The following is a 57242-nucleotide window of genomic DNA, read 5'->3' as shown; positions in this document are numbered from 1 at the left end:
GCGTGACGAATGCGTAGATCGTCATCGTGAGGATGGATTCCGATGGCTCACGACGCGCCGAACTATCTGAGCTTCCATACAGCGATGGGCTTTTGCGGCATCGCCTGGAACGACGTCGGCATCGTCTGTTTCCGATTGCCCGCGGCGAGCGCCGCCGCCGCCGATCGGCTGATATTGCGCCGTCATCCGCAGGCCGCCCCGGGCTTGCCTCCGGCGCCGGTGGCTGACGCCGTTGCCGCAGCGACACGCTATTTCGAAGGGCAGGAAACCGATTTCTCCGATTGCGCGCTCGATCTTGGTGCGCAGAAGCCGTTCTTCGCCCGCGTCTACGATACGGTGCGAGCCTTGAAATGGGGCCAAACGACCACCTATGGCGCGGTGGCGAAAGACCTGGGGGCCGGACCTGAGGCGGCGCGCGACGTCGGGCAGGCGATGGCGACAAATCCGGTGCCGCTGATCATACCGTGCCACCGGGTGCTGGCTGCGGGCGGCAAGGTGGGCGGTTTCTCCGCACCCGGGGGGTCGGCTGCCAAGGCGCGCATGCTCGCGCTCGAAGGAGTTCGCACGCAGCCGCTGCCGCCTGCGCAGCAGGCCTTCGGCTTTTAGCCTGGGCCCTTCGCCTGTCATCGACATGTCGGATTTTTCACGCGAACCGGCTTCCACTCCGCTCCAAAACGCTCTAAGCGGGCCGCTTCGTTTTTGCAGCCCGCCCGCCAATGATCCGCATCGACAATATCTCCAAGCAGAACGGCCACCAGATTCTGTTCATCGAGGCCTCGGCCGCTCTGCACAAGGGCGAGAAGATCGGCCTCGTCGGCCCGAACGGCGCCGGCAAGACCACCCTGTTCCGCATGATCGCGGGAACGGAGCAGCCCGATGAGGGTCAGGTATCCGCCGATCGAGGACTGACCATCGGCTATTTCAGCCAGGATGTCGGCGAGATGAGTGGCCGCAGTGCGGTCGCGGAGGTGATGGAGGGGGTGGGTCCCGTCAGCGCGGTGGCCGCGGAGCTGAAGGAACTCGAGACCGCCATGACCGACCCGGAGCGCGCCGGCGAGATGGACGAGATTCTCGAACGCTACGGCGAGGTGCAGGCGCGGTTCGAGGAACTCGACGGCTATGCGCTCGACGCGCGGGCGCGCGAGGTGCTGACGGGCCTGGGCTTCAGCCAGGAGATGATGGACGGCGATGTCGGTAACCTCTCCGGCGGCTGGAAGATGCGCGTGGCGCTCGCGCGAATTCTCCTGATGCGGCCCGACGCCATGCTGCTCGACGAACCGTCAAACCATCTCGATCTCGAGAGCATCATCTGGCTGGAGAACTTTCTCAAGGGTTACGACGGCGCGCTGCTGATGACCTCGCACGATCGCGCATTCATGAACCGCGTGATCAACAAGGTGATCGAGATCGATGGCGGTACGCTGACCGGGTATTCGGGCGACTACGAATTCTACGAGCAACAGCGCGCGCTCAACGAGAAGCAGCAGCAGGCGCAGTTCGAGCGCCAGCAGGCGATGCTCGCGAAAGAGATCAAGTTCATCGAGCGTTTCAAGGCGCGCGCGTCGCATGCGGCGCAGGTGCAGAGCCGGGTCAAGAAGCTGGACAAGATCGAGCGGGTCGAGCCGCCCAGGCGCCGTCAGGCGATCGCGTTCGATTTCCTGCCGCCGCCACGCTCGGGCGATGACGTCGCCAGCCTCAAGAACGTCCACAAGGCCTATGGCAGCAAGCGGATTTATGAAGGGCTCGATTTCCATGTCGGGCGCACCGAGCGCTGGTGCGTGCTCGGCATCAACGGGGCCGGCAAGTCGACCCTGTTGAAGCTTGTGACCGGCTCGACCGAACCGGACGAGGGCAAGGTCACGGTTGGTGGAAGCGTGAAGCTCGGCTATTTTGCGCAACACGCCATGGACCTGCTCGACGGCGAACGCACGGTGTTCGAGGAACTCGATTATTCGTTCCCGCAGGCCGGGCAGGGGCAGTTGCGGACGCTCGCCGGCTGTTTCGGCTTTTCCGGCGACGACGTCGAGAAGCGATGCCGGGTGCTGTCAGGCGGCGAGAAGGCGCGGCTGGTGATGGCGAAGATGCTTTTCGACCCGCCGAATTTCCTGGTGCTGGACGAGCCGACCAACCATCTCGACATCGCCACCAAGGAAATGCTGATCGCGGCGCTGTCGCGCTACGAGGGGACGATGCTGTTCGTCTCCCATGACCGGCATTTCCTTGCGGCCTTGTCCAATCGAGTGCTGGAGCTGACGCCGGACGGCGTCCACACCTATGGCGGGGGCTATACGGAGTATGTCGCGCGCACCGGGCAGGAAGCGCCAGGCTTGCGCAGTTGAGACGGAATATTACTCCGCCGCCACCCGCACCGGCGCCGCATGCTGTGAGATGAAATAATCCATTGCCGCCTGCACGCCACCCTTCTTGTGCGGGACTCCCGCGAGCGACAGCGCCATTTCAGTCGCGGCCAATGCGCCAATGATGGTGGCGTCGTTGGTGTCACCGAGATGACCGATGCGGAACATCTTGCCGGCGAAGCGGCCGAAGCTTGCGCCATAGGAGATGTTGAACGTGTCGAGCGCCAGTGAGCGGAAGGCGTCGCCGTCATGACCTTCGGGCATCAGGATCGCGGTGATGGTCGAGGAGTAATATTTCGGGTCGCGGCAGATGATCTCCAGATCCCAGTGTCGGACTGCGCGGCGCACGCCTTCGGCGAGCCGGTCGTGGCGCGCGAACACATTGTCGAGACCCTCCTCGTGCAGCATCGCGATGCCTTCGTTCAGTCCGCCGAGCATCAGCGTCGCCGGCGTATAGGGGAAGAAGCCGACCTTGTTCATGTTCAGCATCTCTTCCCAGTCGAAGAACGACTTGGGCAGCTTCGCGGTCTTGTAGGCGTCCAGCGCCTTCGGGCTGAGCGCATTGAACGACATGCCGGGCGGCAGCATCAGACCCTTCTGCGCGCCGCCGACTGCGACGTCCACGCCCCATTCGTCGTGGCGATAATCCATGGAGGCAAGCGAGGAGATGGTGTCGACCATTAGCAGCGCCGGATGACCGGCGGCATCGATCGCCTTGCGGATTTCGGCGATCGGCGAGGCGCAGCCGGTCGAGGTCTCATTGTGCAGGACGCAGACCGCCTTGATCTCCTTGCCGGTGTCCTTCTTCAGATAGGCTTCGATCAGGTTGGGATCGGCGCCGACCCGCCAGTCGGTCTCGATGAATTCCGGCTTGAGTCCGAGCTTCTCGGCCATCTTCTTCCAGAGCGTTGCGAATTGCCCGGTTTCCACCATCAGCACGCGATCGCCCGGCGACAGCGTGTTGACCAGGGCGCCTTCCCAGGCGCCGGTGCCGGTCGCGGTGTAGATCACCACCGGATTGGCGGTCTTGAAGATGGTCTTGATGCCCTCCAGCGCCTTCTTGGCCATTTTCGAGAATTCGGGACCGCGATGGTCGATCACCGGCGTGTCCATGGCGCGCAGAACCCTGTCGGGGACCGGGGTCGGCCCGGGGATTTGCAGGAAATGGCGCCCGGCGGCGCGCGAGGAATTCTGGGCCATTGTCGAGAAGCTCCAGCAAGATCATAGGCTTGTAGCAAGCCGAAACGGGTCGCGGTGGCGGCCCAAACTTGCCGGGATGAACACCGAATGCCACAGTTCGGTCAAGTCCAAACGCGGCATGGCCTGATAGCAAAGCCGTATCGACCGCGACCGGACAGCGCGCGCGCCTGGGTCGGGCGCCGGAGGAGCAACGTTTGGCTGATACCTTGCGGCCGGTTCTGGAACGGCGGCTCAAATCCGGGATTGCGGGCGACGTCTCCTTCGACCGCTTCACCCGCGGGCGCTATGCCACCGATGCATCCCATTACCAGATCATGCCGGTCGGCGTGGTCGCCCCTCGGACCATGGACGATGCAGCGCGGGCGATCGCGATCGCGCGCGAGGAGGGGGTCTCGGTGCTCGCGCGCGGCGGCGGGACCTCGCAATGCGGGCAGACGGTGAATGCGTCGCTGGTGATCGACTGCTCGAAATATCTCAACCGGATTCTGGAGCTTGATGTCGAGGGAAAACGCTGCGTGGTCGAGCCCGGCATCGTGCTTGACGATCTCAATCGCGCATTGAAGCCACATGGCTTGTGGTTTCCGGTCGATATTTCAACGGCGTCACGCGCGACCATCGGCGGCATGACCGGCAATAACTCGTGTGGCGCGCGTTCGCTGCGTTACGGCAACACGCGGGAGAACGTGATTTCGGTGAACGCGATCCTCTCAGACGGCCGGGCGCAGGCTTTTGGTCCTGCGTCGCCGAGCCTCTCGGAATTTCCCCCGTCATCGCCGATGCACGCGCTTGCGTCCGATCTGCTGGCGCTCGGTGCGCGCGAAGCCGACGAGGTCGCCGCGCGCTTTCCGAAAGTGCAGCGCCGCGTCGGCGGCTACAATCTCGATGCGCTCCTGCCCGGCCGCAACGACCTCAACCTTGCGCATATCCTGATCGGATCGGAAGGCACGCTCGGCTTCACCACGCAGGTCGAACTGAAACTGTCGCCGCTGCTCGGCCGGCGCGCGGTTGGCGCCTGTCACTTCGGCCGCTTCTACGACGCGATGGATGCCGCCCAGCACATCGTGCGGCTGAAGCCGATCGGCGTCGAACTGATCGATCGCACCATGATCGAACTGGCGCGCGAGATCGCGATCTTCCGCCCGACGCTCGAGCAATTCGTGCGCGGCGCACCGGATGCGATCCTTCTGGTGGAATTCGGCGAGGACGATCACGACGAGAATCTGCGCCGGCTGAAGCAGCTCTCGGCGCTGATGGGCGATCTTGGTTATGCATGGACGAAGGACGGCCTGAAGCAGGGTGGGGTGGTGGATATCCTCGATCCAGCGCTGCAGGCGGCAATCACCGAGGTTCGCACCTCCGGCCTCAACATCATGATGTCGATGAAGGACGAAGGGAAGCCGGTCTCCTTCGTCGAGGATTGCGCGGTGCCGCTGGAGCATCTTGCGGAGTACACCTTGAGGCTTACCGACGTGTTCGAGAAGCACGGCACCCGCGGCACCTGGTACGCGCATGCCGGCGCCGGCTGCCTGCATGTGCGGCCCGTGCTCAACCTGCGGCTCGACAAGGACGTAAAGGCGATGCGCGCGATCGCCGAAGAAGCCTTCGCGATGGTGCGCGCCTACAAGGGCTCGCATTCCGGCGAGCATGGCGACGGCATCGTGCGTTCGGAATTCCATGAATTCATGTTCGGGTCGAAACTGGTGCGCGCGTTCGAGCAGGTGAAGGCACGGTTCGATCCGGACGGCCTGTTCAATCCGGGAAAGATCGTGCATGCGCCGAAGTTCGACGATCGGGCCAATTTCCGCTTCGGCCCCGGCTATCGCGGCGAAGACGTCGCGACCCGGCTCGACTGGTCGGCCTGGCCCGGCTCGGGCGGCGGGTTCCAGGGCGCGGTCGAGATGTGCAACAACAACGGCGCCTGCCGCAAGATCGAAGGCGGCGTGATGTGCCCGAGTTACCGCGTCACCCGCGACGAGCGCGACGTGACGCGTGGGCGCGCCAATTCGCTGCGTCTCGCCGTCACCGGCCAGCTCGGGCCGGACGCGCTGTCCTCCGACGGGATGGCCGAGACGATGAAGCTGTGCGTCTCCTGCAAGGCGTGCCGGCGCGAATGTCCGACCGGTGTCGATATGGCGCGCATGAAGATCGAGGTGCAGGCGGCGCGTGCGGCGCGGTTCGGTTTCCCGCTGCGCGACCGGCTGGTCGGCTGGCTGCCGCGCTACGCGCCTTATGCAATTGCATTTCCCTGGTTGATGAATGCACGCGATATCGTACCCGGCGCGGCGTGGCTGTCGGAGCGGCTTGCGGGTTTCTCGGCGAGGCGGAGTTTGCCGCAGTGGCGGCGGGATGTGTTTCGGGACGTCATTCCGGGGCGCGGGCGGGAGCCCGCGAACCCGGAATCCATAACCACGACCGGGAGTATGGATTCCGGGTCCGGCACTGTCGCGCCGTCCCGGAATGACGAACACCAGGTCGTCCTGTTCGCCGACACCTTCAACCGCTATTTCGAGCGCGAGAATCTCGACGCCGCGGGCGCGGTGCTGACGGCAGCGGGATACATCGTGCAGGTCGCGCAGCCGGCCGATGACAGGAAACGCCCGCTTTGCTGCGGCCGCACTTTTCTGTCGGTCGGCGCCGTCGATCAGGCACGTGAGGAAGCTGAACGCACGCTGGCCGCGCTCGCGCCATTCATCGACAGGGGGATCCCGGTGGTCGGGCTCGAACCGAGCTGCATCCTGTCCTTCCGCGACGAGATTCCGGCGCTGGTGAAATCCGATGCGGCGGACAAGCTGGCCGGGCTGGCGCTGACCTTCGAGGAATTCCTGGCGCTCGAACACAAGGCCGGTCGCCTCGATCTGAAACTGAAATCCACGCCGGGGCGCGCGCTGGTGCATGGACACTGCCACCAGAAGGCGTTCGACGCCTTCGGCCCGGTGCAGACGGTGCTGAAGCTGATTCCCGATCTGAAAGTCGAGACCATCGAATCGAGCTGCTGCGGAATGGCGGGCGCGTTCGGCTACGGCGCCGACACCATCGACGTGTCGCTTGCCATAGGCGAGTTGTCGCTTCTGCCTGCGGTGCGGAAGGCACCGGACGACGCCATCATTGTCGCCGACGGCACCTCATGCCGCCACCAGATTCACGACGGCACCGGCCGCGAGGCGCTGCATCTCGCGCGCGTGCTGGCGGACCGTCTTTGAATTCCGGCTGCGGAAATGAAAGCCGTTGTCAATTCAATCCCACCGCCAGCTTGAAGCGAAACTGCGCGCGGTCGAAATTGTCGAGATCGTAGCGCAGATCGGGATTGTCGATCGAGCGGCCGGAGATTTGCGGCTGCCATGTCGCGTTGAAGGCGATCTTGTCCGTGATCTTCCAGAGCAGCGTCGGTCCGAGATAATAGGCGTAGCCCACGCGTTCGTTGAACCGGGTCCCTGCATAAGCCATCAACTGCCGCAGTTCCGCTCCGACGAACAGATTCTTCGACAGCTGAAACGAAAGCGCAGTCGAAAGCCACGAACCGGACGATTCCACCCAGGTGCTGCGGTCCTCGATCAATTGCTGGCGCTGGCCGACCCAGATCGCGTTGGCGGCCCAGTAAACCCGGTCGGGCACCAGCGCCGCGTCGACCAGGATTTTCACCGCTGCGCCGTAGCCGTCGGTGCGTTTGCCGCTGGTGAGGTCGATCCATGCCCGGTACGGCTCGAACGAAAGGGTAACGGCAAAGGGATTTGTGGCACTGCGCTCGACCAGCCGATGCTTGAGTTCGAAAGTGAGCCCCTCGAATGCGGTAGAGCTGCGATCGTCGAGTTCGGTGACGCCGCGGATGCGATGGTTGGCGACGAAGGCGGAGCCAGCCATCCACCAGTTCTCCGCGAAGGTGTAGCCGAGTTCCGCCTTGTTGCTCAGAACGTTGTAGCTGCCGGTGCGCTTGCCCTCGAATCCGTTCAGTTCGTCGGCGAAGCCGAGATCGCCCTTGTTCCCGACATCGGTCGCGGAGGTGAAACCGAAAATGTCGTCGCCGGGCACCTCCGGAACGCCATCTGGCTTGTCACCATCCGTGCCGCTCTTGGTTTGAGCGTCCGCGTTCACGGTCATCGCGACTGGTGCGGCGCAGACAAGGACAAGACAGGTCAGAAACCGCAACTGCCTGCTCGCCCGAGTCGGCTTCCGCAGGCTCGGTGCTGAAGTCCCATGCTGCAACATATCGCCCCCGCGTCCCGCTCTATCTGGTCGGATCGACGCACGATCGCCGAACCTGCTCCATCTCCTGTATCGCTATTAGGAAGCGTTCGCAACTAGAATACCGATAGTCCGCCTGCTCGGCCGTCACCTCTTTCGCATGGGCTGGGGTTTGGCTTGGGCCGGGGCGGATGCAGGACAGCAGGACACCGGCTGCATCGTTCAACCGGCTATAGCGAGGCTACTCTGCGAGGGTCGCGGTTTGCGGCTCAATCCTCTCCGTAAGCCACGGTCGACAGCAGCGCAATTTCGGCGCGCCGCGAGTCGAGCCGCGTGTGCTGGACCACAATCGGCACGTCGGATTCGAATACCGATGCATAGTCGGTGTCGAGCGGCACCGGCTCGGGATCTTTCAGATCGTTGAAGCGCAGATGCAGGGTGCGACGCGCCGGCACCGAGACGCGATAGTGCACCGGCTCGCGATCCGCGAAAAACACGCTGAGCCGGATCTTGGCGTCGCGCTCCCCGGCATTGAGGATACAGGCGGTCTCATGGGAAAGCAGGGCACGGTGCTGCGAAATGCTCTCGGACGGAATGTAGCCCTCGGGAATGGCCCATCGCGTTTTTCCGATCGCCGGCATGGCTTGTCTCCTCGCTTTTCTGTCAGTTCGGACGATAGGCGCTGCGCCCCTCCGGGACCGCGGACGCCGAATGAGGCAGCGAACCGGCGCTTGCGGTTGCTCCGAGGGTCTCCGCTCCGGTCAGCGCGGTCAGGAAGCGGCCCGGCCATTCGTTGATGTCGTTCTTTGCAAGAATGGCGTAGAGCGCGTTGTGCCGGGCGCGGCGTTCCTCGATCGGCATGGTCAGAGCGCGGTATATGGCGGCGGCGACCGCCTCCGTGTCGTAGGGATTGACCAGCAGAGCAGGCTTGCATTCCACGGCGGCGCCCGCGAACCGCGACAGGATCAGCACGCCCGGATCGTCGGCATCCTGCGCCGCCACATATTCCTTGGCGACCAGGTTCATGCCGTCGCGCAGCGGGGTGACCAGCGCCGCACGCGCGGCGCGGTAGAGCCCGGCCAGGGCGGTTCTGGTATGCGCGCGATTGACGTAACGGATGGGCGTCCACGATGCCTCTCCGTACTGGCCGTTCACCCGGCCGACGGTCGAGGAGACGTTGCGCTCCATGTCCATGTATTCGGGAATTTCGGAACGGCTCTTGGGCGTGATCTGGAGATAGGTCACGTTGTCACGCCATTCCGGGTAGGTGGCGAGGAAGCGCTCGAAAGCCTCGAGGCGGTTCTGGATGCCCTTCGAATAATCGAGGCGGTCGACACCGATGATCATGGCGCGGCCGGACAGCGACGACAGCACGCCGTCGGCGAAGGACGACCTGATGGCGCGGCGCGCCATCTTGTTGAAGCTGTCGGTTTCCACCCCGACCGGGAAGTCACCGATGCGCACGATGCGCTCACCGGTGTCGTAGCCGCGCTTGCGGTCCCCTGGAAAGTGGCACTCGCTTTCCACATAGCGAGCGAAATTCGCAGCGTCGGTCTCGGTCTGGAAGCCGCAAAGATCGTAGTGGCAGAGTGCGGAGATGATGCGCTCATGGTGCGGCAATCCGGTGATGATCTCCACCGGCGGAAACGGCGTGTGCAGGAAAAAGCCGATGCGGTTGCGGTGTCCGCGTTCGCGCAGTGCCTTCGCCAGCAGCAGGAAATGGTAGTCGTGAACCCAGACGACGTCGTCGGGCTTCAGCAGTTCGTGCAGTTCGTCGGCAAAGTGATCGTTGATCTGCGTGTAGCCCGAAAGGTCCTGGCGCGAGAATTCCGCGAGGTCGAGGCGGTAATGCAGAATCGGCCACAGCACGCGGTTGGCAAAGCCGTAATAGAATTCGTCATAGGCCGCCTTGGGCAGGTCGGTGAGCACGAAGGAGACCGGGTCGCCCTCGATGGTGCGGGTCGCCAGGATGTTGGTCGACAGCTTTCCGCTCCAGCCGAACCAGATACCGGGATTGCGCTTGAGCGACGCCATCACGGCGACCTCGAGGCCGCCGGCCCGGGTGACGGACTTCGGTGCCGACACCCTGTTCGATACGACGACTAGCCGCGCCAATACCGGTCCTCCCAGCTTCGTGACAGACGCATCGCGGTCAGGATCAGGCCCGCCATCGAGTAGGTCTGCGGGAAGTTGCCCCAGAGCTGCCCGTTCTGCATGTGAATATGCTCCGCCAGCAGGCCGTAGCGATTGGTGTATTTGAGCGCGTCAACGAACAGGTCGCGCGCCTCCTGCTTGCGGCCGAGCGACCACCAGGCATCGATCAGCCAGAATCGGCAGATCAGGAATTCGCCCTCCGGCACGCCGAAATCGTCCGGACTGGCGTAGCGCATAACGTGGTTGCCGCGCAGAAGTTCACGTTCCATGGCGGCAACGGTCGAGACGAAGCGCGGGTCCTCGGCTTCCACCACGCCCAGTTCATGCATCAGCAGCACACTGGCATCGAGGTCGTCGGAGCCGAACGCCGCCGTGAACGCACCGCGCTTCGCGTTCCAGGACTTCTCCATCATGGCGGCGTGCAGGCGGTCGGCGACGTCGTTCCAGTGATTGGCGCGTTCGACAGAACCGAGCCTCTGCGCGATCGCAGCGAGACGGTTGCAGCCGGCCCAGCACATCGCGACGGAATGCGTGTGGACGCGCTGGCGCCCGCGATATTCCCAGATGCCGGCGTCCGGCGTGAGCGCGAGCCGTTCGGCCTTGCGGCCCAGAACTTCGAGCAGATGGAACAGCGATTCGTCTCCCATCTGCGGCAGCCGGCGGTCGAAGAACATCGGCATCGCAGCAAGAATCACGCTGCCATAGGTGTCGTGTTGTGCCTGTTCGGCGGCCGCGTTGCCGATGCGGACCGGTCCGTCGCTGCGGAAGCCTGCAAGATTTTCCGCGACGCGCTCGTCCATCGGGTCGGCCGGCACGATCGGATAGACCGGACGGATCGTCTCCGCCTCCTCGGACACGAGGTTGATGATGTAGAGGATGAAGTCTTCCATCGTGCGGGTGGCGCCGATCCGGTTCAGCGCCTTCACCACGAAATACGCGTCGCGCAGCCAGCAGAACCGGTAGTCCCAGTTGCGTTGCGAGTGCGGGGATTCCGGGATCGAGGTGGTGTGAGCCGCGACGATGCCGCCGGTTTCCTCGAAATTCGAAAGCTTCAGGGTGATGGCCGAGCGGATCATCGCGTCCTGCCAGTCATAGGACAGATTGAGCCGCCGTACCCATTCGCGCCAATAGTCTCTGGTCTTGTCGAGAAAATCGCGGCAGGTCGGTCCCAGCGCGGCGGGAAATGGCTCGTCGGCGCCGAACACCATGTAGAGTGGGCGCGTCAGCACAAACGAGGATTCGCGCTCGATGTAGGACAGCGGTGCGTCGGTGGTGAGCCGCAATTGCATCGCGCCGCCCCAATAGCGGATGTGGTTGCTGCCGAGCGCCTGATGCGTGACCGGAATGCCGTAATCGTAGGTGGGGCGGAACCGGATGGTGATGCGCGGCAATCCGGCAATCGGCTCGATGATGCGGATCAATTGCGGTGCGCGATAGGTGCGGTCGAGATTCTGGAATCGCGGCGCGAAATCGGTGATGCGCACGGCGCCGCCATGCGCGTCGGTGAGTTCGGTGACGACGATCGGTGTGTTGCGCAGATATTGCGATTTCACATCGCGGATGCCGTCAAGCACGACGTCGGTGAAGCCTTTTTCTTCATCGCCCGCGAGCAGCCGGCAGAATACCGGATCGCTGTCGAAGCGCGGAAAACACCACCAGGTGATGCGTGAGCCGGGCTCGAGCAGGGCCGCGGTGCGGCCATTGCCGATGATCGCGAGGTCGAGGCCGTAATCTACCCTCGGCTGCGTCATCGGCGCTCCTCGCTGAGATGACGCAACCATCCACGCACATCCTGCGGTCCGTCGAAATTGAAGCTCGTTCCCGGTACGACTCCGCCGACCGAGAAGCCGGTGCCGTGAAAATCCGGCAGTACCGCGAATGCGGCATTGTCGGTGACGTCGTCGCCGACGAAGATCGGCTTGCGACCAGTGAAAGGCGGCACGCTCATCATCTCCCGCAGTCCGGTGCCTTTGTCATAGCCGCCGGGCTTGATCTCGACCACGGCCTTACCGGGAAGAATTTCGAGCGAGTCGCAGCGATCATTTTTGCAGACAGCGGTGACGCTTTTCATGATCTCGCCGCCCAGATGCGGCGCCAGCCGATAATGGATCGCCAGCGAATAGCCTTTGTCTTCGACGATCACCCCGTCGCCGATGCGGCCGATTCGCGAGAATTCAGCGCGCAAGGCATCGTCCAGCATCGCGTTGTCGGCCCGCCTGATCTTGCCATCGGGTGCGAAGCGGATTTCCGCACCGTGACCGCCGACGGCGGCGAGCCGCAGCGGATCGAACAGTCGGTCCATCTCGGCAATTGGCCGGCCGCTGACAAAGGCCACGGCGCCCGCAAATTCTCTTGAAAGAGCTGCCAGCGTCGCCCGCAACGCATCCGACACCTTCACCTCAAGCGGGGTGGAGGCAATATCGAGCAAGGTGCCGTCGATATCGAGGAAAATCGCGTTGGTATGAGGGTCGATCGTGGGAGGTAGCTGGTCGGGGCGCGGCTTCGCGGGAGGGGCGGGATCCACGGAGAATTCGCGGCTATCTTGATCGGTCTTGGCAAGGCTGTCAGGCATGCGGCGCAGGCTAACTCATCTTCCAGCCACCGTCGCTTCGCTGCAGTCGCGGCGTCGTGAGGCGGCCGGTTGTTTGGAGACCATGGGGGAGGCAGGCGTGCCCCACGGAAGTGGCGTCAATTTGAGCCCAGGCAAGCGGCGGGTTTGGGCGGCGGATTTGGATTGCGGTTTCCTTTCACGACCGGCAGGCGATTTAACCCTTCGTGGCGGTTATGGGAACCCGCTTGGGTGCAACGCAAAACCGCGCGCAAAGTTCCATTCGGCGCCGGCCCTAACCGTGCTTGACCCGGAGCGGGAAATTTCGACGATTCAGCCATCGGGTTAATCGGAACTTCCGGGTGAGGCATGGCGCCGCGTTTGCGTATCGGTTCGATCACATGGTTCGAACGGCCGGTTCCGTTTCGCATACCCTTCCGCTTCGGCTCCGCCACCGTTACCGCCGCGTCCCAGCTCTTCCTGTTCGTGGAAATCGAGACCGGGGACAGCCAAGGCAGCCAGGTCAGCCTCGGCGCCACGGCTGAGCTGATGGTGCCGAAATGGTTCAACAAGGATCCGGCACTGACCCCGGACGAAACCGTCGCGCAGTTGCGGCGCGCGCTGGTGATCGCGCGCGATGCATATCTGCAACGGCAGGCGCTCGATACCGCGTTTGGGCATCATGCGGCTTGCCATGCCGCGGTGCTGCAAGCCTGTGCGCGCGAAGGCATTCCGGGCCTGGCTGCCGCATTCGGGCCTGCGCAGATCGACAAGGCGATCCTCGATGCGCTGTTGCGCGCTCATCGCCTCGATGTCTTCAGCGGGCTCCGCAGCAACATCGCGGGACTCGATGCGCGGCTCACCCCCGACATCGATGACTTGGCGATTGCAGGCTATCTGCAAAGCCGCAAGCCGCTGTCGCGCATCATGGTGCGGCATACCGTCGGCATGGCCGATCCGGTCGAACAGCTTCCGGATATTCATCGGCTGACCGGCTGCCGCTATTTCAAGCTCAAGCTGTCCGGCGATGTCGCGGCGGACGTAGACCGGCTCCAACGCATCGCGCGTAAGCTCGACGCGGGCGACTTCGATTATCGCATCACGCTGGACGCCAACGAGCAATATGGCAGCCATGACGCCCTGACCGCGCTCGGCGACGCGCTGCTGCGCCAGGCGCAATTTGGAAATTTTCTGCAACGGCTGCTGTATGTGGAGCAGCCCCTGCCGCGCGATCTGACCGTCACAACTCCGCTCGGCACGTTTGGAGAGAGCTTCGCCGTCATCGTGGACGAAGCGGAGAGCGACTACGACACCTTCCCGCAAGCGGTCGCGCTCGGTTATCGCGGCATATCCTCAAAGGCCTGCAAGGGCATCTACAAGTCATTGGTCAATGGAGCGCGGGCGGCGCGCTGGCTGGAGACGGGAACGGCGCGAACCTTCGTCGCCGCCGAGGACCTAACCTGTCAGGCCGGCCTGGCGGTCCAGCAGGATCTGGCCCTCCTGGCCTTCCACGGGATCGCGCATTCGGAGCGCAACGGGCATCATTTTGTCGGCGGTTTCCCGTCCACTCGGGCCGAGGAAATGCGGGCCTTCAGGAGCGCTCACCCCGACCTGTACGAAGAGCGCGACGGACAGGCTCGGCTGGCGATCTGCGGCGGAGCGCTTGCGATCGGGTCGCTGTCGCAACCCGGGTTTGCGTCCGGTGTAGACCCTCAGTACATCCGCCGCTCCGCGACCGATTTCCAGGAGCCTGCGCCCCAGTAAATCGAGGGAAGGAAGGGGCCTTTTCATCTTTTAACCAACCGGTTAAAAGAGCCGGCAAAGCAGCGAGTGAGGACCCAGGAGATGGCGGCGCGACGGCTCGGGATCATCATGCATGGTGTGACCGGGCGGATGGGGATGAATCAACACCTCATCCGCTCGGTCCTGGCCATTCGCGAGCAGGGCGGTGTGGTGCTGTCGGACGGCAGCCGCGTGATGCCGGACCCGATCCTTGTCGGGCGAAATCCGGACAAGATTTCCGCGCTGGCGCAGCAATATGGCGTGACCCGCTGGGCCACCGATCTCGACAAGGCGCTCCTCAATCCGGACGATGAAGTGTTTTTCGACGCTGGCACCACCCAGATGCGGCCCGAGCTCCTGGAAAAGGCGATCGCGCATGGCAAGCATGTCTATTGCGAGAAGCCGATCGCGACCGATCTGCAATCCGCGCTGAAGGCCTGCCGGCTTGCGCAGAAGGCCGGCGTGAAGAACGGCGTGGTGCAGGACAAGCTGTTCCTGCCGGGTCTGCTCAAGCTGAAAATGCTCCGCGATTCCGGCTTCTTCGGCCGCATGATCGCGGTGCGCGGCGAATTCGGGTATTGGGTTTTCGAGGGTGACTGGCAGCCGGCGCAGCGCCCGTCATGGAATTATCGCAGCGAAGACGGCGGCGGCATCATTCTCGATATGGTCTGCCACTGGCGCTACGTGCTCGACAATCTGTTCGGCGAGGTGAAAAGCGTGTCATGCCTCGGCGCGCTGCATATTCCGAAGCGGTGGGACGAGAACGGCAAGGAATACAAGGCAACGGCGGATGATGCGGCCTACGCCACCTTCGAGCTGGAGGGCGGCGTAATCGCGCATATCAACATGAGCTGGGTGACGCGCGTCTATCGCGACGATCTCGTCACATTCCAGGTCGATGGCGTGAACGGCTCGGCCGTCGCCGGTCTGACCGAGTGCGTGATCCAGCCGCGCCAGGGCACGCCGCGCCCGGTGTGGAATCCGGACGTCAGGCAGCCGATCGATTTCTACGACACCTGGCAGCCGGTGCCGGACAACACCGTTTATGACAATGGCTTCAAGGTGCAGTGGGAGATGTTCATCCGCCATGTGGTCGAGGATGCGCCGTACCGCTACACCCTGATCGAAGGCGCCAAGGGCGTGCAGCTTGTCGAATGCGCGCTGCAGAGCTGGAAGGAACGGCGGTTCGTCGATGTGCCGGCGTTGAAGGTTTAGAGCCTCTGTGCCGCAACGCGCACAATGGGCTCCCTCTCCCCGTTCTTACGGGGAGAGGGGTGGGGCGAGGGGCAATGCTGAGGTATCAGGTCGTGTGGAAGCTCCCCTCACCCGGTCTCCTTCGTTGCACTCAGTCGACCGACCTCTCCCCGCAGGCGGGGAGAGGTAAGAGCAGAGCAAGTCGGGAGGTTTTGCCATGAACCGCTATGAACGCCCGCGTGCCGGCCTCACCATCGCGCTGCCGCGCGCCGACCGCAGCATGGAAGACTTCGCGGTCTCCGCGCCGGCCGATTTTCCGGCAAAGGTCAGCGCGCCGCTGAACCGGATCGCATTTGCGGCCGCGCATGTTGTGGCCGATCCGCTGGCCGATTCCGATCCCTGGCTCGATGCGCCGGTTGACTGGGACCGCACCATCGCGTTTCGCGAGCATCTCTGGGATCTCGGTTTCGGCGTTGCGGAGGCGATGGACACCGCGCAGCGCGGCATGGGCATGAGCTGGCCGCAATCGCTCGAACTCATCCGCCGCTCGGTCGCGGCGGCAAAGCCGCGCAAGGGGCTGGTCTTTTCCGGTGCCGGCACCGATCAGCTTGCGCCGGAGGACGCAAGGAACATCGACGACGTGATCCGCGCCTATGAGGAGCAGATTGCCGCCATCGAGGCGTTCGGCGGTCGGATCATCCTGATGGCCTCGCGCGCGCTGGCGCGGGTCGCGAGGTCGGGCGACGATTACCGCAAGGTCTATGGCCGCGTGCTGTCGCAGGTGAGAGAACCGGTGATCATCCACTGGCTGGGCGACATGTTCGATCCGGCGCTGGCTGGCTACTGGGGCACGGACAATCTCGAAGCGGCGATGGACGTCGCGGTCGAGATCATCAACGCGCATGCCGCCAAGGTCGACGGCGTCAAGATTTCGCTGCTCGACAAGGACAAGGAAATCGCGATGCGGCGCCGCCTTGCGAAAGGCGTGCGCATGTATACCGGCGACGACTTCAACTATGCCGAACTGATCGCGGGTGACGCGCAAGGCCATTCCGATGCGCTGCTCGGCATCTTCGATGCGATCGCGCCGGCGGCCGCGGCTGCATTGATGGCGCTAGCGAAGGACGACAACAAAACCTTCCACGGCATTCTCGGGCCCACCGTGCCGCTGTCGCGGCATATCTTCCGGGCGCCGACACGGTTCTACAAGACAGGCGTGGTGTTCATGGCCTTCCTCAACGGTCATCAGGATCATTTCATCATGGTCGGCGGGCAGGAAAGCGCGCGCTCGACGCTGCACCTTACCGAGATTTTCCGGCTCGCCGATGCGGCGGGGCTGCTGCGCGATCCGGAGCTTGCGGTCGAGCGCATGCGGACGTTGCTGGCGGTGCGGGGGATGTGATGATGCTGAGACTTCGTGTCCCGGGCGTAGCGCAGCGTGCAACGGCTCGCTGCAGAGCCGGAATCCATCTTTTCTGAACGGGGCTCCGGCTCTGCGGTGTACCACTTCGCTTCGCTTGTGCTGCACCACGTCCGGGACACGAGAATGGTGTCATGCGCGATCTCTCCAACGATCATAACTGGCTCTCCATCAACACCGCCACCGTCCGCCAGCAGGCGGATTTGATCGGCATCGTCGAGGCCTGCGCGCGGCGCGGCATCCGTGCGGTGTCGCCCTGGAGAGATCAGGTGGCGCATGTCGGGCTTGAGCGCGCCGTCGCGGCGGTGCGCGATGCCGGGCTGAAGCTTTCAGGCTATTGCCGGGGCGGCATGTTGACGTCCGATGCCGCGCACCGGCAGGAGATGCTCGATGAGAATCGGCGCGCGATCGACGAGGCTGCGGCGCTTGGTTCACCATGCCTCGTGATGGTGGTGGGAGGTCTGCCGCAATATTCCCGGCCGGGATCGGATCCATCAAAGGATATTCGTGCGGCGCAGGCGCAGGTGACCGAGGCGCTGGCCGAGGTCTTGCCGCATGCGCAGAACGCCGGCATGCCGCTCGCGATCGAACCGCTGCATCCGATGTATGCCGCCGACCGCGCCTGCGTGAACACGGTGCGGCAGGCGCTCGACATTTGCGACAGGCTCGATCCGCAGCGAACCGGCGTGGTCGGCGTTGCGATCGATACCTATCACGTGTGGTGGGATTCCGATGTGTGGAGCCAGATCGCGCGTATTGGAAAGAAGCGGCTGCTCGCTTTCCATGTCTGCGACTGGCTGGTGCCGACCAAGGACATGCTGCTCGATCGCGGCATGATGGGCGACGGCGTGATCGACATTCCGGCCTATCGCCGCGCCGTCGAAGCGCAAGGCTTTGACGGATTCGTCGAGGTGGAACTGCTGTCCAGCGATTGGTGGTCGCGCCCGCTCGACGAAGTGCTGGACACTGTGATTGCGCGCTATCGCACGGTGGTCTGACTGAGATCAGTCGGGCGTCGCGCGCTCCTTGTCCGGCAGCGGACCATCGGGCGTTGCAGGCCGATTTCGCTCATCGCCGCCCGGACGCTCCGGGCTTTGCTCGTAGGTTTCGAGCGCCACATCATCGTCCTTGGTGACGGGTTGGATCACGTCGCTCTTGCGCGCCGGACGCCCCCGGTTCGAAACGGTGTCGGGAGAGGGGCGGTTTTTCGGATCTTCCATGTCGCAATCCCAGTTGTGGAAACCGAAACCAACGCGCCGCCACGGCGTCCGTTCCGTCCGGAACATTGATCGGTCCCGCGCGTTGCCGGGGTACTGATTTCACAACAACGCAGCGGAGGTATCACGATGGACTGGAATCGTGTGGAAGGTAACTGGAAGCAGCTGAAGGGCAAGGTCAAGGAGCAGTGGGGCAAGCTGACTGACGATGACCTCGACACCATCAACGGTCGCCGCGACCAGCTCGAAGGCAAGATTCAGGAGCGTTACGGCCTTGCCAAGGATCAGGTCAAGAAAGACGTCGATACCTGGTACGGCTCGCAGCGCTGGTAACAATCTGCACATCTCACCTTGAAGAAAGAGGCCTCCGATCGCGGGGCCTCTTTCGCCTGCGCGGTAGAATGCGTTCACCATTCCCGCAACGTTGCGCAAGCCTTTAACCGGATCGCATTCTTGCGACCCTACAACCACTGCGAATGGCCGTCACAACGGGCTGAAGACCCGGCAATCGCGGCCTCGCGGGGATGGGGAAATGCTGCGCGTCGCGGGGGTAATCCTTGTTGCATTGGCCTGCATGCGGCCGGGCATGATGCACGCCGAGGAAGGCCGGTTTCAGGCGACTTCGGAGGCTCGACATTTCAGGCTCGCGCTGAAATGGCATGCTGCGACGCGCCGGATGTCGGAAGACGAGTTCCGGCTTGCAGCTTGCGTCGCGGAATTGTCCTCTTGCGATGACGGCGAGACGCGTCTGCGATCGATCATCGAAGAGGGGCGGTCACGCGAGGGTCGCGCCCGGATCGGGGGTATCAACCGCGCGGTGAATCTCATGATCCGCCCGGCAAGCGACGTGCTTCGGTTCGGCGTCGCCGACCACTGGGCAAGCCCGCTTGAAACCGTCAGTGCCGGCGCCGGCGATTGCGAAGATTACGCAATCCTGAAACTGCTCGCGCTGCAGGCGGCCGGTATCGCGCGCGACGATCTCAGGATGATCATCGTACATGATCACGTGATGCGACGGGATCATGCCGTCGCCGCCGCGCGTGTCGATGGACGGTGGCTGTTGCTCGACAACCGTACCTTCGCGCTCGTCGATCTTGCCGATACCCGCTACCGCGTGCTGGCGCAACTCTCGCCCGACGTTGACCATCCGCATTATGCGGCGCTTGAAACGGCTGCTCCGCAGGACGACGGCGGCGTCATGTGAACCCGGACCTGTGACGCGCGAACTGGGTCGCGCGGCGCGCCTATGTCGTGCGCGTGTCGGCCGCGGCCTCCAGGGCCTGGATGCGCGCCTTGTAGACATCGATCTCCTGTTCCAGACGGGCCATATTCTGCAGCAGGCGCTCGCTCGTCAGCTTCAGGAAATAGAACCCGAAATCCGGATCCTGAAAATACAACTCGCGCACCTTGTCGTAGATGATGAACAGCACCTGGCCATCCTCGATGCATTCGACGGTCGCGGTGCGCTTGTTGTCGGGTGCAAGGAAGCCGAGTTCTCCCATGACGCGGCCGGGCGGCAATTCGACGCCGAATTCCTTGACCAGGAACTTGCCGGTTACCGTGTAATACATGGCGTTTGCCACATCGCCCTTGTGAAACAGCACGTCGCCCGCTTTGAAGTTTCGCTTCGTCATGAACGGCTTCAGCCATTCCATGTCGAGGTCGCCCTGCGAGGCGACCTTCACGCGCTTGACCAGTTGCTGGATCTGGTAAAGCCGGAAGACATTGATCGGCAGCAACACGGCATACATGAAGAAGGTCGGCAGTGCCTTGGCAAGAAGGCCATAACCCATGAACAGGATGTTGCTGATGATCGCGGCAATGCGCAGCGGGATCATGGTGCGCAGTGTGACCGAGGCGACGTAGAAGATGCCGCCGATCAGGCCGAGCAGATTCGCCAGGTCCATCTTGGACCTGATAAAATCGATCAGGTAGGTGGCGAGATAGCCCAAATCCATTGGTCACTCCAACGACCGATCGGGAGAATCCGGCGCGTCCAGCCGATTCCTTTCATGTCCCAAGCGCATCGGCAAGAATCGAATGAGGCTGCTCAAGGCAACCGGAATTGCGACAGGTAAGGACTACAAGTCGATGACCAGGCCTTCCATGGCCGCGATGGTTCCCGGCCTTGCCAGCCGCGCCTTCGCCAGCAATTCGTCCATTGTCGCGTCGTCGTGCTCGGGCGCGTGATGAAACAGGCAGAAGGTCTTGACCGAGGCAGCATCCGCCAGCCGCACGCCATCCTGCCAGGTCGAATGCCCCCAGCCCTTTTTGGCTTCGATCTCGTCCTCGGTATAGGCGGTGTCGTAAATGACGAGATCCGCGCCGCGGGCTGCCGCGATCAGGGCCTCGTCGCGATCTTCTGGCCGTCCCTCATTGTCGGTGAGATAGGCGACCGACCGGCCCTTGTAGTCGATGCGGTAGCCGGTGGCGCCGCCCGGGTGGTTGAGCGCGACCGTGCGTATCGTCACGCCGCCGCCCGGAGCGACCGGTTCGCCCGCCTTGAAGTCGCAAAACTCGATATCCGCCTGAAACCTGTCGATGCCGACCGGGAATAGCGGTTCGCTCATCATGGAATGCATCACGGACTTCAGCCGGAAGTCGGGCAGCAGGTTGCCCGCCCATATCCGGAAGCGGTGCTGCGGCTGATAGAACGGCGCAAAGAACGGAATGCCGATGACGTGATCGTAGTGACAGTGAGTCAGAAGCAGGTCCGCATCGATGGCTTCGCCATCTTGCATCAGCTTGTCGCCGAGCTCGCGCAGCCCGGTACCGGCGTCGAGAATGAGCAGGCGCTGACCGCAGCGCACCTCAACGCAAGGGGTATTTCCGCCGTAACGCTTTGTCGCGGGTCCGGGGCAGGGGACCGAGCCGCGCACGCCCCAGAACCGGATCGTGAAGTCTGACATTGACGTATCCGCTCCCCGCGTTGCGGCCGCTAAAGCGCTGGGCGCATCGTAAGCGGCCATTCCGGCCCGCCACAAGCTCGATCACGCGCTTTTGCGTTTGGCCCGCGCGGGCGGTCGCGTTCGATGCAAGTGGGCGGTTGGAGTCTCATTTCGATCGGGCGCTCGCCACTATTTAGTTTCATACGCAAATACGCCATCCCACGAGTCCGGCGGCGGGGCAACACGAAAAGTCTCGATGCGAGACAGATAGAGGTCGAACACCTCGGTCAAGCCGTAGGTCTCCTCGGCCTGCTTGGCCCGTTGCAGCGCGTTCTCCGCGCCGGCCCAGTCACGGCTTCGGTACAAGGTCAGCATCTCTTCGGTGAGATCGGCGATGGTCCTGAAGCTGCCGCTCTCGGCAACAGCGTGATCGCCGAGCAAGGCATAGATGCTTTCGGGCTCGGTCTTGCCCTTGACGGTAATCAGGTCGATGCGGAGTGCAGCGAAGCGGCCATTGACCTTTTCCGCCGTCCGCGCCCCGAGGATGATCGGGGTGCCATAGGTTTTCGTGCGTCCTTCGAGGCGTGAGGCGAGGTTCACCGGATCGCCCAGAACCGAATAATCGAAGCGCAGGTCCGAGCCCATGTTGCCGACCACGCAGGTGCCGCTATTGATGCCAAGGCCGATTTTCATCGGCAGGAACGGCAAGCCGTCCTCCAGCGCTTCGGCTTCGCGCTCGTGATTCAGTTCGTCGATCTTGCGCAACATGTCGAGCGCGGCAGCACAGGCATTCACCTCGTGCCCGGGAACCTCGAGCGGCGCATTCCAGAACGCCATGATGGCGTCGCCGATATACTTGTCGATCGTGCCCTTGTGCTCGATGATCGAATTGGTGAGCGGCGTCAGCAGCCGGTTCATCAGCTTGGTCAGGCCCTGCGGATCGTCCTTGAAGGTCTCGGAGATCGTCGTAAATCCGCGCACGTCGCTGAACAGGATCGTCATGTCGCGGGTTTCGCCGCCGAGCACCAGCTTCTTTGGCGAATTCGCGAGCTGCTCCACCAGCGTCGGCGAGAGATAGTGGCTGAAGGCGGACCTGATCCGGCGGCGATCCTTCTGCTCGCGGAAATAATTGATGAAGACCAGCGTGAGATAGGTGACGAAGATCGCGATCAGCGGGAACGATATGTCGAACAGAAGTCCGTATTGCACGTAGAGATACCAGGAACTGCCGGCGAGCGCTGCCGCGACCGCAAACCCGAACAGCAGCAATGCCGTGACCCCCATCAGCGGAGCCAGTATGACGATGGCGATGCCGACCAGGGCAGTCACCACGATCTCCGCGCCGTTGGCGTATTCCGGCCGCGACAGCAGCGATTGCGTGAAGATGTTTTCGATGATCTGCGCGTGGACCTCGACGCCGGGCATGTCGACTTCGACCGGCGTCGCCTTGAGGTCGAGCAGGCCGGCGGCCGACGTTCCGATCAGCGCCAGGCGCCCCTGGAAGCGGTCGGCAGGGAAGTTGCCCTCCATGACGTCCTTGGCCGAGACGAAACGTGCGGGATCATGCGGAGCGAAGTTGATCCAGAGCCGCCCGTTCTTGTCGGTCGGGAACGCGCCCGGTATGCCCTGAATGGCGACATCCTGGATGCCGGTGGCGCCGTCGGTCCTGATCAGCAGCGCGCCGGCGCCGGTTGCCACCCGCAGGATTTCCATGGTCAGCGCCGGCACCCGCTGGCCCCCGGCTTCCACGATCAGCGGCACGCGCCGCACCACGCCGTCGCGTTCCGGAATGAGCGTCAGGTTGCCCCGCCCGGCGGCGGCATCGTCCAGAACCGGGATGTTGCGAAGCAGTCCCTCGAACTTGAAAAGGAAGGGCCCGGGTTCGCCGATAAAGGCGAGGGCAGAGGTCTGCGGCGGCGCCGGGGTCGGGGTGATCACCGCCGCCTGTCCCATCACGACCTTGCCCTGACTCATCACCGCCGCCAGCACGTCATCGTTGCTCGGCAACGATTTCATCTTGTCGCGGGTCGCCTGGTCGATCTGCGGAAGCGATTGCGCGACGTTGGCCGGCGACATGCGATCGGGCTCGGTCATCAGGATATCGAACGCGACGACGACCGCACCCGCCTTCTGCAGCCGTGCAACCAGTTCGGCGATCAGCGTGCGCGGCCATGGCCATTGCCCGAGCGCGCGCAGGCTCGCCTCGTCGATATCGACGATCACCGCCGGCCGCTTGTCGGGCGCGGCGACCCGCGGCTTGAGCGCTTGATAGAAATCGAAGCTTCGCCACCGCAGATTTTCGAGCGGCGCCGGGTCCCAGATCCGAAGTGCCATGAAGCCTGCAAGCAGGACAAAGCCGGTGGTCCGTGTCAGCCCGAACCAGCGCAGAAGACTGAAGCCGCCGCTGAGCGCGGCACGTTGCTCGCGCTCCTCCCGCCGCTTTTCGCGGACCGCGAGGCGCCGTTCGTTCAGGCGATGGAGCTGGTCTTTCAGATTCGGTCGGGCCACGGCCGAACGCTACTAGAGTGCCCGGCATTGCGCCAGATTGACGCGCTCGACGGATCGGCCGGTGTGGCGGAAGTCCGGCAGGGCGGTCCGAGATCATCCTCCTGCAACCATGCCGGGTCGGGGGCGGGTGTGAGACGTCGAAGAGCATCCGCGGAAGAATATTTTACCATATCGGGCCGTATCGTCGCCGCGGCGTCAACCAAGCATGATTGATTTTGTTGCGCTTTTAACCCCCCGCCGCGCATGATGGGCGATCGGTAGCGTAGGGGTCGGTGGAATGAAGGCGATCATCGTAGGAGGTGGGGTCGGGGGCCTGACGACGGCGCTGATGCTGCATGCCCGGGGCATCGACTGCGAGGTTTTCGAGCAGGCTGACCAGATCCGCGAGCTGGGTGTCGGAATCAATACCCTGCCGCATGCCATCAGGGAGCTGGCGCAGCTCGGCCTGCTGGACCGGCTCGATTCGGTCGCGATTCGGACCTACGAGCTATTCTACTGCAACCGGTTCGGTCAGGAAATCTGGCGCGAGCCGCGAGGCACCGATGCCGGTTTCGACTATCCGCAATTCTCGATCCATCGCGGGCGGCTGCAGGGCGTGATTTATGCCGCTGCGCGGGCGCGTCTGGGTGAGTCGCGCGTCCATACCGGGCATCGGCTCGGCTCCTTCCGCCAGGATGAGACCGGCGTCACGGCGTATTTCTTCGACCGTGCCGGCTCGCACATCCGAACCGCGCAGGGCGACATACTGATCGGCGCCGACGGGCTGCACTCTTTCGTGCGCGCACAGCTTTTCCCGAACGAGGAGCCGGCGCGCTTCACCGGCACGGTCTTGTGGCGCGGCGCGCTCGATTGGCCGAAATTCCTGACCGGCCGCTCGATGGTGATCGCGGGCGGCATGGCCGGAAAGCTGGTGCTCTATCCGATTGCGGAGGGATCGCGCGAGGACAGGCGTCTCACCAACTGGGCGGTGATGGTGAAGGTCTCCGAGGGTGGCGGCACGCCGCGCAAGGAAGACTGGTCGCGGCCCGGCCGGTTCGAGGACCTGATGCCGCATGTGCAGAAATTCGCGATCCCCTATTGCGATGCCAGGGCCCTGATCGAGGCGACACCGGAATTCTGGGAATATCCCCTCTGCGACCGCGATCCCCTGCCGCGCTGGTCGCATGGCCGGGTGACGCTTCTGGGCGATGCTGCGCATCCGATGTATCCGGTCGGCTCCAACGGCGCGTCCCAGGCGATTCTCGATGCGCGCTGCCTGGCCGACCGCCTGCGCGATTCCGATCATCCGCGGCATGCGCTCTTCGTCTATGAGCAGGAGCGGCTGCCGATGACCACGCAGATCGTGATGATGAACCGGAAGGGCGGTCCGGAAGGCGTGATCGACGCTGTGGAAGAGCGTGCGCCCGAAGGCTTTGCGAATATCGACGACGTGCTGTCCTACGAGCAGCGCAAGGCGATCGTGCGCGGCTATGCCGGTGCGGCGGGCTTTGCGCGCGAGCAGGTCAACCGCCCGGCGGCGAAGGCGGCATAGTTCGGCGACCTTGTGTGTGGTGTGTAGCCTGACGAGCGTAACGACACAAAGGTCAAACCGACCCGCATGTCGCTTGCGCTCATGCGGGCTTCAGACGCCGGAGAGAGCGAAGGCTATCCCTCCCCATCCTTGCCGCGCCTGAACAACCCGAGATTCAGCGTGGTCAGCAGGATGCTGATCGCGAGGATCCCGAACATGATGATCTGTTCGTAACGGATCGCGGTCTCCGCGCGAGCGGCGAAGGCGGCATCGCCGCTGCTGGCCGCCAATTCTCGGACGTCGGCGCGGAAGCCGCTGATGCCCCACAGCGCCGCCATCGCCGCAATCGCGATGGCAGCGATGCCGAGGACAAAGAGAATTCTGAGCCAGCGCGGCATGACCGCGCCATCTAGTGCAGTTTGATAACGATTTGACGACGCTGCGCCCTATCACGCTTCCGGAGGCGGCGGCAGGAAGATGACCTCGTGCCGTGCCGCGAGCGCCACCACTTCGTCGGGCTTCTGCTCCTTCATGGAGTGGATGCCCCAGAACAGGTCATAGAGCTTGCGGGTCGGGGTAACCCAGAACATGCACTTCACCGGCTGGTCGGACTTGTTGAAAATGCCGTGCGGCACCTGCATCGGCAAGCGGATCGTGTCGCCAGCGGTCGCGGCATAGTCGCGGCCGTCGAGCAGGAAATCGAGCTTGCCCTCCAGCATGTAGATGAATTCATCCTGGGTCGGGTGGATATGAGGGGGCACGAAAGTGCCGGGCGGGAAGGTCGCATGCCAGGCGAAGCTCTGCTCCGAGAGCACCTTGGGCACATAAGTCTGGCCGAGAATGTTCCAGACGATGCCGTCGATGCCGGTTGCGGCCTTGGTGATGCCTGCCGAGAGCGGTTGCATGGGACCCTGACTCCGTTCGTCTGTCGATGCTTGTGCTGCATTTAACCAGAAAGGATACGGGATCGAAAAGCGTCCGTGGGGCACGGCCCCTCTCTTTTGGCAAGAACGTAAATGCAGACGCCGCAATTCAGCGCCGGAAGCCGGGTCTTTGCAACGCAGACGCGAGCTTAATGTTAACAGCGATCAGGGAGCCGGCGCCCGCGTGCCGGATCGGTGCCCAGGGATGGCTTCCGCCCGCGCGCTGCCGATCTCGGACGGGCGCCGCCCGGACAGCCTCTTGTGCAAGTGCACCATCATCGCCATGCCGAATAGCGGGGTGGCCAGATTGACGATCGGAATCGACACAAAGGCCGCGATCAGCAGACCCGCCGTGAATATGGTCGCCTGATGGGCCTTGCGGAGCGCCTTGGCCTCGGCTGGCGGACGAAACCGCATCGCGGCCAGTTCGAAATATTCTCGGCTGAGCAGCCAGGCTGCCGCGAGGAACAGGATCAGGAAGCCGAGCCCGGCGAACAGGATGAAGGGCAGCGCAATCAGGTAGATCAGAAGCGCGATCAGCGCGGTTTTTGTGCCCTCGAGAACCGAACGCCCGAGAGGCAGCGCCGTGCCGATCGGATCGGCCGGATAATAGGTGCGCTCGACAATCTCGGCGATCTCGTCGACGAAGAATGAGCCGACAAACGCGGTCACCGCCGGCATCAGGAAAATGCCCCCGACCACGATGCCCAGGGCCGATGCGATCGAAGCGAACCAGATGATCCAGGACAACGGTGCGTGCGAATTGGGACCGAGCGCACCTTCCGCCCAAAGACCGCCGCTGACCGTCAGCCAGTCGAGAAACTTGTAGAGGCCGACGCCGAGCAGCACGATCGTCACGACGGCGAGCAGCATCGACTTGATCAGCACCGACCGGAACGGCGGCGAGAACATCTGGATCAGGGCCTTGAAAGCGGCGTCGAACATCGGAGAAGGGCTCCAGCCCGGAAACGGCATCAGCCGCTAGACATAAAGATACAAGCGGCCGGCACAAGTGTGGCCACGAATGCGGTCGGCAGGCGGTAGGCTGCAATCTCCGGACGTGCCACCCACCCCCTCCCGAACTTCCCCCGCAAGGGAAAAAAGGGCACACCGCATGCGCGGAGAGAGAACGACCTGCAAGCAGAGCCACGACATGCTGCACGCGAAACGCAAATGGCCGGGACGAGCCCGGCCACAGTGACATTCTGCAAGGGAGCGCGGGTCAGCGCCGCCGGTCGGCCTTCTTCAGCCGCACCACCACGTCGATCCGCGCGATCTCGTAGCCTTCGGGTGCCACCGGCATCTTGTCGACGATCACGTCCGCGCCGGGGATGTCGACCAGTTCGTTCTCGCCTTCGACAAAGAAATGGTGATGTTCGGAGGCGTTGGTGTCGAAATAGGTCTTGGAGCCGTCGACCGCGACCTGGCGCAGGAGGCCCACTTCGGTGAACTGGTGCAAGGTATTGTAGACGGTCGCAAGCGACACCGGCACCTTTGCCTTGCTCGCTTCCTCGTACAGCATTTCCGCCGTCAGATGCCGGTCGCCCTTGGCGAACAGGATCCAGCCAAGCGCCATGCGCTGGCGGGTCGGGCGCAGCCCAACCTCCCGGAGCATCGACTTCACGTCATGCCACGGACAGCCGTTCAGGTCGGCGCGGCGCGGGTCATGAGCCGGATGCAGCCCCGGATGCGATGGCACCGGAACAGCCTCCGACGGCGTGGAAAAAACGACGGTACGCGGTGGGTTCATTGCTCTCATTGCCCCTTGGTCCCGGTTCAAGGCCGGGATTGGTTGCATATGTAATTATAGCCGGGGGCAGCGACCACTTGCAACCGTTTCGCATCTGACCAGTTTAGAATAGCACAAATCCGCGGCTTTGCCGGCCACTTGCCGCTGTGATAGGAACCGCGCGGAATTTTTCCGCCCCTGTCATCCCCAGTTTTGGAGAACGGAACCGGCATGCAAAGCCGTCGAACCAGTTTCGAATTCGAGGACCTTCTGGCCTGCGGCCGGGGCGAACTGTTCGCCGGGGGACCACAATTGCCGCTTCCGCCGATGCTGATGTTCGACCGGATTTCCGAGATGTCCGAACAGGGCGGCGAGTACGGCAAAGGCATGGTGCGGGCGGAACTCGATGTGCGGCCGGATCTCTGGTTTTTCGCCTGCCATTTCAAGGGCGATCCGGTCATGCCGGGCTGCCTCGGCCTCGATGCGCTTTGGCAATTGCTGGGCTTTTTTCTCGGCTGGCTTGGATCGTCGGGCAACGGCCGCGCGCTCGGGATGGGCGAGGTGAAATTCTCCGGCCAGGTGCTGCCAAGCGTGAAAAAGGTGGTCTACGGGCTCGAAATCAAACGGGTGATGCGCTCCAAGCTGATTCTCGGCATCGCCGATGGCTGGCTGTCCGCCGATGGGAATGTGATCTACCGCGCCAGCGATCTGAAGGTCGGCCTGTTCAAGCAGGACGCGCCGATGGCCGCGGGCGCCTGATCTCCCCACTAAGTCTTGCGATCTTGGCCCGGACCGGCCAAGTGTTCGCTGTGAAGTGTCCCTGTCGGTTGCTCCGATGTCGGGGGCGGCGTGGGGCCGCGGGGGCGTTCTGACATTTTGATTGGCGAGGCAGTCATGCGGCGAGTGGTCGTGACCGGGATGGGCATTGTCTCGTCCATCGGCAACAACACGCAGGAGGTTCTGGCCAGCCTGCGCGAAGCGAAATCCGGCATTTCGAAGTCTGACGAATTCGCCAAGCATGGCTTCCGCTGTCAGGTGGCGGGCGCGCCGTCCTTCGATTCGGAAAGCGCCATCGATCGCCGCGCCATGCGCTTCCTCGGCGAGGGCGCGGCCTGGAATCACGTCGCCATGGAGCAGGCCATTCGCGACAGCGGCGTCGAGGACGGCGACATCTCCAACGAGCGGACCGGCATCATCATGGGCTCGGGCGGCCCGTCCACCAGCGTGATCGTGGAAGCGGCCGATATCACCCGCGAAAAGGGGTCGCCCAAGCGCATCGGGCCGTTCGCCGTGCCGAAAGCGATGTCGTCCACGGCATCGGCGACGCTCGCGACCTGGTTCAAGATCAAGGGCGTGAATTATTCGATCTCATCGGCCTGCGCGACCTCCAGTCATTGCATCGGCAACGCCGCCGAGATGATTCAGTGGGGCAAGCAGGACATGGTGTTTGCCGGCGGTTGCGAAGAACTCGACTGGACGCTGTCCGACCTGTTCGACGCCATGGGCGCGATGTCCTCGAAATACAACGATACGCCGGAGACGGCGTCGCGTGCCTATGATGCGGATCGCGACGGCTTTGTCATCGCGGGCGGCGCCGGCGTGCTGGTGCTGGAAGAACTCGAACATGCCAGGGCGCGCGGCGCGAAAATCTATGCCGAGCTTGCGGGCTACGGCGCCACATCGGACGGTCACGACATGGTCGCGCCGTCGGGCGAAGGCGCCATGCGCTGCATGAAGATGGCGCTCGATGGCGCGAAGGTGCCGGTCGACTACATCAATCCGCACGCGACCTCGACGCCGGTCGGCGATTTGAAGGAGATCGAGGCGATCCGCGATCTGTTCGGGTCGAAATGCCCTCCGATCTCGGCGACCAAGTCGCTGACCGGGCACTCGCTCGGCGCCGCCGGCGTGCAGGAGGCGATCTATTCGCTGCTGATGATGAACAACGGCTTTCTCTGCGAGAGCGCGAACATCAAGACGCTCGATCCCGCCTTCGCCGACATGCCGATCCTGCGCGAACGCAAGGACGACGTGACGCTCGGCGCGGTGCTGTCGAATTCCTTCGGATTCGGCGGCACCAACGCATCGCTCGTGTTCAAGCGCCTGGATGCCTGACACGTCATGCTCTTTATGGTGATCGAGCATTTCGAGGCGGGCCGCGTCAAGGATATCTATCGCCGGGTTCGCGAGCGCGGCCGCATGACGCCCGAAGGCCTGACCTTCGTCGATAGCTGGATCGAGGCCGGTTTCGGCCGCTGCTTTCAGTTGATGGAATGCGATGACATCGCGCTCTTGCAGGATTGGGTCCTGCAATGGGAGGATATGGCTCGCTTCGAAATCGTCCCGGTGCTTCCGTCAAAGGACGTTACCGCTTTGGTACAGAAGCATCTGTGAACATCATTCTCATCTGAGATTGCGATGCGGCTCGCCGAACAGGACATCGACTGGCATGACGGCAACCTGGTCGATATTCATGTCGCGGGGTTACCGGGCGCGAAGCAGACCATCCGGCTGTTTCTCGACCTCTATCCCGACGAGGAAGGCGCCGACCGGCGAAGGCGTTATCTGTGCACCGGCGAGGGGCTCAGGCGCATTCTGTTCTCGGGCGATACGGGGCGTATCCGCAAGCATAGCAAATCCGGCAACATCGATTTCATGCGCGTGGAGTCCGGCCCCGAAACGGAAATCCTGACCGTCACGCTGTTCGGCGGCGTGATCGAGGCGGAAGCGCAAAGTTTTCATCTCACAGAAGCTCTCAAATGACACAATTGATGCAGGGAAAGCGCGGGCTCATCATGGGCGTCGCGAACGACCACTCCATCGCCTGGGGGATCGCGAAGACGTTGGCCGCGCACGGCGCGGAACTTTGCTTCACCTATCAGGGCGAGGCGCTGCTCAAACGCGTTAGGCCGCTCGCGCAATCGGCCGGCTCCGATTTTTTGCTGCCCTGCGACGTGGAGGATATCGCGACTGTCGACGCGGTGTTCGATGCGATGAAGCAAAGATGGGGGACGATCGATTTCTTCGTGCATGCCGTCGGCTTTTCCGACAAGAACGAGCTGAAGGGCCGCTTCTGCGATTCCACGCGCGAGAATTTCATCCGCACCATGGTGATCTCGTGCTTCTCGTTCGCCGAGAGCGCCAGGCGGGCGGCCGACCTGATGCCGGATGGCGGCTCGATGATCACGCTGACCTATAACGGCGGCGACCGCGCCATGCCGAACTACAACGTGATGGGGCTCGCCAAGGCCGCGCTGGAATCCTCGGTGCGCTATCTCGCGGTCGATTTCGGCAAGCAGAAAATTCGCGTCAACGCCATTTCCGCGGGACCGATCCGCACGCTGGCCGGCGCCGGCATCCACGACGCGCGCTATATGTTCGCGTTTCAGCAGCGCCATTCGCCGCTCGGCCGCGGCGTGACGCTGGAGGAACTGGGCGGCGCGGGACTCTATCTGTGCTCGGATCTGTCGACCGGAGTCACCGGGGAAATCCACTTCGTGGATTCGGGCTACAATGTCATTGCCATGCCGCTGCCCGATGCGCTGCGCGCGGAAGCGGATGGCAAGGACGGTGAGCAAGGACGGTGAGTAAGTGAACCGTAGCTTGAGGGGCGACCATATTGTTCGCTGGTCCCCGCGAAAGCGGGGACCCAGAGCCAAGAATTCCGGATTCCCGCTTGGGCGGCAATGAACGGAGTTTGAAGCGGCGGCCACGCACAACAGAAAGGGCGGCCGCGAGGCCGCCCTTTCTGTTTATTGTTCGTCTTTGCGAGAAGCGAAGCAATCCATCTGGCATGTCATCATGGATTGCTTCGTCGCTTGCGCGACGCGACGCAGCGCCTACGCCACTTCGCGCAGGTCGTCCTTGTCGAGGTCGAAGCGGTCGGCGTCCATCACTTTGGCCCAGGCCTTGACGAAGTCCTTCACGAATTTCTCCTTCGAGTCCGCGCAGGCGTAGACTTCGGCGAAGGCGCGTAGCTGCGAGTGCGAGCCGAAGATCAGGTCGACCGAGGTCGCGGTCCATTTCGGCGCCTTGGTCTTGCGATCGACGCCCTGATAGATGCCGTCCGCGTCCGGCGCGTGCCATTCGGTGTCCATCGTGAGCAGGTTGACGAAGAAGTCGTTCGTCAGCTTGCCCGGCTGGCTGGTAAACACACCGTGCTTGCTATCGGCGTAATTGGCACCGAGCACGCGCAGGCCGCCGATCAGCGCCGTCAGTTCCGGACCCGTCAGCGTCAGGAGCTGCGCCTTGTCCACCATCGCTTCGGTCGGCGACATGAATTGCAGCTTCTTCGTGTTGACGTAGTTGCGGAACGCATCGGCCCGCGGCTCCAGCGGCGCGAAGGACGGCACGTCGGTCTGGTCCTGCGATGCATCCATCCGGCCCGGCGTGAACGGCACCTTCACGGTCACGCCGGCATCCTTCGCGGCCTTCTCGACCGCCGCAGCGCCGCCGAGCACGATCAGATCGGCCAGCGACACCTTCTTGCCGAAGCCCTTCTGGATTTCCTCCAGCTTGGACAGCACCGTCTTGAGCCTCGCCGGCTCGTTGACCTCCCAATCCTTCTGCGGAGCGAGGCGAATGCGTGCCCCATTCGCCCCGCCGCGCTTGTCGGAGCGGCGGAACGTCGAGGCCGAAGCCCAGGCGGTCGAAACAAGGTCGCGAACCGAAAGACCGGAGGCGAGAATTTTCGCCTTCAATTCCTCGGCTTCCTTGTCGCCGATCAGCGGATGATCCACGGCGGGAATCGGGTCCTGCCAGATCAGCTCTTCCTTCGGCACCAGCTTGCCGAGATAGCGCACGCGCGGACCCATGTCGCGATGGGTCAGCTTGAACCAGGCCCTCGCGAACGCATCCGCGAACTGGTCGGGGTTCTCCATGAAGCGCCGTGAGATTTTCTCGTATTCCGGATCGAAGCGCAGCGACAGGTCGGTCGTCAGCATCTTCGGCACGTGCTTCTTTTTCGGGTCGAAGGCGTCGGGCACCGTTGCTCCGGCACCCTTCGCGCGCCACTGCTTCGCGCCGGCCGGGCTTTTCTCCAGTTCCCATTCGTAACCGAACAGATTCCAGAAGAAGTTGTTGCTCCACTTGGTCGGCGTCGTGGTCCAGGTGACTTCCGGACCGCCGGTGATGGCATGGGCGCCGATACCGGTTTCGTACTTGCTCTTCCAGCCGAGACCTTGATCCTCGAGCGCACCTGCTTCCGGGTCGGGGCCGACCAGCGACGGATCGCCAGCACCGTGGGTCTTGCCGAAGGTGTGGCCGCCGGCGATCAGCGCCACGGTTTCCTCGTCGTTCATCGCCATGCGGAAGAAGGTCTCGCGGATGTCCTTGGCCGCTGCGACCGGATCCGGATTGCCGTTCGGGCCTTCCGGATTGACATAGATCAGGCCCATCTGCACCGCACCGAGCGGGTCGGAAAGCTGGCGCTCGCCGCTATAGCGCTCGTCGCCGAGCCAGGTGCCTTCCGGACCCCAGTAGAGTTCTTCGGGCTCCCACACATCGGCGCGGCCGCCGGCAAAGCCGAAGGTCTTGAAGCCCATCGATTCCAGCGCGACGTTGCCGGCCAGCACCATCAGGTCGGCCCAGGAAAGTTTGCGGCCGTATTTCTGCTTGATCGGCCACAGCAGTCGCCGCGCCTTGTCGAGGTTTGCGTTGTCCGGCCAGGAGTTCAGTGGCGCGAAGCGCTGCTGCCCGGCACCGGCGCCGCCGCGGCCGTCGGTGATGCGGTAGGTGCCGGCCGAGTGCCAGGCCATGCGAATCATCAGGCCGCCGTAATGGCCGAAATCGGCAGGCCACCATTCCTGAGAGCTCGTCATCAGGGCCGTCAGGTCCTTGATCACCGCGTCGAGGTCGAGAGTCTTGAATTCCTCGGCGTAGTCGAATTCCTTGCCCATCGGGTCCGACAAGCTGGAATTCTTGTGCAGCATCTCGATGTCGAGCGCGTCCGGCCACCAGTCGCGATTCCTGTGTCCCCGGGCGCCGCCGGTGAACGGGCATTTGCCCTTGTCGTCGGTCTTTGCGTCCATGTTGTTGTCACTCCTCCTCAATGATCGAAGCTTGGCTGCTGGGCCGGGACCATGCTCCGTAGATTGGATAAGGTCCAATCGGATTGATTAGTATCAACGATAAGATTATCTTATCGGCAATGATCACACTGCGGCAGCTTCGTTATCTGGATGCACTCGCCCGCCACCGGCATTTCGGCCGGGCGGCCGAGGCCTGTGCCGTGAGCCAGCCGGCTTTGTCCATGCAAATCAAGGATTTGGAGAAGGACCTCGGAATCGCGCTGGTGGAGCGGCGGACCAACGACTTGATGATGACCGAGACCGGGGTCGAGATCGCCCGACGTGCCGAGCGGATCCTCAGCGAGGTCTCGGACCTTGAAGACTTCGCGCGACACCGTGGCGCGGTGCTGTCCGGCACGCTGAAATTCGGCGTGATCCCCTCAGTCGCGCCTTACGTCCTGCCGCACCTGCTCCCGGTGCTGCAGGACATGCATCCCGATCTCGAGCTGGAATTGCGCGAAACCCAGACCCGCTTCCTGATGGAGGAATTGATCCGCGGCGCGCTCGATGTGGTGATGATCGCGCTGCCCGCGCCGCAAGCCGAAATCGAGACGCTCGCGCTGTTCGACGATGCGTTTCTGCTCGCCGCGCCTTCCGCGGACGATCTGCCAAGCCGTGCGCGCATCACCGCCGATGACATCGATCCGAGCCGGCTGATCCTGCTCGAAGAAGGTCATTGTCTGCGCGACCAGGCGCTGGCCTTTTGCAGCGATGCCTCGGGTGGCACCCTGCGCGAGCTTGGCGCCACCAGCCTCACCACCGTGATGCAGATGGTGGCGAATGGCTATGGGGTGACGCTGATTCCGGAAATCGCGATTCCGGTGGAAGCGCGCGACGACCGCGTCAAGCTGCTGCGCTTTGCCAGGCCCGAGCCGTTCCGCACGGTGGGACTCGCCTGGCGCCGCACGTCGTCGCGGGCGCGCGACTTCAGGGCGCTGGGAGAGATTGTGGTCCAGGTGGTGGGCCAATAGCCAGCGCGCGTGCCCGCCATTCGTTCAGCAGCCAGGCGAGGCTCCAGGCGCTCATGCCGTAGGTGTCGGGCAATCCGCCGCCGCGTCCGACGAAGCTGCGGTTGAGGGAGCCGACCGCTCCATCGGTGAGGCCAGCCTCGTCGAACACCACCATCGGCATGCCCACATCGACAACGGAAAACTCGCTCATATCGGACCAGCGGTGAACGCTGCGCTTCAGGCCGTGAAGGATCCGAAAGCCATCGGCATCGAGGCGCAAGGCGGATCCGCGAAGCAGCATGAGCAGGAATATCGGCAGTGCGGCTGCGCAGCCGATCGCGCCGAGCCACATGAAGAACAGCTCTGCCGCGCCCATGTCGGAATACAGCGCCATCCACAGAAGACACCCGCCGAACAGGATGGTGGTGACGAGGAAGAATACGATCTTGCGGACGGGCGTGCGCAGCGTCACCGGATGCGGAAAGCGCTGCAATGCGGCCTCCGGCGATGTGGGCAGGCCTTCGATCCACCATGGCCACAACGCATGCACGGCCATCGCAATGCCGAACAGGAAAAAGAAGAAGCAGACGAAGGCCATCGGCTCGCCGGTGGCGACGATCAAGAAGCTTCCGGCCACCGTGAAGCCGATGCTGATCGCAAGCACGCCGAACCATCTCAGGCGATGCCAGTCGACTGAATCGATGAGACCTTGAACCCGGTACAGGAGACCTTGAATCCGGTCTACGAGACTGCGAACGGAGTTCACGCCTGCAGCGCCCGCTGGCGCCACCCATTCATCAGAGTCTGCAGATTCTCCGGGGACAGTCCGTAGGTGTCCGGCAGCGCCGAATTGCGTCCGATGATGCTTTGGCCGAGAATATTGACGTTGCTCTCGTCGACGTTCGAATCGTCATAGGTGACCACCGTCGACCAGTCACCCTTGACCTGTTCGACAATCGCGGTGCTGCCGATGCCGAATTCACTCGCGTCCTTCCAGCGCACGAACCGCCACTTCCATGGCTGCTTGACACGAAAGCCGTCGCCTTCCAGGCGCAGGCTTGCGCCCCGCAAGAACTGAAAGACGAGGAAAGGCAGGGACAGCACGAGCGCGATCATGCAGAACCAGATCAGCGTGGCAACGAGGAGGCCCGGTCGCTCGGAATTGAGATATGCCGCGCATACGCCCGCGAAGATGACGGCGCAGACGACGAGCAGCGCGGTCTTGCGCTGCGGCACATGCAGTTCCACCGGACCGGGAAAGCGCTGCAGGAGCGCGTCAGGCGTTTCGGCGGGCGCGGACAGCAGCAGGTGCGGCCAGAGCTGCGCCGCGAAGACCGCGCTGCAAAGACCGAAGAACAGGAGGCCCGGCCAGCCGCCGTCGGCTCCGGTGGCGACCATGCCAAGGCCCATGGCAACCAATGCCAGGCTGATGGCGAGAAGGACACCCATGACCCAGCGCGGGAATCGGAACAGGACCATGGCGATGGACTCTGCATGGGTTGCGGTTCGCACAGTCTAGGGCCTGCGACGCGTCCGACAAATCACGCTCGCGTTGGAACGAAAAAGGGCGGCCCGCATGAGGCCGCCCTCGGCATTCCATCAGCATCGTCATGCCCGGCACAAGGCCGGGCATGACAGACGGAGTAGTTGTTACTCCGCGCCGCCAGCCGCTGCCGCCTCCGGCTCCTTCTCGCGCTCGGCCTTCTGCTTGGCTTCCAGATCCTCGCCGGTCTGCTGGTCGACGACCTTCATCGACAGCCGCGTCTTGCCGCGATCGTCGAAGCCGAGCAGCTTCACCTTCACCTTGTCGCCTTCCTTGACGACGTCGGAGGTCTTCTGCACGCGGCCCTGCGCCAGCTGGCTGATATGGACGAGGCCGTCCTTCGAACCGTAGAAGTTCACGAAGGCGCCGAAATCCATCACCTTCACCACCGTGCCTTCGTAGATCTCGCCGACCTCCGGATCGGAGGCGATCGACTTGATCCACTTGATGGCGGCGCGGATCTGCTCGCCGTTGGCAGAGGCGACCTTCACGGTGCCGTCGTCCTCGACGTTGATCTTGGCGCCGGTCTTTTCCACGATCTCGCGGATCACCTTGCCGCCGGTACCGATCACTTCGCGGATCTTGTCGACCGGAATCTTCAGCGTCTCGATTCGCGGAGCATGTTCGCCGAGTTCGGCGCGCGCCGCGGTCAGAGCCTTGGCCATCTCGCCCAGGATATGGATGCGCCCGTCCTTGGCCTGGCCGAGCGCGATCTTCATGATCTGCTCGGTGATGCCCGCGATCTTGATGTCCATCTGCAGCGAGGTGATGCCCTGCTCGGTGCCGGCGACCTTGAAGTCCATGTCGCCCAGATGATCCTCGTCGCCGAGAATATCCGACAGCACGGCGAACTTCTCGCCTTCCAGGATCAGGCCCATGGCGATGCCCGCGGTCGGCCGCTTCAGCGGCACGCCGGCATCCATAAGCGCCAGCGAAGTGCCGCACACGGTCGCCATCGAGGACGAGCCGTTCGACTCGGTGACTTCCGACACCACGCGGATGGTGTAGGGGAAATCGTGCTTCGCCGGCAGCACCGGATGGATCGCGCGCCAGGCAAGCTTGCCGTGGCCGATTTCGCGGCGCTTGGTGCCGCCGAGACGGCCGGTTTCGCCGACCGAGAAAGGCGGGAAGTTGTAGTGGAGCAGGAAATGCTCCTTGTAGGTGCCCTGCAGGGCGTCGATCCACTGCTCGTCCTCGCCGGTGCCGAGCGTGGTGACCACCAGCGCCTGGGTCTCGCCGCGGGTGAACAGCGCCGAGCCGTGGGTGCGCGGCAATACGCCGGCCTCGCAGACGATCGGACGCACGGTCTTCAGGTCGCGGCCGTCGATGCGCCTGGAGGTATCGAGAATGTTCCAGCGCACGATCTTGGCTTCGAGTTCCTTGAATACGCCCGCCACGCGAAGCTTGTCGTATTTCGGCTCGGCACCTTCCGGGAAGAAATGCGCCATCACCTTGTCTTTCGCGGCGCCGACTGCCTTGTGCCGCGCCTGCTTGTCGGCGATGCCATAGGCCGCGCGGACGTCCTTCTCGACCAGACCCAGAATTTCCTTTTCGAGATCGGAATTGTCGACGACGGTCAGATCGCGCGGCTCCTTGGCGGCCTTCTCGGCCAGCTGGATGATCGCCTGGATCACCGGCTGGAAATGCCGGTGGCCGAACATCACGGCGCCCAGCATGATCTCTTCCGACAATTCCTTGGCTTCGGATTCCACCATCAGCACGGCATCGCCGGTGCCGGCGACCACGAGGTCAAGCTCGCTCTCGGCCATCTCGTCGATGGTCGGGTTGAGCACATATTCGCCGCCGACGAAGCCGACGCGCGCGGCGCCGATCGGGCCCATGAAGGGTGCGCCCGAAAGCGTCAGCGCGGCGGAGGAAGCCACCAGCGCAAGAATGTCGGGATCGTTCTCCATGTCGTGCGACAGCGTGGTGACGATCACCTGCGTCTCGTTGCGCCAGCCATCGGCGAAGAGCGGGCGGATGGGACGGTCGATCAGGCGCGAGACCAGAGTCTCCTTTTCGGTCGGCCGGCCTTCGCGCTTGAAATAGCCGCCGGGAATGCGGCCGGCCGCATAGAATTTCTCCTGATAGTCGACGGTCAGCGGCAGAAAATCCACGCCCTCGCGCGGGGCCTTGGCCGCGACCACCGTCGCGAGCACAGTGGTTTCGCCATAGGTTGCGACGACGGCGCCATCGGCCTGGCGCGCGACCTTGCCGGTCTCGAGGGTGAGCTTGCGCCCGCCCCAGTCGAGTTCAACGGTATGCTTTTCGAACATTTTGCTTTTCTCTCATCGGTTCGGACTGAGAGAGGAGCCATGTGCAAGACGGCGAGACATTGCCGGGCCCGACGCGGGCGCGATCAAGCCGCAATATCCGGCGATCCTGCCATGGCTCATCCCTCCGGGATGTGAGCGGGCCAATCCGTATTGTCACCGCTCGGGATCCGGCAGATTGCGCTGCCGGTCGTACAAGAACGCGATGCTTCGCGTTCGCTCAAAACAAGCGGACGCCACAACGCGCCCGCGTCATGTGAGCACGACGTTGTCCGAAAACCGTCAGACACGTCTCGGCATCGTGCTCTTCCGCATAAGGGATGCGGCAAGAAATCAGCGGCGGATATTCAGCCGCTCGATCAGGTCCTTGTAACGCGCCTCGTCCTTGCGCTTGACGTAGTCGAGCAATTGGCGGCGCAGCGACACGAGCTTGAGAAGCCCGCGGCGGGAGTGGTTGTCCTTGGTATGGGTCTTGAAGTGACCGGTCAGGTTGTTGATCCGCTCGGACAGGATCGCGACCTGGACTTCGGGCGAGCCGGTGTCGCCGGCCTTGCGTGCAAACGTCTTGATGACTTCGGCCTTGCGGCCGGCTTCGATCGACATCGTCAAATGCCTTTTTCTTTGCCGGCGCTGCCAGTCAGGCCGGTTAGGTTGAACACGCGCCTGGGGACGATCTGGCCCTGGCCGGTCTCGGCAAGGGCGATCAGATCGCCCGCCACCGTGACGTAGACCAGGCCCTCGAGAATGGGAGCGTCCCGTCCGCGCAGGATGACGGCCTGGCCTCTCTGGAGCCTTGCCGCATCGGACCTGTTGACGGCCAGTGCCGGGATGTCGTCCAGCGCGGTCTCAACGGGCCATAACGCGTCGGCGAGGCTTGCCTCGCCGGCGGCGGCTCTATCGCACAAAGCCTCCAGCCGTTCCAGCGAAATCATTTCGCCCTCGCCGAACGGCCCAACGGAGGTGCGCCGGAGCGCCGAAACGTGCCCCCGGCAGCCCAGAAGGCGGCCGAAATCCCGCGCCAGCGCCCGGACATAGGTTCCCTTGCCGCAGTCTGTCTCGAAAACCGCGTGGTCCGGGTCCGGGCTCTCCACGAGGTCGAGCCGGTCGATTTCGACCTCCCGGGGCTGCAGTTCCACCACTTCGCCGTCGCGGGCGATATCGTAGGCCCGCTCGCCGTCGATCTTGATGGCGGAAAACTGGGGCGGGGTCTGCAGAATCACGCCCCGGAAAGAGGGCAGGATCGCCTCGATCTGGTCGCGCGACGGGCGGGCGTCGCTGGTCTCCACCACCCGGCCTTCGGAATCGTCGGTATCGCGTTCCTCGCCCCATCGCACGGTGAAGCGATAGGTCTTGGTCGAGTCCATGATGAACGGCACGGTCTTGGTTGCTTCTCCAAGCGCGATCGGCAGGCAGCCGGTGGCGAGCGGATCGAGCGTGCCGGCATGGCCCGCGCGCCTGGCGGTGAACAGGCGGCGGATCACCGCGACCGCATGGGTCGAGGTCATGCCGACCGGCTTGTCGAGGACGACCCAGCCATGCACGTCGCGCTTCTCTCGGCGGTGCTGCTGCTTTCGCTTTTCTTTTTTGTTTGCGCCGGTATCCGCAGCTTGCTCGATGCGCTCCCTCCCCCCTGCAACCCGAGCCTGTTCGGGTTGCGCATCATCATGCGCAGACGTGCTCCGCGCGTCGACCTCGCCCTCACGGGGGGAGGTGACGGAGTTCGTGGCGCGGGTGTCGCTCATGCCCGCACCTCCGCATGCAGCGTCTCGATCGTGCAGGGCGTAAAGTCCTTGCGGCATTCGAATTCGACCACCCATCTCTCCGTATTCGGCAATCCATTGAGCCGGAACGCCTGTCGCTGGCAGGTCCACAATTGCCGGTCCTGCAGAAGGCGCGAGCGATGGCAATCGAAGCCGTCGCGTGCAAAGGTCCGCGCGATGTCCGCGTGATGGACGCCGGCCGGGATCACCTTGAGCACCTGCTCGCTCGCTTCGGCGCCCGAGCTGTCGCGCGGCGCGTCGTAGAAGGCGCGCGTGATGGGGCCGTCGTTGTTGGTTGTCCAGTATGCAAGGATCGCGACCGCGCCGATCCCGGCCGCGGTCACGCCGAATCTCTTCAGCGCCACGTTAATTGCCTCCCGGATTGTCGTCCGATTCGTCCGGAACGCTCTCGACATCGCGCCGTACCTGCGGCGTTCGCAAAAGCTTCTCGATCCGTTCCGCTTCGTCGAATCGCTCGTCGGCGCGGAATCGAATGTCAGGTGCGAATTTCAGGTTAATGCGATGTGCAATCTCGCCGCGCAGGTAGCGTTTGTTGTTATTCAGCGAGGCGATGACTTCCTTCACGTCCTTGCCGCCCAGCGGCATGACATAGATCGTCGCAAGCTTGAGGTCTGCGGTCATGCGCACTTCGGGAATGGTGATCATGTGGTTTTCGATGACGGGGTCATGAACCTCGCCGCGAGACAGCATCTCGGCCATCGCATGGCGGATCAATTCGCCGACGCGGAGCTGGCGCTGGGATGCGCCGGCCGGACCTGAATCTTGTTTGGGCTTCTTGTTTCGTGGCATGACGAATTTTCCTGGCATCGTCCGCAAAAGCGGGCGATCCGGTAGTCACCGCAACGCGGGCTACTGGATGCCCCGCTTTCGCGGGGCAGGACGGTTCAGCTGGTTTTGTAGAGCGACAAACGAAGCCGTGAGACTTGGACTCACAGGCTGCGCTGTATCTGCTCCACCCGGTAACACTCGATCACGTCGCCCGAGCGCATGTCCTGATAATTCTCGAAGGCCATGCCGCATTCCTGGCCGGCCTTCACTTCCTTTGCGTCTTCCTTGAAGCGCTTGAGTTGCGAGAGCTTGCCTTCGTGGACCACGACGTTGTCGCGGATCAGCCGGACATCGGCGCCGCGTTCCACGGTGCCGTCGGTGACGATGCAGCCGGCGACCTTGCCGACCTTCGACACGTTGAACACTTCCTGGACACGGGCATTGCCCAGCATGGTTTCACGCCGCTCTGGCGTGAGCAGGCCGGACATCGCCGCCTTCACGTCATCCACCAGATTGTAGATGATGTTGTAATAGCGAATCTCGATGCCGTCGCGCTCGGCCGCCTCGCGTGCTTCCTTGTGGGCGCGCACGTTGAAGCCGATCACCGCGGCGCCGATCGATTCCGCTAGCGTGATATCGGATTCGGTGATGCCGCCGACGCCCGACAATACGATGCGGGCCCCGACCTCATCGGTGCCGAGCTTGTCCAGTGCACCGATGATCGCCTCCATCGAGCCCTGCACGTCGGCCTTGATCACAAGCGGGAATTCCTTGCGGCCCACGGTCTTGACCTGTGCCATCATCTGCTCGAGCGAGCCGCGCATGCCGGTCTGGCGGGCGGCCTGCTTGTCGCGCTTCTGGCGCTCGCGATAGGACGTGACTTCGCGCGCCCGCGCCTCGTTCTGCACCACCGCGAGACGGTCGCCCGCGTCCGGGGTGCCGTTGAAGCCGAGCACCTCGACCGGCACCGATGGGCCGGCTTCCTGCACCGTATCGCCCTTGTCGCTGACGAGCGCGCGAACGCGGCCCCATTCGGCGCCGGCCACGATGATGTCGCCGATATGCAGTGTGCCGCGCTGGATCAGCACGGTCGCGACCGGTCCACGGCCGCGGTCGAGCTTGGCTTCGATCACGGTGCCTTCCGCCGGGCGGGACGGATTGGCCTTGAGATCCAGAAGCTCCGCCTGCAGGCCGATGGTATCGAGCAGCTTGTCGAGATTGAGCTTCTTGGTCGCGGATACCTCGACATCGAGGACGTCGCCGCCGAGCGATTCCACCTGCACCTCGTGCTGGAGAAGTTCGGTGCGCACGCGCTCGGCCTTGGCGTCCGGCTTGTCGATCTTGTTGATGGCGACGATCATCGGCACCTTGGCCGCCTTGGCGTGCTGGATCGCCTCGATCGTCTGCGGCATCACGCCGTCATCGGCTGCGACCACGAGCACCACAATATCGGTGACCTTGGCGCCGCGCGCGCGCATCGCCGTGAATGCGGCATGGCCCGGCGTGTCGATGAAAGTGATCTTGCCGTGATTGGGCGCTTCGACCTGATAGGCGCCGATATGCTGGGTGATGCCGCCGGCTTCGCCAGAAACCACATTGGCGGAACGAATCGCGTCGAGCAGCGAGGTCTTGCCGTGATCGACATGGCCCATGATGGTCACGACCGGGGCGCGTGAAACCAGCGCCTCCGGATCGTCGGCTACGTCGAACAGGCCTTCTTCCACGTCGGATTCGGCCACGCGCTTGACGGTATGACCGAGTTCCTCGGCAATCAGCTGTGCGGTATCGGCGTCGATCACGTCGTTGATCGTCGCCATATGACCCTGCTTCATCAGCATGCGGATCACGTCGACGCCGCGCTCGGCCATGCGGTTGGCGAGTTCCTGAATGGTGATGGTCTCCGGAATCACCACTTCGCGGATCAGCTTGTCCTTCGGCTCATCGGCGTGATGGCCCTTCAGGCGCTGGGTGCGGCGGCGGAATGACGCGACCGAACGCTCGCGCACCTCGTCGGCGCTGCCGGCATTCACGACCGTCAGCCGCGTGCGCTGCTTCGGCACGGCGGTCCGCGTCGGCTTGACCGGAGCGGTCGGGCGCACGGCTGCGCCGCTGCCGGGCCGGCGTCCGCGCGGCGTCACCGAGGATTCCTCTTCCTCGGCCTCGATCACGGGCTGCCGGGCGACGCCCAGCCGGGCGCCGCCAGGGGCGGCGGGTGTCGCGGCGGTGTCATCGCCGAAGCGCTTCTTGGCTTCCTGCTCGGCCTTGCGCTTGGCCTCTTCCTCGCGGCGGTGACGTTCTTCTTCCTCGCGCTTGCGAGCCTCCGCGGCCTCGCGTTCGGCCTTCTCCATGCCTTCGCGGGTCTGGCGGCGGCGTGCCTCTTCCTCGGCGATCTTGCGCTCTTCCGCCTCCCGCAGGCGCGCGTCTGCCAGCGCATGCGCGCGTGCATTGCGTTCGTCATCGGTCAGCGTGCGCAGCACGACGCCCGATTTCGACGGCGCGGGGGCGGATGAGCCGGCCGCGCCGCGCGCTGCCGGCGCCGGCGCGCGCTTTGGCACGACCGGTTCGGCGACGGGCTCCGGCTTGGCATCGCCGGCTCCGCCGATCACGCGGCGCTTCACCTTCTCGACCACGACCTGCTTGGTGCGGCCATGGCTGAAGCTCTGGCGGACCACGCCCGTTTCGGTGCGCGGCTTCAGCGTCAGCGTCTTGCCGCTGCCGAGCTTTTTTTCGCCAGGTGTCTTCGTCTCACTCATTCGTATTCCGTTCCCGAATCCGTTCAGTTGGGTTCCTTGTCCAACGCGCGCCTTGGCCCCGGCATTTCCGTTTCGCCGGTGCGAAAGCGCATCAAGCGCAGACAACGCGTGAGGAAGCCCTGGCTTGCTGGGCCGGCAAGCAGGGCAGCATGTATCACATTTGACCGCCCCAATGCCAAATCCAATTGTGCGCCTGAAAATGCCCGGATTACCGGAATTTCAGGACTTTCGCGGTCTTCGTTGCGGCGCAGAAGCGCCCGCAGCTTGCGCACGCCGTCGTCCGAGCCGTCCGCCGCATGCAGAAGCGCGATCGCGGTATCCCGGTTGAGGGCCGCTTCGACCTTGGTGAATCCGGTGGCGACGGTGCCGGCCTTCCCGGCAATCGACAGCGAATCCAGCGCCGCGCGCTCCAGCAGGCGGTCGGTGACGGCGCCCAGATCGGCGCCGGCCCGCACCTCGCGCTTGAAGCCCTTGGCGAACAGCTTGCGGCGCCCCGCGAGGTTGACCGCCTCGCGGGTGGCGGTGACCCACAGGCCACGTCCCGGCAGGTTGCGCTTGACGTCCGGTACGACCTCCCCGTCGGGGGCAGTGACAAACCGGATCAGTTCCTCAACCGGCTTGACCTTGCGCTCGACCACGCAAAGCCGCTCCGGTGCGGCACCCTTGTGGGGGCCGCTGTCGAGCGCGGTATCGTCGAGCGTTGCGAGCATGCCGGGCTAGCCACCTCACGCGTCCGCAGTTTCGGGCTCGGCCGCTTCCTCGGCGGCCTCTTTGACCAGATCGGCCTCCGTGATCCAGCCGGCCTTCAGGCGGGCCTGCATGATCATGGACTCGCATTCGTCGCGGGTCATTTCGAAGCCGTCCAGAATCCCGGGCTCGCGCTTGGTTTCGCCGTCCTTGCGTTCGGTCCATCCGAAGAGGTCGTCGGTGGCGCAGCCCGCCAGGTCTTCGACGGTCTTGATGCCGTTCTCGCCGAAAGCCACCAGCATCTGCGTGGTGACGCCCGGCACTTCCCGGACGGCGTCGTCGACTCCGAGCGCCTTGCGCTTTTCGTCGTATTCCACCTCGATCCGGTTGAGGAAATCCCGGGCGCGCGACTGCAGCTCTTCCGCGGTTTCCTCGTCGAAACCCTCGATCCCGGCGATTTCCTTCACATCGACCAGCGCCAGCTCGTCGACCGTTGTGAAGCCTTCGGAGGCCAGCAATTGCCCCACCACCTCGTCGACATCGAGCGCCTCGATGAAGGTCTTGGTGCGGTTCTGGAACTCGGCCTGCCGGCGCTCGGATTCTTCCTGCTCGGTCAGGATGTCGATATCCCAGCCGGTGAGCTGCGAGGCCAGCCGTACATTCTGACCGCGCCGTCCGATCGCAAGCGACAATTGGGCATCGGGAACCACCACTTCAATGCGTTCCTTGTCCTCGTCGAGCACCACCTTGGCGACCTCGGCCGGCGCCAGCGCATTCACCACGAAAGTCGCGATGTCGTGCGACCACGGGATGATGTCGATCTTCTCGCCCTGCAATTCGTTCACCACCGCCTGCACCCGCGAGCCGCGCATGCCGACGCAGGCGCCGACCGGGTCGACCGAGGAATCGCGCGAGATCACCGCGATCTTGGCGCGCGAGCCCGGGTCGCGCGCGACCGCCTTGACCTCGACGATGCCGTCATAAATTTCCGGCACTTCCTGCGCGAACAGCTTGGCCATGAATTGCGGATGGGTGCGCGACAGGAATATCTGCGGTCCGCGCGGCTCGCGCCGCACGTCGTAGATATAGGCGCGCACCCGGTCGCCGTTGCGGAAAACCTCGCGCGGCAGCATCTCGTCGCGGCGCACAATGGCTTCGCCGCGGCCGAGATCGACCACCACGTTGCCGTATTCCACCCGCTTGACCACGCCATTGACGATGTCGCCGATGCGGTCCTTGTATTCCTGGTATTGCCGGTCGCGCTCGGCCTCGCGCACCTTCTGCACGATCACCTGCTTGGCGCTCTGCGCGGCGATGCGGCCGTATTCCAGCGGCGGCAGGGCGTCGGCGATGGTGTCGCCGATCTGCGCCGACGGATTGAGGCGGCGCGCGTCCTCGAGGCTGATCTGGTTCGACGGGTTCTCGACCGCCTCGACCACCAGCATGTGGCGGGACAGGCGGAGTTCGCCCTTCTTCTGGTCGATCTCGGCCCGAACCTCGGTCTCGCTGCCATACCGCGATCGCGCGGCTCTCGCGATCGCGTCTTCCATGGCCGCGATCACGATGCCGCGGTCGATCGATTTTTCGCGGGCCACCGCGTCGGCGATCTGCAGCAATTCGAGCTTGTTGGCGCTAACGGCGGCCATGGTCACTCTCCTTCGTCATAACCAGCGGACCGCAATTGCCTGGCGCGGTCCAGTTGCGCTTGCTTCGGACGCGGAACCGTCCGGTCCGTCGTCTGCTTCGGCCGATCTGTGGCCGAGGCCCTTGGCTTTGCCCTCGTCTTCATTCTGGGCGCCAAATCGCGCTCGGCCTGCGTCTCGCTCTCGCCGCGGGCTTCGCGCTCGGCGGCCTTGCCCTTGCGCAGCGATTCCGCAATCAGATCGTCGGTGAGGACCAGCCTGGCTTCCGCCATGTCCTCGATCGGCAGCAGAAATTCCCGGTTTTCGCCGGCCTTGGCGGCCTTGGCGTCTTCGTGGCGGATTCGCACCGCGTCGCCCTCGACGCCGAGCAGGATGCCCCGAAAGCGCTTGCGGCCGTCTGCCGGGACGCTCATCTCGATCTTGGCGAGATGCCCGACTTGCTTCTCGAAATCCGACCGCCGCACCAGCGGCCGATCGATGCCCGGCGATGAAATCTCCAGCCGGTAGGCGCGGTCGATCGGGTCTGCGACATCGAGCACCGGCGACAGGGCATGCGAAATCACTTCGCAATCGTCGATGGTCAGCGTGCCGTCCGGCCGCTCCGCCATCACCTGGACCGTGCAGCCGTCGGCGGCCGAGATGCGCACCCGAACCAGCCGATAACTCATGCCCTCGAGCACGGGCTCGACAACGGCCGCGACGCGCGCAGCCAGCCCTGGCTCCGCGATCATGCGCGGTTCCACCACGGGCTTTGCAGCGGCAGACGACAGGCTCATGGAAGCTGTTCGGTCCTTTCGAGTTCTCGTTTGCCCGGAATCGCCGGATGCATGCGCACCCGGAATCCGACCCGTCGGTAATAAAAAAGAGCGGGTCCCGGGCGGGGCCCACTCTCAAAAGCCGACCCGACCGGATCGTTATGAGGGCGTCTTAAGACACGCGGAATATAGCCGTTTTCCGTGCTTTCGCAAGGGACAAAGGGCGGGAACCGGCTAACCCTTCCTTCAGAAAGCGCAGGTAAATTTGAGTGGTTTCCTGCCGATTTTGCGATTCGACCGGTCTTGATGGCGCCTGCCTTTTCACTGATCCCGGAACTGGAAAGCGTCGTTCGTCACGGGTCGGACGAACGGCGCCTGGACGCGTTGCGCCGCATCACGGCACTGTTCCTTCACGGATCAAGCCGGTTCAACGACGACCATATCCGGCTGTTCGACGCCGTGTTCGTCATGCTGATCAACGAGATCGAGAGCAAGGCGCGCGAGGAATTGTCGCGTCAGCTCGCCCCGGTCGCCCGATCTCCGATCGCAGTTGTGCGGCGCCTTGCCAGGGACGAAGACATCATGGTCGCCGGCCCGGTGCTGGCGCAGTCGCCACGGCTTGTTACGGCGGACCTGGTCGAGATTGCGGGTTCGATGAGCCCCGAGCATCTTTATGCGATATCGAGTCGCACCGCGATCGAGGAGCCGGTCACCGATATTCTGGTGCGCCGCGGCGATTTCATCGTGCGGCGGAAGCTCGCCGGCAACAGCGGGGCGAAGATATCCGAGAACGGGTTCACGACCCTGATCCGCAGCGCCGAGCACGACAGCGTGCTGGCCGAGACGGTGGCGCTGCGATCCGACGTGCCCGATCACATGTTTCGGGAGTTGCTGTCGCGCGCAACCGAGGTGGTGCAGCGGCGCCTCCTTGCGAACGCGCGTCCGGAAACGCAGGCGCGGATCCAGACCATCCTGACGCGGATATCCGGCGAGGTACTGACCGGCAAGCCGACGCGTGACTTTTCGGAGGCCGAGGCGCGCATGCGCGCGCTCGCGGAGACCGGGCAGCTTGGCGAGGTCGATCTTGCCGACTTTGCCAGGAAGCAGTCCTACGACGATACGGTGGCGGCACTGTCCCAGCTTACGGGTGTCCCGACCGGGGTGGTGGACCGTCTGATGTGCGGTGAGCGGCCGGACCCGATCCTGATTCTGTGCAAGGCCGCCGGCCATGCATGGCCGACCGCACGCGAAATCCTGCTTGCGCGGCTCGGCAATCGCGGAAAAGGTGCGCCCAGTCTCGATGCGGCCAGTGCCAATTTCGACCGCTTGTCCGCCGCGACCGCCAGGCGTGTGGTGCGTTTCTGGCAGGTCTCGCCGGTCGGCCTGAAGAACGCGGTTTGACCCTGCGAAGCGACGCGCCAAACTATTTGCGCCTGAATGTGAGATAGCAGGGGGTACGACCTTCGCGCTTGGCCTTCGTTTCATAGCGCGTGCTGTTGAAGTCCGGCCACGGCTTGCGCCAGTCATCGGCGCGCTCGGCGGTCCAGACGAAATCCGGCGATCGCAACAGCCGCAAAAGCGTCCAGGCCGTGTAATCGTCGATATCGCTGGCGAAGCGGAATTCGCCGCCCGCTCGCAGCACGCGGGCGATCTCGGCAACGGTCCGGTCCTGCACGAAGCGCCGCTTCCAGTGCCGGCGTTTCGGCCAGGGATCGGGATAAAGCAGATACACCGCGGCAAGCGAGGCTTCCGGCAGCCATGCAAGCAGGTCGATGGCATCGCCGTGATGCAGGCGGATATTCGTCAGGCCCCTTGCGTCGATTGCGGCCAGCGCCTTGGCCATGCCGTTCAGGAACGGCTCGACGCCGATGAAGCCGGAGACCGGACTGGCCTGCGCCTGCGCGATCAGATGCTCGGCGCCGCCAAATCCGATTTCGAGCCGCGTCTCGCGGACGGTGCCGGGGAACAGCGCGGACAGGGACGCCGGCGCGGGCTGCGACAGGTCGATTGCGAGCCGCGGCAGCAGCGCATCGATGAGTTTCGCCTGGCCGCTGCGCAGTGCCTTGCCCTTGCGCCTTCCGAAGAACGCGCCGCGTGCCGTCTCGTTACGGGGATCGGAATGCATAACGGCCGCATCCATGATGCGGCCGTTCGCAAAACTCAACTCTGTTGATGGTCTTATCGGACCGCCTTGCGGATCTGATCGGCCAGATCGGTCTTTTCCCAGGAGAAGCCGCCGTCCTTTTCCGGCGCGCGGCCGAAATGGCCATAGGCCGCAGTACGCCGGTAGATCGGACGGTTGAGCTTCAGCGAGCGCCGGATGTTGGTCGGCCGCAGCGGGAACAGTTCGGCCAGGATTTTTTCCAGTTTGCCGTCGTCGACCTTGCCGGTGCCGTGGGTGTCGACGAGAAGCGACATCGGATCGGCGACGCCGATCGCATAGGCCACCTGGATGGTGCATTTGTCGGCGAGGCCCGCGGCCACGACATTCTTCGCAAGATAGCGAGCCGCATAGGCCGCCGAGCGGTCGACCTTTGTCGGGTCCTTGCCCGAAAAGGCGCCGCCGCCATGCGGCGCATAGCCGCCATAGGTGTCGACGATGATCTTGCGGCCGGTCAGTCCGCAATCGCCGTCGGGCCCGCCGACCACGAAATTGCCGGTCGGATTGACCAGGAAGTCGGAGTCCTTTTTCGGCATCCAGCCCTTCGGAAGGGCCGACGCGACAGCGTCACCGATCAGGTCTTTGACCATGGAGGGCGTGTATTTCTTGCCGTTCCGGCTCGCCGCATTGTGCTGGGTCGAGACCACGACCTTGGTGCAGCCGACCGGTTTGCCGTCCTCGTACTTGATCGTGACCTGGCTCTTGGAATCCGGCTGCAGATCGAACAGCTTCTTGGAGTGGCGCTGGTCGGCCAGCACCTTCAGAATCTTGTGCGCGAAATAGATCGGCGCCGGCATGAACGAGTTCTTTTCGTAGACTTCGCTCTCGGTGCAGGCGAAGCCGAACATCATGCCCTGGTCGCCGGCGCCTTCCTCTTCGCCGCCCTTCTTCTTCTTGGCGTCCACCCCCATGGCGATGTCCGGGGACTGGCCATGCAGCAGCACCTCGATATCGGCCCCGTGATAGGAAAATCCGTCCTGATCGTAGCCGATGTCCTTGACCACATCGCGCGCGATCTCGGCGATCAACTCGCGGTTCACCACCGATCTTCCGCCGTAATTCTTGAAAAACGGGGCCTGCCCCCGGCCTTCGCCCGCGATGACGATCTTGTTGGTCGCGGTCAGGGTCTCGCAACCCAGCCGCGTATTGACGAGGCTGTCATCGGCGATCCCGAGTTTGATGTCGTTCTCCAGGAAGGCGTCAAGTACGGCGTCGGAAATCTGGTCCGAGACCTTGTCCGGATGCCCTTCGGAGACGGACTCGCTGGTAAAAAGGTGGCTCTTGCGCGGCACTGATGCACTCCCCCTAGGGACGAAAGCGGATCATTCGTCGGTTGTGGAAAAGCTGTTCAATGCAGCCTTGTCACGGCGCGGTCAAGATGTGGGCTGGATGGGCGGTGGTGTTGGGCGCGGTGGGATCACTGCTCGTCGGCGGCGATCTGCTCCACCAGTTCGACAATCCGCCTTCGCAATTTCGGGGTCTTGATGCGCATGAATGCGCGGGTCAGCGCGAGCCCGTCCGAAGTCGCAAGAAAGTCGGAAACATAGGACGGGGAGGGCGCCTCGGCAAAACCCGATTCCGGATTTGAATTATTCGGAGCCCCCTCGAAGAAGAACGAGACCGGCACCTGGAGAATGTTGGAAATCTGCTGAAGGCGGCTCGCACCGATCCGGTTCGTCCCCTTTTCATATTTCTGAACTTGTTGAAACGTCAGCCCCAGCGCGTCACCCAGCTTCTCCTGGCTCATGCTGAGCATCATGCGTCTCATACGAACGCGAGCCCCGACGTGTTTGTCCGTTGGGTTCGGTGCCTTCTTGACCATTCTTTTCTCCGAAGCGCGACGCATAACGTCTCCTTACACGCCGACGCTTGCAGGATGGTTTGCGCATGTTCCAAGCGCGCGTCAAACGATTTGTCATCCGCTTTGTCCGTACGAAAGTTGCGAATGACACGAATTGCCGGCGCGCCCCAAATTTTGCTTGCCGGAATTCATTTAGCAAGAGGACAATTTGGCGCCGGTTCGAAGAATGCCCCGCAACGGCAAATATTGCGTTCCACAACAAATCGCTTCGCAGAGCGGTGGTGGAATGAATCTAACCAGCGTGTTTTGACCGATAACGTATCACTATGAGCAAGAACAGCGCGAGCCCCATCCCGGCAATACTGTCCCCAAACCGGGCATAGACGGTGGGTGCGGCCGCGTGCGGCAACGGCGAATCCAGAACGCCCTCGACTCCAAGCGGCAGTTTCCGGACGATCCGTCCAACCGGGTCCACGACGGCCGAAATACCGTTATTCGCAGAGCGAACGAGCGGCAGGCCTTCCTCGATCGCGCGAACGCGTGCCTGCTGAAAATGCTGATAAGGGCCCGAACTTATTCCAAACCATGCATCGTTGGTGACGTTCAGGAGCCAGCCGGGGCGTTCGCCGGAAGGAACAACCGCACCGGGAAACACGATCTCGTAGCAGACAAGGGGCAGAAATCGCGGCGCGCCCCGCAGATCGTAGGCGCGCAACCGGTCGCCCGAAAGGAAGCCGCCCGGCAGCTTGGTGAGTTGCATCAGCCCGAGCTTTTCCAGAGCCGGCTGGAAGGGAAGATATTCTCCGAACGGAACGAGATGCACCTTGTCATAGACCGACAGCACGGTGCCATCATGGTCGATCACGTAGACTGAGTTATAAGCGCGCGTCCTTTTGTCGCCGGATGGTTCGGCGGCGCGCGCGGCGCCGGTGATCAGGATGGTACCGGCCGGCAGCAGATCGGCGATCTGTGCCATCGCGTCGCCTTCACGCGTCAGGAAGAAGGGAAATGCCGATTCCGGCCAGATCAGGTGCGTCACATCGCGCAGGGATGCGCTCTGGGGGCCGGTCGCCCGGTCGGAGAGCGCGAGGTAATGGCTCATGATCTTCTGGCGCGCGGCGTAGTTGAATTTCTCATCCTGCGGCAGATTTGGCTGCATCAGGCGCAGCCGCACATCATCGACAAAGCGTGTCGGATTTTGCCCAAGCCGCCAGAGGCCGAAGCCGGTCATGACGGCGAGGATGACGATGCCGGCAGCAAGCGGCAGAAAGCGACGGCTGTTGTTAGCCGTTTCGTCGGCTAGCGTCGCGGGGCCGGCGAAGATTGCGACCGCGAGGAAGGTCAGTCCCCACAATCCGAGAACGGAGGCGCTCTGTGCCAGCACGAGCGGACCGGTCAGGGTGTATCCGTAGCTGTTCCACGGAAACCCGGTCAGCACATGCCCGCGTAGCCATTCGGCAAGCGTCAGCGCCACCGCAAGCGCGATCACGCGCATCGCACCGCGAGGCCAGATCAGCCGCGCGAATGCAAAGCCGGCCGCGGTGAAGATCGCAAGCCCCGCTGGCAGCGCCGTCACCGCAAACGGCAACAGCCATCCGAAGGTTTTTGCATCCACCAGGAAGGCATGGCCGATCCAGTACAAGCCGGCCAGGAAGTAGCCGAAGCCGAAAAACCAGCCCGCGACCGCCGCCGCGGGAATCCCATGAAGGCGGCCAGCCGCGGACCCGTCGATCAGCCAGACCGCAACCGGAAACGTCAGGAACAGAACCGGCCACAGATCGAACGGCGCGAGACCCAGCACCGATATCGCTCCGGCTGCGAAGGCGATCGCGGCGCGGCGCCAGCCCCAGGAAAGGATGACGGCGGAGGCAATGGTCCTGCTCACGGTTGTTGCGGGCTCTTTCGGGGGCCTTGTTCCTGCGGCGCGGGCGTTGCCAGCTTGACTTGCACGGGCGCCGGCAGTTCGCGCGCCCGCTCGGTGCGCCCGCTCTTGCCACGGTGGATCCTGACCTTCTTTACGCGGCGCGGATCGGCGTCCAGCACTTCGAACTCGAAGCCGCTCGGGCCGGGCACCAACTCCCCGCGCACCGGGACGCGGCCCACCTGCGAAACCAGATAGCCGGCAAGCGTATCGACCTCGTTCAGCGCTTCGCCGACATCAAAGCCCTTTCCGACCGCTTCGATCACGTCTTCCAGGCTCGCGCGGGCGTCGGCGACGAACGAGCCGTCGGATTGCCGCTGGATACCCGGGGCTTCGTCCTCGTCATGCTCGTCTTCAATGTCACCGACGATCAGTTCGACCAGGTCCTCGATCGAGACGATGCCGTCGGTGCCGCCATACTCGTCGACAACCAGCGCGAGGTGAATGCGCGTCGCCTGCATTTTTGCCAGCAGGTCGATCGCCGGCATCGACGGTGGCACGAACAGCATGGTGCGGATGATTTTGGTTTTCGACAGCGGCATCGCGAGATCGACGGCGCTGAGATCGAGCATTCCGGTGGCCGATTCCGCGTCCTTCACGGCGGATGCTTCGGCAAGCGGCTTGTCCGCTTCGCCCTCCGTCGCCTTCTTCCTGCGGCGCGGCTTGGGTTTGGCCGCGGTCGAAGCTCGCGCGGTGATGAAGGCGATGAGGTCGCGGATGTGAATCATGCCGACCGGGTCGTCGAGCGTGTCGTTGAAGGCCACGAGCCGCGAGTGTCCGGCCTTCTCGAATACCTTGACCAATTCGCCGAGCGCGATGTCCTGCTGGACCGCGACGATATGCGCGCGGGGCACCATCACGTCGTCGATCCGCCTTTCGCGCAGCCCAAGGATATTCTTGAGCATCGTGCCCTCTTCGGGCGAAAAGCCGAGTTCGCTCGGAGCACTTTCTTCGAGAACCTCTTTCAGGTCGGCGCGTGTCGAGCCTGCGCGCCAGCCGAAGATCGCGCGTAGCCAGCGAGACAGTGCGCTCTCACCGCCGTCGCGAGGTCTTCCGGCGCCAAGGGTCGCAGGCAGATTGCGAGGACTCTGGGGTTCGGCCGTTTCGTTCGGCTGCTCGGGCTCGGGCATGGCGTTCGCCTCAGTCCGCGGAGGTCGGATCAGCATAAGGGTCGGCGATGCCGAGCCCCGAAAGAATCCGAGTCTCCAGATTTTCCATGCCAACGGCCTCGGCGTCGGTTTCATGGTCAAGACCGACGAGATGAAGATAGCCATGAACTGCCAGATGCGCGAGATGGTCGGCGAAGGCCTTGTTTTCCGCAGCAGATTCGGCCTCGACCGTCTCACAGGCGATGGCGATATCGCCCAGATGGATGGCGCCAGGCAGCGCGAACGATTCGCGCGACGGGAAGGACAGCACGTTGGTCGGCCTGTCGATCCCGCGCCACGTTGCATTCATATCGCGGATCGTGGCGTCATCTGTCAGCATCACTGCGACCGAGCCGGGCCGCCCGACCAACAGAGCTGCCGCTTCGATGGCGCCCCGCACCACCGCATCTGCCCCGGGATAGGCCGTCCAGCGCGCGGATTGCGCTATTATCTCGATCTCGATCGAATCGCTTGTGCGGAGCGTTCTGGCTGGGGCCGTCATGATTTCGACCCCGGTGCTTTCGGCGGCGGCGCGGCCCGGTCGTAGGCGGCCACGATCTTTGCAACCAGTTCGTGGCGGATCACGTCCTCGTTCTTGAATGCGACATGTCCGATGCCCTCGACGTCCGCGAGCAGCCGGGCGGCCTCGGCAAGTCCGGAGGTCTGACCTGGCGGCAGATCGACCTGGCTCGGATCGCCGGTTACGATCATACGGCTGTTCTCGCCGAGCCGTGTCAGGAACATCTTCATCTGCATCGAGGTCGTATTCTGCGCCTCGTCGAGAATGATCGCGGCATTGTGCAGTGTGCGACCGCGCATGAAGGCCAGCGGCGCCACCTCGATCTCGTTCTCTTCCATCGCGCGCTCGACGACGCGCCGGTCCATGAGATCGAACAGCGCGTCGTAGATCGGGCGCAGATAGGGGTCGACCTTCTCGCGCATGTCGCCCGGCAGGAAGCCGAGTCGCTCGCCTGCTTCAACCGCCGGTCGCGACAGAATGATACGGTCGACTTCCTTGCGCTCGAACAGCGAGACCGCATGGGCGACGGCGAGCCAGGTCTTGCCGGTGCCGGCGGGCCCGGTCCCGAACACCAGCGAGTGGCGCTTGAGCGCGCGAATATAGGCGTCCTGCCCGGCGGTGCGAGCCCGCACGGTGCGCTTGCGCAGAGCGATGTCTGCAAAGTTGGTTCGCGCCGTGGCGGGATCGTCATCGAACAGCGAGCCCTGCGCGACCGCCTGCCGGATGGCGCCTTCGACGTCGCCCTGGACGATTTCGCCGCCATTCTTCAGCTGCTCGTAAAGCGTCTCCAGTACCCTTCGCGCCTGATCGCAGGCTTCACGCGTACCCTCGATGGTGACGTGGTTGCCGCGAGAATCCGCCACCACGTCGAGCTTGCGTTCGATCAGGGCCAGATTTTGCCCGTATTGTCCGAACAGCGCTGAAGCGAGCTTGTTGTCGTCGAACGCGAGCATGGTCTGGATCGCAGGGGCGTCGTCTGCCTTTTGCGCGACGGGAGTGCCGTGACCTGGCTTGTAATTGCGCAATGCCGTCAGGCCCCCATTGCCGCAAGTCGCGCGTGCTGCGGCGCTTGTGCCGCCGGCTCCGCCGCGAGCGTTCCGAACAGGCTGTGATGTCCGGTCTCGTCGATCCGGACGGGCATGATGGTGCCGATCAGCGACAACGGCGCCATGATCTGTACCGGCTGCAGATAAGCCGACTTGCCGGTAATCTGTCCGGGATGGCGTCCCGGCTTTTCGAACAGGACGGCGAGCGTGCGCCCCACGCAACTGCGGTTGAAGTCTGCTGCCTGGCGCTCGATCAGCCGCTGCAACTCATGTAGCCGCTCGGTCTTCACGGCTTCCGGCACCTGGCCGTCCATGTCTGCAGCCGGCGTGCCCGGTCGTGGCGAATATTTGAAAAAGAACGATCCGGAGAAGCCGACCTGTTCGATCAACTTCATCGTGTCGGCGAAATCGCGGTCTCCTTCACCGGGGAAGCCGACAATGAAATCGGAGGTGAAGGCCAGCGCCGGCTGTGCGTTGCGCAACCGGTCGATGATGCGCAGGTAGTCGTCACGGGTGTGACGCCGGTTCATCGCCGCCAGGATGTGGTCGGAGCCAGATTGTACCGGCAGATGCAATTGCGGCATCAGTTCGGGAAGATCGCGATGTGCGGCGATCAGGCTATCGTCTACATCGCGCGGATGACTTGTCGTGTAGCGCAGCCGTTCGATGCCGGGGATTGCGGCGAGTCGGTGAAGGAGCCGCGCAAGCGTCCAGCTGCCGCCGTCATCTCCTTCGCCATGATAGGCATTCACGTTCTGGCCGATGACGGTGATCTCGCGGATGCCGGCGTCCGCGAGTCGCTCGGCTTCGGCAACAATGTTGCTCGCCGGGCGCGAGACTTCCATTCCGCGCGTATAGGGGACGACGCAGAAGGTGCAGAACTTGTCGCATCCTTCCTGGATGGTGAGGAAGGCGGTGACGCCGCGGGCGCGAATCGCGTCGCGCGTCGGATTCTTCAGAAAATTGAACTTGTCCTCCGTCGGGAACTCGGTTTCGACCGGTTGCTCGCCGCGTGCGGCTCGTTCGAGCAGAGCCGGCAGCCGGTGATAGCTTTGCGGTCCGACGACGAGATCGACGACGGGCGCGCGCCGCATGATTTCCGCGCCCTCGGCCTGCGCAACGCATCCCGCAACCGCGATCGTCATCCTGCGACCTGCATTGGCGGCCTCGCTCTTCAGCAGGCGGAGCCGGCCAATCTCGGAATAGACCTTTTCCGCTGCCTTCTCACGGATGTGGCAGGTATTCAGCACCACGAGGTCAGCGTCGGCGACGTTGCTCGTCTCGGTGAATCCTTCCGGGGCCAGCATGTCCGCCATACGAAGCGAATCGTAGGCGTTCATCTGGCAGCCGTAGGACTTGATATGAAGCTTGCGGGGTCCGGTCATACCGCTCTGCGGGGCGCTGTCGGCGCGAGATGCGTCAACGGTCCTGATCCTTCCGTCCAAATGCGACAGGCATGCCGGGGTTCCTCGGAGCCTCCCTCTTACATCCAATTGCCCCAAAAAGGAATTCGCCGCCGTCCGCGTTGCCGACTTTTTGGCAGGTCCGCCGGAAATAACCCGGTTTTTACAAGCTTCAAGAGGCTGTTGCCGCCGATCGGGCACCTAGCCCGCTTTGTCGTCCTTGAGCGGAACGGCGTATAATTCAAGACGGTGATCGACCAGTTTGTAGCCGAGCTTCCGGGCCACTTCGGCCTGCAGCCGCTCGATCTCCTCGGACTGGAACTCGATCACCTCGCCGGTGCGCAGGTTGATCAGGTGGTCGTGATGGGCATCCGAAATCTGCTCGAAGCGAGCCCGACCTTCCCGGAAATCA

General features: G+C 63.7%; 52 protein-coding genes. 17 read left to right on the top strand and 35 right to left on the bottom strand.

The window, feature by feature from the left end; all coding sequences use genetic code 11:
* Nucleotides 1-42: 42 nt before the first annotated feature.
* Complete coding sequence (locus tag AB7F49_RS16075) at nt 43-606, top strand: methylated-DNA--[protein]-cysteine S-methyltransferase (protein ID WP_428524044.1); 564 nt, start codon at nt 43-45, stop codon at nt 604-606.
* A 110-nt stretch (nt 607-716) separates the two neighbouring features.
* Nucleotides 717-2339 carry an ABC-F family ATP-binding cassette domain-containing protein gene (locus tag AB7F49_RS16070; RefSeq protein WP_428524042.1) on the top strand — a complete coding sequence of 541 codons (1623 nt, stop codon included), beginning with the start codon at nt 717-719 and terminating at the stop codon, nt 2337-2339.
* Nucleotides 2340-2348: 9 nt separating this feature from the next.
* Here AB7F49_RS16070 and AB7F49_RS16065 read toward each other — a convergent pair whose 3' ends face one another.
* A complete protein-coding gene (locus AB7F49_RS16065) occupies nt 2349-3557 on the bottom strand; it encodes a pyridoxal-phosphate-dependent aminotransferase family protein (protein ID WP_428524040.1) in 1209 nt (402 codons plus the stop codon).
* A 194-nt stretch (nt 3558-3751) separates the two neighbouring features.
* Between AB7F49_RS16065 and AB7F49_RS16060 the strand changes: the two genes are divergently transcribed.
* The gene (locus AB7F49_RS16060) at nt 3752-6757 is read left to right on the top strand and encodes an FAD-binding and (Fe-S)-binding domain-containing protein (protein ID WP_428524038.1); all 3006 of its coding nucleotides are present in this window, start codon (nt 3752-3754) and stop codon (nt 6755-6757) included.
* A 28-nt stretch (nt 6758-6785) separates the two neighbouring features.
* Here AB7F49_RS16060 and AB7F49_RS16055 read toward each other — a convergent pair whose 3' ends face one another.
* The 5 genes from AB7F49_RS16055 to otsB all read right to left on the bottom strand — a co-directional run bounded on the left by AB7F49_RS16055 (nt 6786) and on the right by otsB (nt 12462).
* A complete protein-coding gene (locus AB7F49_RS16055; protein ID WP_428524036.1) occupies nt 6786-7652 on the bottom strand; it encodes a hypothetical protein in 867 nt (288 codons plus the stop codon).
* Nucleotides 7653-8005: 353 nt separating this feature from the next.
* Complete coding sequence (locus AB7F49_RS16050; protein WP_428524034.1) at nt 8006-8377, bottom strand: sensory rhodopsin transducer; 372 nt, start codon at nt 8375-8377, stop codon at nt 8006-8008.
* A 22-nt stretch (nt 8378-8399) separates the two neighbouring features.
* Nucleotides 8400-9851, bottom strand: a complete 1452-nt coding sequence (locus AB7F49_RS16045) for an alpha,alpha-trehalose-phosphate synthase (UDP-forming) (protein ID WP_428524032.1) — start codon at nt 9849-9851, stop codon at nt 8400-8402.
* The gene (locus AB7F49_RS16040; protein WP_428524030.1) at nt 9839-11641 is read right to left on the bottom strand and encodes a glycoside hydrolase family 15 protein; all 1803 of its coding nucleotides are present in this window, start codon (nt 11639-11641) and stop codon (nt 9839-9841) included. The genes AB7F49_RS16045 and AB7F49_RS16040 overlap by 13 nt, the downstream gene beginning before the upstream one ends.
* Entirely contained in the window at nt 11638-12462 is an 825-nt protein-coding gene (otsB, locus tag AB7F49_RS16035) for a trehalose-phosphatase (protein ID WP_428524028.1), read from the bottom strand. The genes AB7F49_RS16040 and otsB overlap by 4 nt, the downstream gene beginning before the upstream one ends.
* 345 nt (nt 12463-12807) lie before the next feature.
* Here otsB and AB7F49_RS16030 point away from each other — a divergent pair, with 345 nt between their 5' ends.
* From AB7F49_RS16030 to AB7F49_RS16015, 4 genes are all read left to right on the top strand, one after another.
* Nucleotides 12808-14202, top strand: a complete 1395-nt coding sequence (locus AB7F49_RS16030) for a hypothetical protein (protein WP_428524026.1) — start codon at nt 12808-12810, stop codon at nt 14200-14202.
* An 81-nt stretch (nt 14203-14283) separates the two neighbouring features.
* Complete coding sequence (locus tag AB7F49_RS16025) at nt 14284-15435, top strand: Gfo/Idh/MocA family protein (protein ID WP_428524024.1); 1152 nt, start codon at nt 14284-14286, stop codon at nt 15433-15435.
* 196 nt (nt 15436-15631) lie between these two features.
* A complete protein-coding gene (locus AB7F49_RS16020; RefSeq protein WP_428524022.1) occupies nt 15632-16816 on the top strand; it encodes a dihydrodipicolinate synthase family protein in 1185 nt (394 codons plus the stop codon).
* 152 nt (nt 16817-16968) lie between these two features.
* Nucleotides 16969-17832: a sugar phosphate isomerase/epimerase family protein gene (locus AB7F49_RS16015; RefSeq protein ID WP_428524020.1), complete on the top strand. Its 864-nt coding sequence runs from the start codon at nt 16969-16971 to the stop codon at nt 17830-17832.
* A 6-nt stretch (nt 17833-17838) separates the two neighbouring features.
* Here the strand turns inward: AB7F49_RS16015 and AB7F49_RS16010 are convergent, their stop codons facing one another.
* Complete coding sequence (locus tag AB7F49_RS16010; RefSeq protein ID WP_428524018.1) at nt 17839-18054, bottom strand: hypothetical protein; 216 nt, start codon at nt 18052-18054, stop codon at nt 17839-17841.
* Nucleotides 18055-18180: 126 nt separating this feature from the next.
* Here AB7F49_RS16010 and AB7F49_RS16005 point away from each other — a divergent pair, with 126 nt between their 5' ends.
* Complete coding sequence (locus tag AB7F49_RS16005; protein ID WP_428524016.1) at nt 18181-18384, top strand: CsbD family protein; 204 nt, start codon at nt 18181-18183, stop codon at nt 18382-18384.
* Nucleotides 18385-18583: 199 nt separating this feature from the next.
* A complete protein-coding gene (locus AB7F49_RS16000) occupies nt 18584-19255 on the top strand; it encodes a transglutaminase-like cysteine peptidase (protein WP_428524014.1) in 672 nt (223 codons plus the stop codon).
* A gap of 40 nt (nt 19256-19295) precedes the next feature.
* On the opposite strand, the gene AB7F49_RS15995 is transcribed toward AB7F49_RS16000, so the two are convergent.
* From AB7F49_RS15995 to AB7F49_RS15985, 3 genes are all read right to left on the bottom strand, one after another.
* The gene (locus AB7F49_RS15995; protein ID WP_428524012.1) at nt 19296-20009 is read right to left on the bottom strand and encodes a Crp/Fnr family transcriptional regulator; all 714 of its coding nucleotides are present in this window, start codon (nt 20007-20009) and stop codon (nt 19296-19298) included.
* Nucleotides 20010-20132: 123 nt separating this feature from the next.
* Nucleotides 20133-20960 (bottom strand): MBL fold metallo-hydrolase, encoded by an 828-nt coding sequence (locus AB7F49_RS15990; RefSeq protein ID WP_428524010.1) that lies wholly within the window; start codon nt 20958-20960, stop codon nt 20133-20135.
* 168 nt (nt 20961-21128) lie between these two features.
* A complete protein-coding gene (locus tag AB7F49_RS15985; protein WP_428524056.1) occupies nt 21129-23327 on the bottom strand; it encodes a CHASE2 domain-containing protein in 2199 nt (732 codons plus the stop codon).
* Between the two features lie 397 nt (nt 23328-23724).
* Here AB7F49_RS15985 and AB7F49_RS15980 point away from each other — a divergent pair, with 397 nt between their 5' ends.
* On the top strand, nt 23725-24978 hold the full coding sequence (locus AB7F49_RS15980) for a flavin-dependent oxidoreductase (protein ID WP_428524008.1): 1254 nt from the start codon (nt 23725-23727) through the stop codon (nt 24976-24978).
* A 113-nt stretch (nt 24979-25091) separates the two neighbouring features.
* On the opposite strand, the gene AB7F49_RS15975 is transcribed toward AB7F49_RS15980, so the two are convergent.
* The 4 genes from AB7F49_RS15975 to irrA all read right to left on the bottom strand — a co-directional run bounded on the left by AB7F49_RS15975 (nt 25092) and on the right by irrA (nt 27630).
* A complete protein-coding gene (locus AB7F49_RS15975) occupies nt 25092-25355 on the bottom strand; it encodes a hypothetical protein (RefSeq protein WP_428524006.1) in 264 nt (87 codons plus the stop codon).
* A gap of 51 nt (nt 25356-25406) precedes the next feature.
* Entirely contained in the window at nt 25407-25862 is a 456-nt protein-coding gene (locus tag AB7F49_RS15970) for a cupin domain-containing protein (RefSeq protein WP_428524004.1), read from the bottom strand.
* A 183-nt stretch (nt 25863-26045) separates the two neighbouring features.
* Nucleotides 26046-26825 (bottom strand): sulfate transporter family protein, encoded by a 780-nt coding sequence (locus AB7F49_RS15965; RefSeq protein WP_428524002.1) that lies wholly within the window; start codon nt 26823-26825, stop codon nt 26046-26048.
* Nucleotides 26826-27102: 277 nt separating this feature from the next.
* Nucleotides 27103-27630: an iron response transcriptional regulator IrrA gene (gene irrA, locus AB7F49_RS15960; RefSeq protein ID WP_428524000.1), complete on the bottom strand. Its 528-nt coding sequence runs from the start codon at nt 27628-27630 to the stop codon at nt 27103-27105.
* Nucleotides 27631-27840: 210 nt separating this feature from the next.
* On the opposite strand from irrA, the gene fabA reads away from it, so the two are divergent.
* The 5 genes from fabA (at nt 27841) to fabI (ending at nt 31196) form a co-directional block, all read left to right on the top strand.
* The gene (gene fabA, locus AB7F49_RS15955; protein ID WP_428523998.1) at nt 27841-28368 is read left to right on the top strand and encodes a 3-hydroxyacyl-[acyl-carrier-protein] dehydratase FabA; all 528 of its coding nucleotides are present in this window, start codon (nt 27841-27843) and stop codon (nt 28366-28368) included.
* A 135-nt stretch (nt 28369-28503) separates the two neighbouring features.
* A complete protein-coding gene (gene fabB, locus AB7F49_RS15950) occupies nt 28504-29724 on the top strand; it encodes a beta-ketoacyl-ACP synthase I (protein ID WP_428523996.1) in 1221 nt (406 codons plus the stop codon).
* Nucleotides 29725-29730: 6 nt separating this feature from the next.
* Nucleotides 29731-30003, top strand: a complete 273-nt coding sequence (locus AB7F49_RS15945) for a DUF3303 domain-containing protein (RefSeq protein WP_428523994.1) — start codon at nt 29731-29733, stop codon at nt 30001-30003.
* 24 nt (nt 30004-30027) lie between these two features.
* The gene (locus tag AB7F49_RS15940) at nt 30028-30372 is read left to right on the top strand and encodes a hypothetical protein (RefSeq protein ID WP_428523992.1); all 345 of its coding nucleotides are present in this window, start codon (nt 30028-30030) and stop codon (nt 30370-30372) included.
* The gene (gene fabI, locus AB7F49_RS15935) at nt 30369-31196 is read left to right on the top strand and encodes an enoyl-ACP reductase FabI (RefSeq protein ID WP_428523991.1); all 828 of its coding nucleotides are present in this window, start codon (nt 30369-30371) and stop codon (nt 31194-31196) included. The genes AB7F49_RS15940 and fabI overlap by 4 nt, the downstream gene beginning before the upstream one ends.
* Before the next feature lie 252 nt (nt 31197-31448).
* Here fabI and katG read toward each other — a convergent pair whose 3' ends face one another.
* The gene (gene katG, locus AB7F49_RS15930; RefSeq protein WP_428523989.1) at nt 31449-33638 is read right to left on the bottom strand and encodes a catalase/peroxidase HPI; all 2190 of its coding nucleotides are present in this window, start codon (nt 33636-33638) and stop codon (nt 31449-31451) included.
* Nucleotides 33639-33757: 119 nt separating this feature from the next.
* On the opposite strand from katG, the gene AB7F49_RS15925 reads away from it, so the two are divergent.
* Nucleotides 33758-34648: a hydrogen peroxide-inducible genes activator gene (locus AB7F49_RS15925; RefSeq protein WP_428523987.1), complete on the top strand. Its 891-nt coding sequence runs from the start codon at nt 33758-33760 to the stop codon at nt 34646-34648.
* Here the strand turns inward: AB7F49_RS15925 and AB7F49_RS15920 are convergent.
* From AB7F49_RS15920 to rimP, 11 genes are all read right to left on the bottom strand, one after another.
* Nucleotides 34605-35393 (bottom strand): hypothetical protein, encoded by a 789-nt coding sequence (locus tag AB7F49_RS15920; protein WP_428523985.1) that lies wholly within the window; start codon nt 35391-35393, stop codon nt 34605-34607. The genes AB7F49_RS15925 and AB7F49_RS15920 overlap by 44 nt on opposite strands.
* Nucleotides 35390-36106 carry a hypothetical protein gene (locus tag AB7F49_RS15915; RefSeq protein ID WP_428523983.1) on the bottom strand — a complete coding sequence of 239 codons (717 nt, stop codon included), beginning with the start codon at nt 36104-36106 and terminating at the stop codon, nt 35390-35392. Before AB7F49_RS15915 ends, AB7F49_RS15920 begins: the two co-directional genes overlap by 4 nt.
* A gap of 171 nt (nt 36107-36277) precedes the next feature.
* Entirely contained in the window at nt 36278-38446 is a 2169-nt protein-coding gene (gene pnp / locus AB7F49_RS15910) for a polyribonucleotide nucleotidyltransferase (protein ID WP_428523981.1), read from the bottom strand.
* Nucleotides 38447-38776: 330 nt separating this feature from the next.
* Nucleotides 38777-39046 carry a 30S ribosomal protein S15 gene (gene rpsO / locus AB7F49_RS15905; RefSeq protein ID WP_428523979.1) on the bottom strand — a complete coding sequence of 90 codons (270 nt, stop codon included), beginning with the start codon at nt 39044-39046 and terminating at the stop codon, nt 38777-38779.
* A 2-nt stretch (nt 39047-39048) separates the two neighbouring features.
* Nucleotides 39049-40185 carry a tRNA pseudouridine(55) synthase TruB gene (truB, locus tag AB7F49_RS15900; protein ID WP_428523977.1) on the bottom strand — a complete coding sequence of 379 codons (1137 nt, stop codon included), beginning with the start codon at nt 40183-40185 and terminating at the stop codon, nt 39049-39051.
* Nucleotides 40182-40568 (bottom strand): hypothetical protein, encoded by a 387-nt coding sequence (locus AB7F49_RS15895; protein ID WP_428523975.1) that lies wholly within the window; start codon nt 40566-40568, stop codon nt 40182-40184. The genes truB and AB7F49_RS15895 overlap by 4 nt, the downstream gene beginning before the upstream one ends.
* A gap of 1 nt (nt 40569) precedes the next feature.
* Nucleotides 40570-41013, bottom strand: a complete 444-nt coding sequence (gene rbfA / locus AB7F49_RS15890; RefSeq protein WP_428523973.1) for a 30S ribosome-binding factor RbfA — start codon at nt 41011-41013, stop codon at nt 40570-40572.
* Between the two features lie 140 nt (nt 41014-41153).
* Entirely contained in the window at nt 41154-43745 is a 2592-nt protein-coding gene (infB, locus tag AB7F49_RS15885; protein ID WP_428523972.1) for a translation initiation factor IF-2, read from the bottom strand.
* A 23-nt stretch (nt 43746-43768) separates the two neighbouring features.
* On the bottom strand, nt 43769-44455 hold the full coding sequence (locus AB7F49_RS15880) for an RNA-binding protein (RefSeq protein WP_428523970.1): 687 nt from the start codon (nt 44453-44455) through the stop codon (nt 43769-43771).
* Nucleotides 44456-44470: 15 nt separating this feature from the next.
* Nucleotides 44471-46078, bottom strand: coding sequence for a transcription termination factor NusA (gene nusA / locus AB7F49_RS15875; RefSeq protein ID WP_428523968.1), 1608 nt, complete (start codon nt 46076-46078; stop codon nt 44471-44473).
* Between the two features lie 2 nt (nt 46079-46080).
* On the bottom strand, nt 46081-46851 hold the full coding sequence (gene rimP / locus AB7F49_RS15870) for a ribosome maturation factor RimP (RefSeq protein ID WP_428523966.1): 771 nt from the start codon (nt 46849-46851) through the stop codon (nt 46081-46083).
* Nucleotides 46852-47136: 285 nt separating this feature from the next.
* Here rimP and AB7F49_RS15865 point away from each other — a divergent pair, with 285 nt between their 5' ends.
* A complete protein-coding gene (locus AB7F49_RS15865; RefSeq protein WP_428523964.1) occupies nt 47137-48231 on the top strand; it encodes a DUF2336 domain-containing protein in 1095 nt (364 codons plus the stop codon).
* A 22-nt stretch (nt 48232-48253) separates the two neighbouring features.
* Here the strand turns inward: AB7F49_RS15865 and trmB are convergent, their stop codons facing one another.
* The 9 genes from trmB to AB7F49_RS15820 all read right to left on the bottom strand — a co-directional run.
* Entirely contained in the window at nt 48254-48970 is a 717-nt protein-coding gene (gene trmB, locus AB7F49_RS15860; protein ID WP_428523962.1) for a tRNA (guanosine(46)-N7)-methyltransferase TrmB, read from the bottom strand.
* Between the two features lie 38 nt (nt 48971-49008).
* The gene (gene metK, locus AB7F49_RS15855) at nt 49009-50283 is read right to left on the bottom strand and encodes a methionine adenosyltransferase (RefSeq protein WP_428523960.1); all 1275 of its coding nucleotides are present in this window, start codon (nt 50281-50283) and stop codon (nt 49009-49011) included.
* 125 nt (nt 50284-50408) lie between these two features.
* Complete coding sequence (locus AB7F49_RS15850; RefSeq protein ID WP_428523958.1) at nt 50409-50813, bottom strand: helix-turn-helix domain-containing protein; 405 nt, start codon at nt 50811-50813, stop codon at nt 50409-50411.
* Nucleotides 50814-51084: 271 nt separating this feature from the next.
* The gene (lnt, locus tag AB7F49_RS15845) at nt 51085-52677 is read right to left on the bottom strand and encodes an apolipoprotein N-acyltransferase (RefSeq protein ID WP_428523956.1); all 1593 of its coding nucleotides are present in this window, start codon (nt 52675-52677) and stop codon (nt 51085-51087) included.
* The gene (locus tag AB7F49_RS15840; protein ID WP_428523954.1) at nt 52674-53843 is read right to left on the bottom strand and encodes a transporter associated domain-containing protein; all 1170 of its coding nucleotides are present in this window, start codon (nt 53841-53843) and stop codon (nt 52674-52676) included. Before AB7F49_RS15840 ends, lnt begins: the two co-directional genes overlap by 4 nt.
* A gap of 10 nt (nt 53844-53853) precedes the next feature.
* Entirely contained in the window at nt 53854-54363 is a 510-nt protein-coding gene (ybeY, locus tag AB7F49_RS15835) for an rRNA maturation RNase YbeY (RefSeq protein WP_428523952.1), read from the bottom strand.
* Nucleotides 54360-55334, bottom strand: a complete 975-nt coding sequence (locus AB7F49_RS15830) for a PhoH family protein (RefSeq protein ID WP_428523950.1) — start codon at nt 55332-55334, stop codon at nt 54360-54362. The genes ybeY and AB7F49_RS15830 overlap by 4 nt, the downstream gene beginning before the upstream one ends.
* A gap of 77 nt (nt 55335-55411) precedes the next feature.
* A complete protein-coding gene (gene miaB / locus AB7F49_RS15825) occupies nt 55412-56812 on the bottom strand; it encodes a tRNA (N6-isopentenyl adenosine(37)-C2)-methylthiotransferase MiaB (protein ID WP_428523948.1) in 1401 nt (466 codons plus the stop codon).
* A gap of 219 nt (nt 56813-57031) precedes the next feature.
* Nucleotides 57032-57242 (bottom strand): transcriptional repressor (locus AB7F49_RS15820; protein WP_428523946.1); only part of this gene is annotated, 211 nt, incomplete at its 5' end.

Source organism: Pseudorhodoplanes sp., assembly GCF_050250235.1.
GTDB lineage: Bacteria > Pseudomonadota > Alphaproteobacteria > Rhizobiales > Xanthobacteraceae > Pseudorhodoplanes.
The sequence above is the reverse complement of the archived record's forward strand: the minus strand, read 5'-3'. Positions and strand labels throughout refer to the sequence as shown.

What these genes read in the sequence shown, in the direction of transcription:
- AB7F49_RS15830 (WP_428523950.1), bottom strand. Translation starts at nt 55,334, where the DNA reads ATGCTCGCGTTCGACGACAACAAGCTCGCTTCAGCGCTGTTCGGACAA.
- trmB (WP_428523962.1), bottom strand. Translation starts at nt 48,970, where the DNA reads ATGGATGCGGCCGTTATGCATTCCGATCCCCGTAACGAGACGGCACGC.
- ybeY (WP_428523952.1), bottom strand. Translation starts at nt 54,363, where the DNA reads ATGACGGCCCCAGCCAGAACGCTCCGCACAAGCGATTCGATCGAGATC.
- AB7F49_RS15975 (WP_428524006.1), bottom strand. Translation starts at nt 25,355, where the DNA reads ATGCCGCGCTGGCTCAGAATTCTCTTTGTCCTCGGCATCGCTGCCATC.
- rbfA (WP_428523973.1), bottom strand. Translation starts at nt 41,013, where the DNA reads ATGCCACGAAACAAGAAGCCCAAACAAGATTCAGGTCCGGCCGGCGCA.
- AB7F49_RS15995 (WP_428524012.1), bottom strand. Translation starts at nt 20,009, where the DNA reads ATGGATTTGGGCTATCTCGCCACCTACCTGATCGATTTTATCAGGTCC.
- AB7F49_RS16055 (WP_428524036.1), bottom strand. Translation starts at nt 7,652, where the DNA reads ATGACCGTGAACGCGGACGCTCAAACCAAGAGCGGCACGGATGGTGAC.
- katG (WP_428523989.1), bottom strand. Translation starts at nt 33,638, where the DNA reads ATGGACGCAAAGACCGACGACAAGGGCAAATGCCCGTTCACCGGCGGC.
- AB7F49_RS16050 (WP_428524034.1), bottom strand. Translation starts at nt 8,377, where the DNA reads ATGCCGGCGATCGGAAAAACGCGATGGGCCATTCCCGAGGGCTACATT.
- AB7F49_RS15865 (WP_428523964.1), top strand. Translation starts at nt 47,137, where the DNA reads ATGGCGCCTGCCTTTTCACTGATCCCGGAACTGGAAAGCGTCGTTCGT.
- rimP (WP_428523966.1), bottom strand. Translation starts at nt 46,851, where the DNA reads ATGAGCCTGTCGTCTGCCGCTGCAAAGCCCGTGGTGGAACCGCGCATG.
- AB7F49_RS16030 (WP_428524026.1), top strand. Translation starts at nt 12,808, where the DNA reads ATGGCGCCGCGTTTGCGTATCGGTTCGATCACATGGTTCGAACGGCCG.
- fabI (WP_428523991.1), top strand. Translation starts at nt 30,369, where the DNA reads ATGACACAATTGATGCAGGGAAAGCGCGGGCTCATCATGGGCGTCGCG.
- AB7F49_RS15850 (WP_428523958.1), bottom strand. Translation starts at nt 50,813, where the DNA reads ATGGTCAAGAAGGCACCGAACCCAACGGACAAACACGTCGGGGCTCGC.
- fabA (WP_428523998.1), top strand. Translation starts at nt 27,841, where the DNA reads ATGCAAAGCCGTCGAACCAGTTTCGAATTCGAGGACCTTCTGGCCTGC.
- AB7F49_RS16070 (WP_428524042.1), top strand. Translation starts at nt 717, where the DNA reads ATGATCCGCATCGACAATATCTCCAAGCAGAACGGCCACCAGATTCTG.
- AB7F49_RS16040 (WP_428524030.1), bottom strand. Translation starts at nt 11,641, where the DNA reads ATGACGCAGCCGAGGGTAGATTACGGCCTCGACCTCGCGATCATCGGC.
- nusA (WP_428523968.1), bottom strand. Translation starts at nt 46,078, where the DNA reads ATGGCCGCCGTTAGCGCCAACAAGCTCGAATTGCTGCAGATCGCCGAC.
- AB7F49_RS16020 (WP_428524022.1), top strand. Translation starts at nt 15,632, where the DNA reads ATGAACCGCTATGAACGCCCGCGTGCCGGCCTCACCATCGCGCTGCCG.
- AB7F49_RS16015 (WP_428524020.1), top strand. Translation starts at nt 16,969, where the DNA reads ATGCGCGATCTCTCCAACGATCATAACTGGCTCTCCATCAACACCGCC.
- AB7F49_RS15945 (WP_428523994.1), top strand. Translation starts at nt 29,731, where the DNA reads ATGCTCTTTATGGTGATCGAGCATTTCGAGGCGGGCCGCGTCAAGGAT.
- AB7F49_RS15940 (WP_428523992.1), top strand. Translation starts at nt 30,028, where the DNA reads ATGCGGCTCGCCGAACAGGACATCGACTGGCATGACGGCAACCTGGTC.
- AB7F49_RS15990 (WP_428524010.1), bottom strand. Translation starts at nt 20,960, where the DNA reads ATGTCAGACTTCACGATCCGGTTCTGGGGCGTGCGCGGCTCGGTCCCC.
- AB7F49_RS15840 (WP_428523954.1), bottom strand. Translation starts at nt 53,843, where the DNA reads ATGCCCGAGCCCGAGCAGCCGAACGAAACGGCCGAACCCCAGAGTCCT.
- AB7F49_RS16075 (WP_428524044.1), top strand. Translation starts at nt 43, where the DNA reads ATGGCTCACGACGCGCCGAACTATCTGAGCTTCCATACAGCGATGGGC.
- otsB (WP_428524028.1), bottom strand. Translation starts at nt 12,462, where the DNA reads ATGCCTGACAGCCTTGCCAAGACCGATCAAGATAGCCGCGAATTCTCC.
- fabB (WP_428523996.1), top strand. Translation starts at nt 28,504, where the DNA reads ATGCGGCGAGTGGTCGTGACCGGGATGGGCATTGTCTCGTCCATCGGC.
- AB7F49_RS15965 (WP_428524002.1), bottom strand. Translation starts at nt 26,825, where the DNA reads ATGTTCGACGCCGCTTTCAAGGCCCTGATCCAGATGTTCTCGCCGCCG.
- AB7F49_RS15980 (WP_428524008.1), top strand. Translation starts at nt 23,725, where the DNA reads ATGAAGGCGATCATCGTAGGAGGTGGGGTCGGGGGCCTGACGACGGCG.
- infB (WP_428523972.1), bottom strand. Translation starts at nt 43,745, where the DNA reads ATGAGTGAGACGAAGACACCTGGCGAAAAAAAGCTCGGCAGCGGCAAG.
- miaB (WP_428523948.1), bottom strand. Translation starts at nt 56,812, where the DNA reads ATGACCGGACCCCGCAAGCTTCATATCAAGTCCTACGGCTGCCAGATG.
- AB7F49_RS15915 (WP_428523983.1), bottom strand. Translation starts at nt 36,106, where the DNA reads ATGGTCCTGTTCCGATTCCCGCGCTGGGTCATGGGTGTCCTTCTCGCC.
- AB7F49_RS16065 (WP_428524040.1), bottom strand. Translation starts at nt 3,557, where the DNA reads ATGGCCCAGAATTCCTCGCGCGCCGCCGGGCGCCATTTCCTGCAAATC.
- AB7F49_RS16025 (WP_428524024.1), top strand. Translation starts at nt 14,284, where the DNA reads ATGGCGGCGCGACGGCTCGGGATCATCATGCATGGTGTGACCGGGCGG.
- AB7F49_RS15970 (WP_428524004.1), bottom strand. Translation starts at nt 25,862, where the DNA reads ATGCAACCGCTCTCGGCAGGCATCACCAAGGCCGCAACCGGCATCGAC.
- AB7F49_RS16005 (WP_428524016.1), top strand. Translation starts at nt 18,181, where the DNA reads ATGGACTGGAATCGTGTGGAAGGTAACTGGAAGCAGCTGAAGGGCAAG.
- truB (WP_428523977.1), bottom strand. Translation starts at nt 40,185, where the DNA reads ATGAGCGACACCCGCGCCACGAACTCCGTCACCTCCCCCCGTGAGGGC.
- AB7F49_RS16010 (WP_428524018.1), bottom strand. Translation starts at nt 18,054, where the DNA reads ATGGAAGATCCGAAAAACCGCCCCTCTCCCGACACCGTTTCGAACCGG.
- pnp (WP_428523981.1), bottom strand. Translation starts at nt 38,446, where the DNA reads ATGTTCGAAAAGCATACCGTTGAACTCGACTGGGGCGGGCGCAAGCTC.
- irrA (WP_428524000.1), bottom strand. Translation starts at nt 27,630, where the DNA reads ATGAACCCACCGCGTACCGTCGTTTTTTCCACGCCGTCGGAGGCTGTT.
- AB7F49_RS16000 (WP_428524014.1), top strand. Translation starts at nt 18,584, where the DNA reads ATGCTGCGCGTCGCGGGGGTAATCCTTGTTGCATTGGCCTGCATGCGG.
- rpsO (WP_428523979.1), bottom strand. Translation starts at nt 39,046, where the DNA reads ATGTCGATCGAAGCCGGCCGCAAGGCCGAAGTCATCAAGACGTTTGCA.
- AB7F49_RS15925 (WP_428523987.1), top strand. Translation starts at nt 33,758, where the DNA reads ATGATCACACTGCGGCAGCTTCGTTATCTGGATGCACTCGCCCGCCAC.
- AB7F49_RS15880 (WP_428523970.1), bottom strand. Translation starts at nt 44,455, where the DNA reads ATGCTCGCAACGCTCGACGATACCGCGCTCGACAGCGGCCCCCACAAG.